The organism is Saccharopolyspora flava (assembly GCF_900116135.1).
Lineage (GTDB): Bacteria > Actinomycetota > Actinomycetes > Mycobacteriales > Pseudonocardiaceae > Saccharopolyspora > Saccharopolyspora flava.
This window is the reverse complement of record NZ_FOZX01000005.1, coordinates 1-56,482: the sequence shown is the minus strand read 5'-3', so window position 1 is coordinate 56,482 and position 56,482 is coordinate 1. Positions and strand designations below refer to the sequence as shown.

General features: G+C 71.5%; 54 protein-coding genes and 3 pseudogenes (1 of these 57 cut by a window edge). 26 read left to right on the top strand and 31 right to left on the bottom strand.

Going from position 1 to position 56,482, the window contains the following annotated elements; all coding sequences use genetic code 11:
- Positions 1-356: the 5' portion of an L-threonylcarbamoyladenylate synthase gene (locus BM424_RS16000; RefSeq protein WP_093419244.1), read on the bottom strand. The gene continues 265 nt to the left of window position 1, outside the view; only the first 356 of its 621 coding nucleotides appear in the window; its start codon is at positions 354-356; the stop codon falls past the left edge of the window.
- A gap of 156 nt (positions 357-512) precedes the next feature.
- Between BM424_RS16000 and BM424_RS15995 the strand changes: the two are divergent.
- A pseudogene (locus BM424_RS15995) lies at positions 513-2,588 on the top strand (TRAP transporter permease).
- Positions 2,578-3,558, top strand: coding sequence for a TAXI family TRAP transporter solute-binding subunit (locus BM424_RS15990; protein ID WP_093418439.1), 981 nt, complete (start codon positions 2,578-2,580; stop codon positions 3,556-3,558). The pseudogene BM424_RS15995 and the gene BM424_RS15990 overlap by 11 nt, the downstream one beginning before the upstream one ends.
- 186 nt (positions 3,559-3,744) lie before the next feature.
- Here BM424_RS15990 and BM424_RS15985 read toward each other — a convergent pair whose 3' ends face one another.
- Both BM424_RS15985 and BM424_RS15980 read right to left on the bottom strand, forming a co-directional pair.
- Positions 3,745-4,383: an HNH endonuclease family protein gene (locus BM424_RS15985; protein WP_093419240.1), complete on the bottom strand. Its 639-nt coding sequence runs from the start codon at positions 4,381-4,383 to the stop codon at positions 3,745-3,747.
- A gap of 131 nt (positions 4,384-4,514) precedes the next feature.
- Positions 4,515-5,717, bottom strand: a complete 1,203-nt coding sequence (locus tag BM424_RS15980; RefSeq protein WP_093418437.1) for an MFS transporter — start codon at positions 5,715-5,717, stop codon at positions 4,515-4,517.
- Between the two features lie 242 nt (positions 5,718-5,959).
- On the opposite strand from BM424_RS15980, the gene BM424_RS15975 reads away from it, so the two are divergent.
- The 5 genes from BM424_RS15975 (at position 5,960) to BM424_RS15955 (ending at position 10,385) form a co-directional block, all read left to right on the top strand.
- Positions 5,960-7,516 carry a long-chain-fatty-acid--CoA ligase gene (locus tag BM424_RS15975; RefSeq protein ID WP_245775882.1) on the top strand — a complete coding sequence of 519 codons (1,557 nt, stop codon included), beginning with the start codon at positions 5,960-5,962 and terminating at the stop codon, positions 7,514-7,516.
- Between the two features lie 24 nt (positions 7,517-7,540).
- The gene (locus tag BM424_RS15970) at positions 7,541-8,317 is read left to right on the top strand and encodes an SDR family NAD(P)-dependent oxidoreductase (RefSeq protein WP_093418431.1); all 777 of its coding nucleotides are present in this window, start codon (positions 7,541-7,543) and stop codon (positions 8,315-8,317) included.
- Positions 8,318-8,441: 124 nt separating this feature from the next.
- Positions 8,442-9,416: an NAD(P)H-dependent flavin oxidoreductase gene (locus tag BM424_RS15965; protein WP_093419238.1), complete on the top strand. Its 975-nt coding sequence runs from the start codon at positions 8,442-8,444 to the stop codon at positions 9,414-9,416.
- 14 nt (positions 9,417-9,430) lie between these two features.
- Entirely contained in the window at positions 9,431-9,964 is a 534-nt protein-coding gene (locus BM424_RS15960; RefSeq protein WP_093418428.1) for a PadR family transcriptional regulator, read from the top strand.
- 4 nt (positions 9,965-9,968) lie between these two features.
- A complete protein-coding gene (locus tag BM424_RS15955; protein ID WP_093418425.1) occupies positions 9,969-10,385 on the top strand; it encodes a nuclear transport factor 2 family protein in 417 nt (138 codons plus the stop codon).
- A gap of 1 nt (position 10,386) precedes the next feature.
- Here BM424_RS15955 and BM424_RS15950 read toward each other — a convergent pair whose 3' ends face one another.
- From BM424_RS15950 to BM424_RS15895, 12 genes and pseudogenes are all read right to left on the bottom strand, one after another.
- Positions 10,387-11,175 carry an endonuclease I family protein gene (locus tag BM424_RS15950; RefSeq protein ID WP_093418422.1) on the bottom strand — a complete coding sequence of 263 codons (789 nt, stop codon included), beginning with the start codon at positions 11,173-11,175 and terminating at the stop codon, positions 10,387-10,389.
- A gap of 134 nt (positions 11,176-11,309) precedes the next feature.
- Positions 11,310-12,434 carry an MFS transporter gene (locus BM424_RS15945; RefSeq protein WP_093419237.1) on the bottom strand — a complete coding sequence of 375 codons (1,125 nt, stop codon included), beginning with the start codon at positions 12,432-12,434 and terminating at the stop codon, positions 11,310-11,312.
- A gap of 298 nt (positions 12,435-12,732) precedes the next feature.
- Entirely contained in the window at positions 12,733-13,515 is a 783-nt protein-coding gene (locus BM424_RS15940) for a DeoR/GlpR family DNA-binding transcription regulator (protein ID WP_093418419.1), read from the bottom strand.
- Between the two features lie 23 nt (positions 13,516-13,538).
- Positions 13,539-14,531: a 4-hydroxythreonine-4-phosphate dehydrogenase PdxA gene (gene pdxA, locus BM424_RS15935; protein WP_245775881.1), complete on the bottom strand. Its 993-nt coding sequence runs from the start codon at positions 14,529-14,531 to the stop codon at positions 13,539-13,541.
- Positions 14,528-15,724 (bottom strand): four-carbon acid sugar kinase family protein, encoded by a 1,197-nt coding sequence (locus tag BM424_RS15930; protein ID WP_175548124.1) that lies wholly within the window; start codon positions 15,722-15,724, stop codon positions 14,528-14,530. The genes pdxA and BM424_RS15930 overlap by 4 nt, the downstream gene beginning before the upstream one ends.
- Before the next feature lie 155 nt (positions 15,725-15,879).
- Positions 15,880-18,930: pseudogene (locus BM424_RS15925) on the bottom strand (ATP-binding protein); the annotation flags it as partial.
- A gap of 94 nt (positions 18,931-19,024) precedes the next feature.
- Positions 19,025-19,678, bottom strand: a complete 654-nt coding sequence (locus BM424_RS15920; RefSeq protein WP_093418411.1) for a response regulator — start codon at positions 19,676-19,678, stop codon at positions 19,025-19,027.
- A gap of 1 nt (position 19,679) precedes the next feature.
- A complete protein-coding gene (locus BM424_RS15915; protein ID WP_093418408.1) occupies positions 19,680-20,099 on the bottom strand; it encodes a CBS domain-containing protein in 420 nt (139 codons plus the stop codon).
- 95 nt (positions 20,100-20,194) lie between these two features.
- Positions 20,195-20,431: a hypothetical protein gene (locus BM424_RS15910; RefSeq protein WP_245775880.1), complete on the bottom strand. Its 237-nt coding sequence runs from the start codon at positions 20,429-20,431 to the stop codon at positions 20,195-20,197.
- Positions 20,432-20,500: 69 nt separating this feature from the next.
- Positions 20,501-22,738: a heavy metal translocating P-type ATPase gene (locus tag BM424_RS15905; RefSeq protein WP_093418403.1), complete on the bottom strand. Its 2,238-nt coding sequence runs from the start codon at positions 22,736-22,738 to the stop codon at positions 20,501-20,503.
- A gap of 28 nt (positions 22,739-22,766) precedes the next feature.
- Positions 22,767-22,967 carry a heavy-metal-associated domain-containing protein gene (locus BM424_RS15900; RefSeq protein ID WP_093418401.1) on the bottom strand — a complete coding sequence of 67 codons (201 nt, stop codon included), beginning with the start codon at positions 22,965-22,967 and terminating at the stop codon, positions 22,767-22,769.
- 168 nt (positions 22,968-23,135) lie between these two features.
- The gene (locus BM424_RS15895) at positions 23,136-23,573 is read right to left on the bottom strand and encodes a Rieske (2Fe-2S) protein (RefSeq protein WP_093419228.1); all 438 of its coding nucleotides are present in this window, start codon (positions 23,571-23,573) and stop codon (positions 23,136-23,138) included.
- A 119-nt stretch (positions 23,574-23,692) separates the two neighbouring features.
- Here BM424_RS15895 and BM424_RS15890 point away from each other — a divergent pair, with 119 nt between their 5' ends.
- The 3 genes from BM424_RS15890 to BM424_RS15880 are packed head-to-tail and all read left to right on the top strand — an operon-like array spanning position 23,693 to position 25,205.
- Positions 23,693-24,070: a hypothetical protein gene (locus BM424_RS15890; RefSeq protein WP_093418398.1), complete on the top strand. Its 378-nt coding sequence runs from the start codon at positions 23,693-23,695 to the stop codon at positions 24,068-24,070.
- Positions 24,067-24,579, top strand: coding sequence for a sigma-70 family RNA polymerase sigma factor (locus tag BM424_RS15885; protein ID WP_093418395.1), 513 nt, complete (start codon positions 24,067-24,069; stop codon positions 24,577-24,579). Before BM424_RS15890 ends, BM424_RS15885 begins: the two co-directional genes overlap by 4 nt.
- The gene (locus BM424_RS15880; protein WP_093418393.1) at positions 24,576-25,205 is read left to right on the top strand and encodes an anti-sigma factor family protein; all 630 of its coding nucleotides are present in this window, start codon (positions 24,576-24,578) and stop codon (positions 25,203-25,205) included. The genes BM424_RS15885 and BM424_RS15880 overlap by 4 nt, the downstream gene beginning before the upstream one ends.
- On the opposite strand, the gene BM424_RS15875 is transcribed toward BM424_RS15880, so the two are convergent.
- Together BM424_RS15875 and BM424_RS15870 are read right to left on the bottom strand one after the other, a co-directional pair.
- Positions 25,195-25,947, bottom strand: coding sequence for a lipoate--protein ligase family protein (locus BM424_RS15875; protein ID WP_093418390.1), 753 nt, complete (start codon positions 25,945-25,947; stop codon positions 25,195-25,197). The genes BM424_RS15880 and BM424_RS15875 overlap by 11 nt on opposite strands.
- A gap of 89 nt (positions 25,948-26,036) precedes the next feature.
- The gene (locus BM424_RS15870; protein WP_093418388.1) at positions 26,037-26,558 is read right to left on the bottom strand and encodes a VOC family protein; all 522 of its coding nucleotides are present in this window, start codon (positions 26,556-26,558) and stop codon (positions 26,037-26,039) included.
- A gap of 123 nt (positions 26,559-26,681) precedes the next feature.
- Here BM424_RS15870 and BM424_RS15865 point away from each other — a divergent pair, with 123 nt between their 5' ends.
- Entirely contained in the window at positions 26,682-28,244 is a 1,563-nt protein-coding gene (locus tag BM424_RS15865; protein WP_093419225.1) for a non-homologous end-joining DNA ligase LigD, read from the top strand.
- A 21-nt stretch (positions 28,245-28,265) separates the two neighbouring features.
- Here the strand turns inward: BM424_RS15865 and BM424_RS15860 are convergent, their stop codons facing one another.
- Entirely contained in the window at positions 28,266-28,673 is a 408-nt protein-coding gene (locus tag BM424_RS15860; RefSeq protein ID WP_093419224.1) for a cold-shock protein, read from the bottom strand.
- Positions 28,674-28,781: 108 nt separating this feature from the next.
- Positions 28,782-28,994, bottom strand: coding sequence for a hypothetical protein (locus tag BM424_RS15855; protein WP_139274081.1), 213 nt, complete (start codon positions 28,992-28,994; stop codon positions 28,782-28,784).
- Between the two features lie 191 nt (positions 28,995-29,185).
- Between BM424_RS15855 and BM424_RS15850 the strand changes: the two genes are divergently transcribed.
- The gene (locus BM424_RS15850; protein WP_093418383.1) at positions 29,186-29,941 is read left to right on the top strand and encodes an enoyl-CoA hydratase/isomerase family protein; all 756 of its coding nucleotides are present in this window, start codon (positions 29,186-29,188) and stop codon (positions 29,939-29,941) included.
- Here the strand turns inward: BM424_RS15850 and BM424_RS15845 are convergent.
- Positions 29,932-30,408, bottom strand: coding sequence for a MarR family winged helix-turn-helix transcriptional regulator (locus BM424_RS15845; RefSeq protein WP_093418380.1), 477 nt, complete (start codon positions 30,406-30,408; stop codon positions 29,932-29,934). The genes BM424_RS15850 and BM424_RS15845 overlap by 10 nt on opposite strands.
- 59 nt (positions 30,409-30,467) lie before the next feature.
- Here BM424_RS15845 and BM424_RS15840 point away from each other — a divergent pair, with 59 nt between their 5' ends.
- The 4 genes from BM424_RS15840 (at position 30,468) to BM424_RS15825 (ending at position 33,829) form a co-directional block, all read left to right on the top strand.
- Positions 30,468-30,875, top strand: coding sequence for a DUF5313 family protein (locus tag BM424_RS15840; protein WP_093418377.1), 408 nt, complete (start codon positions 30,468-30,470; stop codon positions 30,873-30,875).
- Positions 30,876-30,937: 62 nt separating this feature from the next.
- The gene (locus tag BM424_RS15835; RefSeq protein WP_093418375.1) at positions 30,938-31,531 is read left to right on the top strand and encodes a helix-turn-helix domain-containing protein; all 594 of its coding nucleotides are present in this window, start codon (positions 30,938-30,940) and stop codon (positions 31,529-31,531) included.
- A gap of 83 nt (positions 31,532-31,614) precedes the next feature.
- Entirely contained in the window at positions 31,615-33,057 is a 1,443-nt protein-coding gene (locus tag BM424_RS15830) for a CehA/McbA family metallohydrolase (RefSeq protein ID WP_093419223.1), read from the top strand.
- A gap of 31 nt (positions 33,058-33,088) precedes the next feature.
- The gene (locus BM424_RS15825) at positions 33,089-33,829 is read left to right on the top strand and encodes an SDR family NAD(P)-dependent oxidoreductase (protein WP_217649729.1); all 741 of its coding nucleotides are present in this window, start codon (positions 33,089-33,091) and stop codon (positions 33,827-33,829) included.
- 18 nt (positions 33,830-33,847) lie between these two features.
- On the opposite strand, the gene BM424_RS15820 is transcribed toward BM424_RS15825, so the two are convergent.
- On the bottom strand, positions 33,848-34,801 hold the full coding sequence (locus BM424_RS15820; protein ID WP_093419222.1) for a pyridoxal-phosphate dependent enzyme: 954 nt from the start codon (positions 34,799-34,801) through the stop codon (positions 33,848-33,850).
- Positions 34,802-35,064: 263 nt separating this feature from the next.
- Here BM424_RS15820 and BM424_RS15815 point away from each other — a divergent pair, with 263 nt between their 5' ends.
- The 4 genes and pseudogenes from BM424_RS15815 (at position 35,065) to fxsT (ending at position 41,887) form a co-directional block, all read left to right on the top strand.
- Positions 35,065-36,537, top strand: a complete 1,473-nt coding sequence (locus BM424_RS15815; protein WP_139274080.1) for a VMAP-C domain-containing protein — start codon at positions 35,065-35,067, stop codon at positions 36,535-36,537.
- Positions 36,534-37,580, top strand: a complete 1,047-nt coding sequence (locus BM424_RS15810) for an AAA family ATPase (RefSeq protein WP_093418367.1) — start codon at positions 36,534-36,536, stop codon at positions 37,578-37,580. The genes BM424_RS15815 and BM424_RS15810 overlap by 4 nt, the downstream gene beginning before the upstream one ends.
- Positions 37,581-37,725: 145 nt before the next feature.
- Positions 37,726-39,180 (top strand): annotated as a pseudogene (locus BM424_RS28870) (SAV_2336 N-terminal domain-related protein); the annotation flags it as partial.
- A gap of 172 nt (positions 39,181-39,352) precedes the next feature.
- On the top strand, positions 39,353-41,887 hold the full coding sequence (fxsT, locus tag BM424_RS15805) for an FxSxx-COOH system tetratricopeptide repeat protein (protein WP_175548122.1): 2,535 nt from the start codon (positions 39,353-39,355) through the stop codon (positions 41,885-41,887).
- Between the two features lie 77 nt (positions 41,888-41,964).
- On the opposite strand, the gene BM424_RS15800 is transcribed toward fxsT, so the two are convergent.
- The 6 genes from BM424_RS15800 to BM424_RS15775 all read right to left on the bottom strand — a co-directional run bounded on the left by BM424_RS15800 (position 41,965) and on the right by BM424_RS15775 (position 47,158).
- A complete protein-coding gene (locus BM424_RS15800) occupies positions 41,965-43,227 on the bottom strand; it encodes an HEXXH motif domain-containing protein (protein ID WP_139274079.1) in 1,263 nt (420 codons plus the stop codon).
- 84 nt (positions 43,228-43,311) lie between these two features.
- The gene (locus tag BM424_RS28865; RefSeq protein WP_175548121.1) at positions 43,312-43,476 is read right to left on the bottom strand and encodes a hypothetical protein; all 165 of its coding nucleotides are present in this window, start codon (positions 43,474-43,476) and stop codon (positions 43,312-43,314) included.
- Positions 43,477-43,635: 159 nt separating this feature from the next.
- Positions 43,636-44,442 carry an effector-associated domain 2-containing protein gene (locus tag BM424_RS15790; protein ID WP_093418357.1) on the bottom strand — a complete coding sequence of 269 codons (807 nt, stop codon included), beginning with the start codon at positions 44,440-44,442 and terminating at the stop codon, positions 43,636-43,638.
- Positions 44,443-44,500: 58 nt separating this feature from the next.
- A complete protein-coding gene (locus BM424_RS15785) occupies positions 44,501-44,923 on the bottom strand; it encodes a Zn-ribbon domain-containing OB-fold protein (RefSeq protein WP_093418354.1) in 423 nt (140 codons plus the stop codon).
- A gap of 10 nt (positions 44,924-44,933) precedes the next feature.
- Positions 44,934-46,112 carry a thiolase family protein gene (locus BM424_RS15780; RefSeq protein ID WP_093418351.1) on the bottom strand — a complete coding sequence of 393 codons (1,179 nt, stop codon included), beginning with the start codon at positions 46,110-46,112 and terminating at the stop codon, positions 44,934-44,936.
- Positions 46,113-46,207: 95 nt separating this feature from the next.
- Complete coding sequence (locus BM424_RS15775) at positions 46,208-47,158, bottom strand: phosphotriesterase family protein (RefSeq protein ID WP_093418349.1); 951 nt, start codon at positions 47,156-47,158, stop codon at positions 46,208-46,210.
- Positions 47,159-47,248: 90 nt separating this feature from the next.
- On the opposite strand from BM424_RS15775, the gene BM424_RS15770 reads away from it, so the two are divergent.
- The 3 genes from BM424_RS15770 (at position 47,249) to BM424_RS15760 (ending at position 49,564) form a co-directional block, all read left to right on the top strand.
- Positions 47,249-47,953: a gamma-glutamylcyclotransferase family protein gene (locus tag BM424_RS15770; protein WP_245775879.1), complete on the top strand. Its 705-nt coding sequence runs from the start codon at positions 47,249-47,251 to the stop codon at positions 47,951-47,953.
- A gap of 23 nt (positions 47,954-47,976) precedes the next feature.
- Positions 47,977-48,936 (top strand): adenosine deaminase, encoded by a 960-nt coding sequence (locus BM424_RS15765; RefSeq protein ID WP_093418346.1) that lies wholly within the window; start codon positions 47,977-47,979, stop codon positions 48,934-48,936.
- An 82-nt stretch (positions 48,937-49,018) separates the two neighbouring features.
- Positions 49,019-49,564 carry a type 1 glutamine amidotransferase domain-containing protein gene (locus tag BM424_RS15760; protein WP_093418344.1) on the top strand — a complete coding sequence of 182 codons (546 nt, stop codon included), beginning with the start codon at positions 49,019-49,021 and terminating at the stop codon, positions 49,562-49,564.
- Position 49,565: 1 nt separating this feature from the next.
- Here the strand turns inward: BM424_RS15760 and BM424_RS15755 are convergent, their stop codons facing one another.
- The gene (locus BM424_RS15755) at positions 49,566-50,183 is read right to left on the bottom strand and encodes a class I SAM-dependent methyltransferase (RefSeq protein WP_217649728.1); all 618 of its coding nucleotides are present in this window, start codon (positions 50,181-50,183) and stop codon (positions 49,566-49,568) included.
- A 59-nt stretch (positions 50,184-50,242) separates the two neighbouring features.
- On the bottom strand, positions 50,243-51,244 hold the full coding sequence (locus BM424_RS15750; RefSeq protein ID WP_093418341.1) for a DivIVA domain-containing protein: 1,002 nt from the start codon (positions 51,242-51,244) through the stop codon (positions 50,243-50,245).
- A 275-nt stretch (positions 51,245-51,519) separates the two neighbouring features.
- On the opposite strand from BM424_RS15750, the gene BM424_RS15745 reads away from it, so the two are divergent.
- Positions 51,520-52,716, top strand: coding sequence for a phosphodiester glycosidase family protein (locus tag BM424_RS15745; protein WP_093418338.1), 1,197 nt, complete (start codon positions 51,520-51,522; stop codon positions 52,714-52,716).
- Between the two features lie 65 nt (positions 52,717-52,781).
- Here BM424_RS15745 and hisD read toward each other — a convergent pair whose 3' ends face one another.
- Positions 52,782-54,101, bottom strand: a complete 1,320-nt coding sequence (gene hisD / locus BM424_RS15740; protein ID WP_093418336.1) for a histidinol dehydrogenase — start codon at positions 54,099-54,101, stop codon at positions 52,782-52,784.
- A gap of 107 nt (positions 54,102-54,208) precedes the next feature.
- On the opposite strand from hisD, the gene BM424_RS15735 reads away from it, so the two are divergent.
- Together BM424_RS15735 and BM424_RS15730 are read left to right on the top strand one after the other, a co-directional pair.
- A complete protein-coding gene (locus tag BM424_RS15735; RefSeq protein WP_093418333.1) occupies positions 54,209-55,210 on the top strand; it encodes a LacI family DNA-binding transcriptional regulator in 1,002 nt (333 codons plus the stop codon).
- Positions 55,211-55,268: 58 nt separating this feature from the next.
- Positions 55,269-56,249, top strand: a complete 981-nt coding sequence (locus tag BM424_RS15730) for an Acg family FMN-binding oxidoreductase (protein WP_093418331.1) — start codon at positions 55,269-55,271, stop codon at positions 56,247-56,249.
- A gap of 138 nt (positions 56,250-56,387) precedes the next feature.
- Here the strand turns inward: BM424_RS15730 and BM424_RS15725 are convergent.
- Positions 56,388-56,482: adenosylhomocysteinase (locus BM424_RS15725; protein ID WP_139274078.1), on the bottom strand; the 95-nt coding region annotated here is incomplete at its 5' end.

Sequence of the window (56,482 nt, the reverse complement as noted above, 5' to 3'; positions counted from 1 at the left end):
ACCGTCTTCTTCTTGGGGTGCAGCAGCCGGCGCGGAACCTCCTTGGTGGCGGGCAGGATGAACGTGTAGCTGCCCGGCGTGGAGGCCTTGATCGCGCGGAACACGGCGTTGTTGATGATGACGAACTGGCCGAGCTGCGCGAAGTTCTGGCACACCAGCGTGAAGTGGTGCCGGTCGTCGAGGTGCCGGATCGAGCGGATCCGGTCCATGCCCTCCTTGTTGCCCAGCTGGGCGCCCAGCGCGAAGCAGGAGTCGGTGGGGTAGGCGATCAGACCGTCCTCCCGGAGGATGTCCACCACCTGCCCGATCGAGCGCGGCTGCGGGTTGTCCGGATGCACGTCGAAGTACTTCGCCATGCGGCCCAGCATAGAAGTCCTGTCACGTCTGCGTGATGTGCGCGAACCGGGCGAGTCGGGCTCTGGACTTCCCGCGTTCGCCCGAGCATCCTGTGCCGTCCGGGAGTGATCCCGACAACAACCCCATCTCGGAACCACGGGCCGAAAGGGCGACGGATGAGCCGGGCGACGCGGTCTGAGCACGAACGAACTCCCGACGGGACCGGCGGCGCGGACGAGATCGCCGCGACCCACGACGAGGAGAAACCGGCGCGCAGGCTGTCCCGGGGTCCCGAGCTGCTGGTGTACCTGGTGGCCCTGGCGGTGGCGCTGCTGGTGCTGCGGCAGGTGTTCTTCCCGCTGACCAAGGGCAACCAGTTCTACCTGGTCGTCTTCCTGGGATGCACGCTGCCGCTGGTGTTCCTGTCCTACAGGCCTGGCGCCAGGCGCGGGACCGGTGAGCGCGACGATCCCGCCTGGTACGACTGGGTGCTGTCGGCGGTGGCGCTGCTGGTGGCCTTCTACCCGGTGCTGCCGTTCGCCTCGGGCGGTTTCGACGCCTTCCTGGACCGGCAGGGCGGGCTGTCCACGGTGGACGTGGTGGCGGGCTCGCTGCTGTTGCTGCTGGTGCTGGAGGCGACGCGGCGCACGACGGGCTAAATCCTGCCGGTGATCTGCGCGGCGTTCGTGGCCTTCGCCTACTACGGCGGGTTCCTGCCGCAGAACTGGGGGATCGCCCACGCCGGGGTCGACTTCGCGCAGATCATCAACGCGCTCTACAACGACGCCAGCGGTTTCTACGGCACTCCCCTGGACGTCGCGGCGAGCTACATCGTGCTGTTCACGCTCTACGGTGCGGTGCTGTCGGCCTCGGGTGCGGGGCAGTTCTTCGTGGACTTCTCCTTCGCGGCGTTCAAGCGGTCCCGCACCGCTCCCGGGCGCACCGCGGTGCTGTCGGGTTTCCTGCTGGGCACGGTGTCCGGGTCGGGGACGGCGACGGCGGTGAGCCTGGGGTCGATCACCTGGCCGATCCTGCGCCGGGCGGGGTATCCGCAGGAGAACGCGGGTGGTCTGCTGGCGGCGTCGGGCATCGGGGCGATCCTGTCGCCGCCGACGCTGGGTGCGGCGGCGTTCATCATCGCCGAGTACCTGCAGACCTCGTACCTGACGGTGCTGATCTGGGCGTGCGTCCCGACGCTGCTGTACTACCTGGGCATCGTGTTCTCGGTGGAGGCCGACGCGCGGCGCTTCGGCGCCCGGGCCGTCGACGTCGAGCGCGGCAGCGCGTGGAAGCTGCTGCTGCGCGGGGGTTATCACTTCCTGTCGCTGGCGATCATCGTGGTGTTCCTGGCGATGAACATCCCGCCGTTCGCCGCCGTCGTCTACGCCACCGGGGTGGCGGCGCTGTTCGCGCTGGTGTCGAACCTGGTGCGCGGCACCGGCGGTCCCGGGCGGGCGGTGCTGGAGTGGGCGCGCGGTCTCGTCGACGCGCTGTCGATCGGGGTGCGCGGGGCGCTGCCGGTGGTGGCGGTGTGCGCGGCGGCGGGCATCATCACCTCGACGATCACCAAGACCGGGCTGGGTCAGGAGCTGGCCGACGCGCTGGTGCAGGCGGCCATCGCCGTCTCGCAGGACCCGACGGTGATCCTGGTGCTCACGGTGGTGTTCTCGGCGCTGGCGGTGGGCGTGCTGGGTCTGGCGGTGCCGGTGACTGCCTCGTTCATCATCGCGTGGGTGGTGATCGGCCCGGCGCTGGGCGAGCTCGGCGTGGCCGATGCCGAGCGGGCCATGTTCATCTTCTACTACGCGGTCCTGTCCGAGGTCACGCCGCCGACGGCGCTGGCGGCGGTGGCCGCCGCGGCGATCACCGGCGGCCGGGTGATCCCGACGATGATGCAGGCCTGGAAGTACACGCTTCCCGCGTTCCTGGTGCCGATCGCGTTCGTGCTCACCGACAACGGCGCGGCGCTGCTGCTGCAGTCGGACGTGGTGACGGCGCTGTGGGTGCTGGCCGCGTCGGTGGTGGCGGTGGGCGCGTTGAGCGTGGTCACCGGTGGCTGGCTGTTCGGCCCGGTGCCGGCCGCGGTGCGGCTGCTGTTCGCGCCGGGTGCGCTGTGCCTGCTCTACCTCGAACCCCCGGTGGTGGCGGTGGGTCTCGGTTTCTGCGCGCTGGGCGTGGTGGCTCAGCTGCTGTTCCGCCGCAGGAACCCGTTGGAGGAATCGCAGTTCAAGGAGGAGCTCGATGCGGATTAGGACACTGCTGGCGGCCGCGGCCGCCGCGACGCTGGTGCTCACCGGCTGCGGCGGCAAGCAGGTGCAGGAACCCGCCGCCGGCCAGGCGAACTCGTGCGAGGCCGGTGACGGGCGGTTGACGATCGCCACCGGCAACACCGGCGGCGTGTACTACGTGCTGGGCGGTGGTCTGGCGCAGGTGATCAGCCAGAACAGCGAGCTGCGGGCGACGGCGGCCGAGACGGGCGCGTCGGTGCAGAACATCCAGCAGCTGGTGGCCGGTGACTACGACATCGCCTTCACCCTGGCCGACACCGCGGCCGACGCGGTCGCGGGAAAGGACGCCTTCGACGGGAAACCGCAGTCGATCCGGGCGCTGAGCCGGATCTACCCGAACTCGACGCACGTGGTGGTCAAGGCCGATTCCGGGATCAACAGCGTGGCGGACATGCGCGGCAAGCGGATCTCGACGGGTTCGCCGAAGTCGGGCACCGAGGTCATCGCGAACCGGCTGCTGGAGACCGCGGGCCTGGACCCATCCGCCGACGTGCAGGCGCAGCGGCTGTCGCTGAGCAAGTCGGTGGACGGGATGAAATCGGGCACCCTGGACGGGCTGTTCTGGTCGGGCGGGCTGCCGACGCCGGAGATCACCGATCTGACCACGACGCTGGGCGGGGCGGTGAAGTTCATCGACGTCACCCCGCAGCTGCCGAAGCTGAACGAGATCAGCGACGTCTACGAGCAGGGCACGATCCCGGCCGCGACCTACGGCCTGCCGGGCGACGTCCCAACGGTGCAGGTGCCGAACCTGCTGGTGGTCCGCGACGACTTCCCGGCCAACAACGCCTGCGCGGTCACCCGGCTGCTCTTCGACAAGAAGACCGAGCTCGAGGCCGTCCACCCCTCAGCAAAGCTCATCAACCGCGACAACGCCACCAAAACCAACCCGGTCCCCCTACACCCCGGCGCCCAACAAGCCCTCGGCGGCTGATCATGGGGTGGGGAAGTTTTCATGAAAACCTCCCCACCCCACCAGAGATGACGACGTCAGGAGAACCTTCTGACCTCGGACAAGTGCGGGGAGATCGCAGTTTTCATGAAAACCTTCCGTTGTGCGGGGGAGGGAAGTTTTCATGAAAACTTCCCCTCCCCCGGGACCACTCCGCGGAGCCACCGGTTATTTGCAGGTGGTGAGCATTTCTGTGAGGGCCTTCTTCTCGGCGTCTGTGACGGTGAGCTCGTAGCTGCGCTTGACCTCGATCCAGTCGGTGGCGTAGACGCACCACTGGCCCTGGGCGGTGGGCTTCCAGGTCGACGGGTCCTGGTCGCCCTTGCTGCGGTTGGAGCTGGAGTCCACGGCGACCAGCTGCGGCAGGCTCATGTCGTTGGCGAACTGCTGGCGCTTGGCGTCGTCCCACTTGTTCGCGCCGCTGCGCCAGGCGTTGGCCAGCGGAACCATGTGGTCGATGTCGACGTCCTTGGCGTCGCTGACCTTCTCCCCGGTGTAGAGGCTGGTCCACGAGCCGGAGGTGACCTCGCAGGCGTTGTTGGACTTGACGCCCTGGCCGTCGCGGGCCAGCACGGCCTCGCGCGTGTTGCAGTTCTTCCCGGCGTCCGGTTGCGCGATCCAGTGCTTGAACTTCTCCCGCGAGTACCCGGTCATCGAACCTTCCGGAGCGACTGTGAGCTCCGCGAGCTGGTCACCGGCCGGACCGGAGGCCGTGCTGGGATTCGACGCGCTCACCTTCGAATCGAGCAGCCCCGATTCGAAAACCAGCCACATCGCACCCAGCGCGATCGCCGCGACGATCGTCATCCACACTGGCGTCTTCTTAGCCGACACCCGACTCCCCCTTCTCGGCAAGGTGTTCGACCAATTCGATCATCCGGGGTGCCCAGCGATCACTCCACCACGCGGGCTATGTGCCGAAGCTAACGATCACCCGTTCAGCCCATTGCGGGCCGACGCGGAACGTAGCGGGGCGTGTAGCGCAGCAGCAGTCCGGCCCCGAGGAGCCCGAGCACACCCATCCCGGCGCCGGCGAGCCCGACCCCGGCCAGGGCGGTGAGCCCGGAGGTGATCAGCGGTCCGGCGGCCTGGCCGAAGTCGCCGGTGAAGCGCCAGGCGCCGAGGAACGGCGCGGGCCCGGACTGCGGGGCGAGGTCGGCGCCGAGGGTCATCAGGATGCCGCTGCTGGTGCCGTTGGCCAGCCCCAGCAGGATCGCCACCGCGGCGAAGGTGGGCACGTCGGTGACCACGAACAGCAGCGCGTGGCCGAGCGCGAGCCCGGTCATGGAGGGCACCGCCGCCCACAGCCGTCCCCACCGGTCCATGATCTGCCCGGAGGTGTAGGACAGCGCGAAGTCGATGCCCCCGGCGATGCCGATGATCAGCGCGGTGGTCGAGGGCGGGAGCCCGGCGGCGACCGCGACCAGCGGGAGGACGACGTTGCGCGAGGCGCGCAGGCCGCCGAGCAGCGCCGCGCAGGAACCCATCCGCAGCAGGACGCCGCGGTGCCGGGTCATGGTGGGCAGCAGTCCGTCGCGGCTCTCCCGCCGCTCGGCCTCGTCGGCGCCGCTGAGGTCGCCGGTGCACAGCAGCAGCACGAGGGTGGCCGCGGCGAAGGCGACGTGCACCAGGAACACCGAGCGCTTCTCGGGGCTGAGCACCAGCACGACCGAGCTGACGAACGGGCCGATGAAGTAGCCGGCCCGGAACAGCCCGCCGAGCACGCTCAGCGCCCGGGCGCGGTAGCGCAGCGGCACGCTGGTGGTGATGAACGCGTGCCGGGCCAGCGCGAACACGGCGGTGGACAGGCCGACGACGAAGACGCAGGCGCCCAGCACCCAGGGGTTGGTGGAGAAGTAGCAGCCGAGCAGCCCGGCGATCGACACCAGCGAGGCGACGATCATCGCGGTGCGCTCGCCGAGCCGCTGCACCAGCGCGCCGCTGGGCAGGTCGCCCACCAGCTCGCCGACCATGATCATGGCGGCGATCAGCCCGAGCGCGCCGAGCCCGGCGCCCTGGTCGGCGGCGATCAGCGGGATCATCGGCAGGATGGCGCCCTCGCCGGTGGCGAACAGCAGCGTGGGCCCGAAGGCGGCCAGGGCAACGGTTCTCAGCTCGAACGGCTTGTCGGTGACGGTCACTGTCCGCTGACTCCCCCGGCGCGACATCGGTTCGGACCACGTGCACCGCTCAGCCTCGCACGGCGGTGATCGAGCCCGGAACCGGCCGGAGCGGCGAAACCCCTGCGCACGGGGTGAAGTTGGTTACCCGCCCGCCGACAAACCGAACAAACTTCGCCTTGACCGCCTCCGTCCCGCACCGCAGGATGAGTGAGCCCGCTCCCCCTCGACGGCCCATCCACACCCTCAACGGCGAGGTGACGATGTCCGCACTGCCCGGCAAGGGAATGACGATCAGCGACCAGATCGCGCGCCATGCCCGCAAGATTCCCGATGAGATCGCGCTGCGGCACGGCGAGGCCTCCCGCAGCTACGCCGAGTTCAACGAGCGCGTGACGCGCCTGGCCAACGCCCTGCGCGACCGGGGTGTGGGCCCGGGCGACCGCTACGCGGTGGCCACGCTCAACCACCTGGAGACCATCGAGTCCTACGTGGCCGGTTCGCGGATCGGCGCGATCTGCGTGCCGATCAACTTCCGGCTTGTCGCCGACGAGATCGCCTACCACCTCAACGACAGCGGGGCGAGCGCGGTGATCACCGACTCGGCGCTGGCCGGGACGGTGGCCCAGGCCCGCGAGCAGGCGCCCGGCGCGAAGTCCGCGCTGGTCATCGGCGGTGGCGATGCGGGACCGGACTCGGTGGAGTTCGAGGCGGCGCTGGCGGCGGCCTCGGCCGAGCACGACGAGCTGGACGTGGAGCAGGAGTCGGCCGCGTTCATCATGTACACCTCGGGCACGACCGGCCGCCCCAAGGGCGCGGTGCTGACGCACCACAACCTGCTGATGCACACCTTCAGCCTGCTGGTGCACAACGGCGTCTCCGAGGACGACCGCGTGTACCTGGTGGGGGTGCCGCTGTTCCACATCGCCGGGGTGTCGGGCATGTTGGGCCCGCTGCTGCGCGGCGGCCGGATCGTGCTGTCGTCGTCGGGGCAGTTCGACCCGCGGGAGACGGTGGAGATGCTGGAGCGGGAGCGGATCTCGGGCTGCTTCTTCGTCCCGGCCCAGTGGCAGGCGATCTGCTCGCTGCCCGACATCGGCGAGCGGGATCTCTCGGCGCTGCGGCGGATCAGCTGGGGCGCGGCGCCGGCGTCGACGACACTGCTGCGCCAGATCATGGAGACGTTCCCGCAGGCGGAGCTGAGCACGGTGTTCGGGCAGACCGAGTGCTCGCCGGTGACCACGGCGCTGCGGGCCGAGGACGCGCTGCGCAAGATCGGCTCGGTGGGCACGCCGATGATCAACGTCGAGGTGCGCATCGTCGACGACGAGATGAACGACGTGCCGCGCGGGGAGGTGGGCGAGATCGTCTACCGGGGTCCGACGGTGATGCGGGAGTACTGGAACAAGCCGGAGGAGACCGCGGAGGCCTTCCGCGGCGGCTGGTTCCACTCCGGCGACCTGGTGCGCCAGGACGAGGACGGCTACATCTACGTGGTCGACCGCAAGAAGGACATGATCATCTCCGGTGGCGAGAACATCTACTGCGCCGAGGTCGAGGAGGCCCTGTCCGGGCACCCGAAGGTCGGCGAGGTCGCGCTGATCGGGGTCCCGGACCAGCGGTGGGGCGAGACGCCGCTGGCAGTGATCGCCCCGCGCGACCCGGCGGACCCGCCGACCGAGGACGACATCGAGACCTGGTGCCGCGCGCGGCTGGCCGGCTACAAGCGGCCCCGGCAGGTGCGGCTGGTCGAGCAGCTCCCCCGCAACCCCAGCGGCAAGGTCCTCAAGACGACCCTGCGCGCCGAGTACCGCAAGTAGGCACGACCGGGAGGCAGCACCCACGTGAGCAACGAGTCCAACCCATTCGACCTGACCGGGCACGTCGCCCTGGTCACCGGCGGCAACTCGGGCATCGGCCTGGCGATGGCCGGCGCGCTGGCCGCCGCCGGTGCCGGGGTGTGCGTGTGGGGCACCAACGCCGAGCGCAACGAGAAGGCGGCCCGCGAGCTGGAGGCGCACGGCGGCAAGGTCCTGGCCGTGCGCTGCGACGTCGGCGACGAGGAGCAGGTCGAGGCCGCGATGGCCCGCACGGTCGAGGAGTTCGGGCGGGTGGACTCCTGCTTCGCCAACGCCGGGATCGGCGGGGTGGGCAGTCGTTTCCTGGAGACCGATCTCAGCGAGTTCCGCCGGGTCACGCGGGTGGACCTGGACGGGGCGTTCCTGACGCTGCGCGCGGCGGCGAAGCAGATGGTGGCCCAGGGCGAGGGCGGCAGCCTGGTGGGCACCTCCAGCCTGGCGGCCCGGCAGGGCCAGCCGCGTGGGCAGGCCTACGCGGCGAGCAAGGGCGCGCTGATCTCGATGATCAAGTCGATCGCGATCGAGCTGGCCCGGCACGGGATCCGCGCCAACGCGGTGCTGCCGGGCTGGGTGAGCACGCCGCTGGCGGATCCGGTGCTGGAGTCGGAGGGCTTCCAGCGCAAGGTGCTGCCGCGGATGCCGGTCGGGCGGTGGGGCCGGCCGGACGACTTCGGGGCGCTGGCGGTCTACCTGGCCAGCCCGGCCAGCGCCTTCCACACGGCCGACGCGCTCACCGTCGACGGCGGTTACGTGAACTTCTGATCCTCGCCCCCGGTCTCGCGGCCGGGGGCGTTGCCAGCCCTACCTATGCAACTCGTTGCATTGCAACTTGGTGCATAGTACGGTCCGGCTGGAGCGGTTCTAGTCGAGAAGGGCAGTGAGCAACGTGCTGCGAACCAGGTTCACCGAGGAGTTCGGCGTCGAGCACCCGATCGTGCAAGGCGGGATGCAGTGGGTCGGCCGCGCCGAGCTGGTCGCCGCGGTGGCCAACGCCGGCGCGCTGGGCATGATCACCGCCCTGACCCAGCCCACGCCCGAGGACCTCGTCAAGGAGATCGCGCGCTGCCGCGAGCTCACCGACAAGCCCTTCGGCGTGAACCTGACGATCCTGCCCGCGATCACTCCCCCGCCCTACGCCGAGTACCGGCAGGCGATCATCGAGTCGGGCATCACCGTCGTCGAGACGGCCGGGTCCAACCCGGCCGAGCAGGTCGCGGCGTTCAAGCCCGCCGGGGTCAAGGTGCTGCACAAGTGCACCAGCGTCCGGCACGCGCTCAAGGCGCAGCAGCTGGGCGTGGACGGGGTCAGCATCGACGGCTTCGAGTGCGCCGGGCACCCCGGCGAGGACGACATCCCGGGCCTGGTGCTCATCCCCCGGGCCGCCGACGAGCTCGACATCCCGATCATCGCCTCCGGCGGGTTCGCCGACGCGCGCGGTCTCGTCGCGGCGCTGAGCCTCGGCGCGGACGGGGTCAACATGGGCACCCGGTTCATGTGCACCCGGGAGTCGCCGATCCACGACGAGGTCAAGAAGCGCATCACCGAGGCGAGCGAGCGCGACACCGAGCTGATCTTCCGGCCGCTGCGCAACACCGCGCGGGTGGCCAGCAACTCCGTCAGCCGCGAGGTCGTCGCCAAGCTCGACGACGGCGCGCAGTTCGAGGACATCCGCGAGCTGGTGGCCGGGGCGCGCGGACGCCAGGTCTACGAGCAGGGCGACACCGAGCTGGGCGTGTGGAGCGTCGGTATGGTCCAGGGGTTGATCAACGACGTGCCGAGCGTGGCCGAGCTGGTCGACCGGATCGTCACCGAGTCCGGCGAGCTCGTCCGCGACCGGCTCGGGAAGCTCATCGCGGGCTGAGAGGACGAGCGCCGGTGTCTCTGGAGTACGCGATCCTGGTGTCGCTGCGGGAACGCGCGGGCTCGGGCTACGAGCTCGCGCGCCGGTTCGACAAGTCGATCGGGTACTTCTGGGCGGCCAGCCACCAGCAGATCTACCGCAGCCTCAAGCGCATGGTCGAGCTCGGCTGGGTCGACTGCGACCAGGTCGCCCAGCTCAAGCGGCCCGACAAGAAGGTCTACCGGGTCAGCGAGGCCGGGTCCGAGGAGCTGCGGCGCTGGATCGCCGAGCCGGCCTCGACCCGCAACGACCTGACGGTCAAGCTGCGCGGCGCGTCGTTCGGCGACCCCGCGCAGGTGCGCGAGGAGTTCGCCCGGCAGCGCGATCTGCACGTGCAGCGGCTGTCGCTGTACCGCGAGATCGAGCGCCGCGACTTCCCCGACCCGGCGAAGCTCACCGGGCAGGCGCTGCACCAGCACCTGGTGCTCAGCGGCGGGATCCGCACCGAGCAGGCCTTGCTGGAGTGGTGCGAGGACGCGATCCGAGCACTCGACGACGATCAGGGATGAGGACATGAACGCCGCTGACCGCTTCCGCGCCGCCATCGAGGCGGGCGACTTCGACGCCGCCGTGAACGAGTTCACCGACGACATCCGGTTCTACAGCCCGGTGAAGTTCACGCCGTTCGAGGGCATCGGCACCGTGCGCGCGCTGTTCCGGGTGCTGCAGCGGACTTTCGAGGACTTCCGCTACGTCGGCGACTTCCCCGGCCGCGGCCGGACTCTTTCCGGCGACGAGACCGAGGCGCACGTGCTGCACTTCCGCACGGTGGTCAGCGGCAAGCAGGTGGAGGGCATCGACCTCATCCACCTCAACGCAGAAGACCGGATCACCACCTTCACGGTGATGATCCGGCCCATGTCGTCGCTGCAGGCCGTCAGCGACGCGATCTACGCGGGTCTCGTCGCCGACGGGGTCGTCCCGGGCTGACCTACCAGATCTCCTCGACCCACTCGGGGTGGTCGATGAACGGGTTCCGGTTGTGCTGGATGTCGGTGAAGATGACGTCGTTGCGGTGCTTCTCGAAGTCGTCCGGCGGGTCCTGCTCGTTCCACTGCTTGAGGACCGAGAGCTTGCCGATGTTGGGGTTGCTGCCGTTGTCGACCTGGTCGTTGACCTCCAGGTCGGCGAACCCGTCCTCGCCCTCGTAGCGCACCGACATGTAGAAGATCATCCGGGCGACGTCGCCCTTGACGGCGTCGCGCGGCTCCCACGAGTCGTCGTCGGTGAAGTTGCCCGGGGCCTCCTCCGACTCGGTGCCGCCCATGTCGAAGTCCTTGTTGCCGCGGTCGGCGTTGACCGACACGTCGGTGGGGCGCAGGTGGTGCACGTCGGTGCCCGGACCGGGGACGGTGTCGAAGTCGCCGTGCGACTTGGCCCAGACGTGCTCGCGGTTCCACTGGTCGGCGTCGCCGCCGTTGGTGTCGGCGGCCTGCGAGCGGCCGGTGTAGAGCAGGATGACGTTGTCCGGGTTGGCCGGGTCCTGGTCGGTGACCTTGAGGGCGTCCCAGACGCCGTCGTAGTCGAGCGTGGTGACGCCGTTGCTGATGATGCCGTGCAGCGCGGCCTCCAGCTCGGGGCCGGTCTTGCCGATCGCGTCCTGGTAGTAGTCGTCGGCGCTGGGCTGGGCCGGCGACGCGACCGCGACGGCGGCGGTCGGCGCGGCCACCAGCACCGCGCCGCATAACAGCGTGACGGGCTTCCAGCGGGTGATCTTCATGGTTCCCTCTCCCCGTGGTCGAGACGGGGGAAGCGTGCCACAGAAGTTCTCACCATTGGGTGAAACAAATCTGGTGACGAGACGGCGGGAAATGATCACCGCGACGCCGGAAAACCCCGGCGAGCTGGGATGATTCAGGCCGCGGCGCGGCGGGTGCGCGGCCACCAAATGGAAACAACGGGAATCAAAAGTGCCAGCAGCAGGCCCGCCAGCCCGAATCCCAGACCCGCGTCCTGCCGGTACAGGCCGGTGAACACCGCCGGCGAGGCCGACATCCCGAGGAACCGCCAGGCGGTCACCACCGAGATCGCCCCGCCGCCCCCGGTGCCGCCGAGCACCGTCGAGTGCACCGCCACCAGGATCAGCTGGCCGCACACCCCGGCCAGCGCCCAGGCCAGGACCACCACCGGCAGCAGGTCGACCAGCCCGATGGTGGCCACGGCGATCGCGGCGCCGAGCACCCCGGTGATCAGCGCGGCGCGGACGCCGAAGCGGTCCACGGCCCCGCCGGTCAGCCGGGCGGCGAGCACCCCGGCGATGCCGTAGGCGGTCAGCGCCAGGCCCCGGGCGCCGGGGCTGAGCGCGAAGGCGTCGTCGAGGCGGAACGAGACCAGGAACGGCAGCCCGGCCGAGCACATCCAGGCGACCCCGGCGATCCCGCCGCTGAGCAGCACGATCGGCGTCCAGGCGTCGCGCAGCGCACCCGGGTTGCGCTCACCGGTGGACTCGGAGTCGGGCGGCAGCGGGCTGACCGCGAGCACGGCGGCGACGACGGCGACGCCGATGAAGGCCAGCTGCCAGGCGCTCTCGGCGGCGATCCCGCCGACCAGCGGTGCGGTCGTCTGGCCGATCGCCTGCATCGCCCCGTAGGTGCCCATCGCCCGGCCGAGGCGTTCCTTCGGAGTCCCGGCGGCGATCTTGGCCAGCAGCAGCGGCGTGGTGAACGCGTTGGCCACGCCCTGCAGCACGCGGGTGACCTGGAACAGCCAGAACCAGGGCGCCACGGCTCCCAGCACGGCCACCACGGCGTAGCCGATGTAGGCGGTCCGGATGGTGCGGCTGCTGCCCCACCGCTCGCCGAGGCTGCCGGACACCAGCATCACGAGCGCGAACGGCAGCAGGTAGGCGGTGGTGGAACTGGCGGCGATGCCCGGCGACACGGCGTAGTCCGCGCCGAGCTCGGGCAGCATGGCCGCCACGATCCCGCCCCCGAAGGGCCCCAGGAGACCCCCGACGTACAGCGCGACTCGAGAGCTCACCACCTCACCTCCGCACCTGGCGCCCCGCAGCCCGATCGCACCACCCGATCGGGCTATTCGTTAGCTGCGCGAACGTTATCACCGGATCCGCGCCCCGGAGTCCACAGTGGGGCGTCCGTCACCGCCGCACCACCGCTCCGGTGGGGACGTTCCGCGCCAGGGGGCAGTTTTAGCCACAACTGTCCGGACAAAAGGGACACCGAGGGTCGACAGTTATGACTAAAACTGTCCCCTGCCAAGCACCTTCGACACCGTCACGGCCCCGATCAAACGGTGGTGCACCCGGCGCGGAGCGGGGTCAGACGGTGATGATGGTGACTTCGGGGAGGCAGCGGAACGGGGCGAGATCGGTCTCGCCCGCGTTGGTGTCGGTCACCAGGGTCCAGCGGGAGGGCAGCGGCGCCCAGGCGTTGAACGGCATGGCGCCGAGCTTGCTGCTGTCGGCGAGGATGTAGACCTCGCGGGACTGGGCGATCATCTGCTCCTTCAGGCGGGTCTGGAGCAGGCTCGCCTCGCAGATCCCGTGCCGGGAGTCCAGCCCGTCGGCGCCCAGGAACGCCTTGTCCGCGGTCAGCCGGGACAGCGTCAGCTCGGCCAGCGGGCCGACGAAGCCCTGACTGATGTGCCGCAGCTCCCCCGCCAGCGACACCACCTGCACCGGGTCGGCGTCGACCAGCTCGGTCAGCGCCATGACGCTGTTGGTGACCACCGTGAGCCCCGAGCGGTCGCGCAGGTGGTGGGCGAGCTTGCCGGTGGTGGTGCCCGCGTCCAGGATCACCGTGTCGCCGATGGAGACCTGCCCGGCCGCCCACTCGGCGATGCGGTCCTTCTCCGCCGAGGCCAGCGCCGAGCGCTGCCCCAGCGAGGGCTCGGCGCTGGTGGCGGGCATCGCCCCGCCGTAGGTGCGCGCGAGCTTGCCCTGGTCGGTGAGCAGCTGCAGGTCGCGCCGGATCGTCGAGGGCGTGACGGCCAGCGACGCCGCCAGCTCCTCGACCTGGACCGCGCCCTGCTCGGTCACCAACCGCTCTATCAACGCCCGGCGCTGCCCTGCCGAGAGGCGTCCTTCGACTTCCGCGCTCACGCCGCGATCCTCCCAGAACCGGATCAAGGTCTTCCGGCCAGTGCCGCGGCCTGGCGCAGCGCCTCGACCATGCTGCCCGCCTCCGCCCGGCCGGTGCCGGCGATGTCGAAGGCCGTGCCGTGGTCGACCGAGGTCCGGATGACCGGCAGGCCCACGGTGATGTTGACCCCGGCCTCCAGGCCGAGGATCTTCACCGGCCCGTGGCCCTGATCGTGGTACATCGCCACGACCAGGTCGAAATCGCCTCGCCCGGCGCGGAAGAACACCGTGTCGGCGGGCAGCGGGCCCTGCGCGTCGATGCCGTCGGCGCGGCAGGCCGCCAGCGCCGGGTCGATCTTGTCCTCCTCCTCGCCGCGCCCGAACAGGCCGTTCTCCCCGGCGTGCGGGTTGATCCCGCACACGGCGATGCGCGGCTCGGCGATCCCGGCGTCGACCATCGTCCGGTGCCCGCGCCGCACGGTGCGCTCGACCAGGCCGGGCTCGATCCGCTCGATGGCGTCGACGAGCCCGATGTGCGTGGTCACGTGGATGACCCGCACCCGGCCGGTGGACAGCATCATCGACACCTCCGGCACCCCGCACAGCTCGGCGAGCAGTTCGGTGTGCCCGGGATAGCGGTGCCCGGCGGCGTGCAGCGCCGCCTTGTTCAGCGGCGCGGTGCAGATGGCCTGCACCTCGCCCGCCAGCGCCAGCTCCGCGGCCCGCGCCACGAACCGGTAGGCGCCCTCGCCCGCGACCTCGGACTGCTCGCCGAAGGGCAGGTCAGCGGGGATGCCGCCGACGTCGAGCACCTCGATCACGCCCGGCTCGCCGGTGGCCTCGGCGGGCTCGGCGACGGGCTTGACCCGCACGTCGACCCGGCAGAGCTCGGCGGCGCGGACCAGCCGGGCCGCGTCGCCGATCACCACCGGCCGGGCCAGGCCGCGCAGCTCGGGCCCGGCGAGCGCGCGCACGATCACCTCGGGCCCGACACCGGCGGCGTCGCCCATGGTGACGGCGATGGCGGGCAGGGTCACGCGACGGCCCTTCCGCAGCGCACCGCAGACACCGCGCGGTGCAGGGTGTCCGGCGCGCCGAACGCACCGGCCTTGGTGATGACGTAGCCGGGCTGCTTCTCGATGGTGCGGCCCAGCACCACGCCGGGTTCGAGCTCGTTGAGCAGCCGTAAGCCGCTCACGCCGCGCCGGGTCAGCACCGCTCGCGCGGTCTCGCCGCCGGTGAGCACCAGCAGCCCCGCCTTCTGCGCGGCCGGGGCGCACACCTCGGCCAGGCTCGCGGTGAGCTGCCGGGCGTGCCCGGCCTCGACCGGTCCTTCGACGGTGACCAGCACGTCGCCGCCGCACAGCGCGTCGTTGATCTGGTCGGCCAGGCGCACGAGCGCGGCCGGGTCGGCCTCGACGAGGGTGCGCGCCGAGAGCCGGCGGGTGTGCCCGAAGCGCTCGGCGAGGTGGTCGGCCTGCTGGCGGGAGGCCCAGTTGGCGCTGCCGACCACGGCCAGCACCGGACCGTCCACCGGCGGCGGGGGTTCGATGTCGTAGCCGGGGCGCAGCAGTTCGGCCAGCGCGTCGGCCAGACCGGCGGCACCGACCCAGTGCGGCGCGTTCTCGGCCGCGGCACCGGCGGTGACCACGGCGCGCAGGTCGCTCTCGGACACCGCGTCGCAGATGACCACGTCGGCCTCGGTGAGGAGCTCGGCGACGCGTTCCCGGAGCTGGGCGGGCTTGCCGCGCACCGAAGCCAGCGCCACGTGGCGGACTTTCAGCCCGTCGAGCGCGGAAGCGATGTCCACCGGCGCTTCTCCGGGCTCGGTCTTCCACACACCGGTGTGGTGCAAGGGGATTCCGTTGATGTGGACCACGCCGCCGAGCACGGTGCGGCCGGTCGCGGGCGAGGCGGGGCACAGCAGCACGCCCGCTCCCCCGGCGTGCTCGACGATCGCGCCGACCTCGGAGGCGACGTTGCCGCGCAGCGTGGAGTCGATCTTCTTGAAGACCACCCGCCCCTGCGCGTGCCCGTCGAGGGCTTCGTGCACGCGCTTGGCGGCGAGATCGGGTTCGATGTGCCTGCTGTCAGTGTCGGCCACGAACACCTCGGCGTCGCCGGTGTCGTCCAACGCCAGCAGAGTGCGCATTTCGCGCAATGCGAAGGGGACTCCGGAATCACCCGCACCGCTGAGGTCATCGGCTACGACCAGGACTCGCGATCCCATGATCACCTGCTCTTCTGCTCGCCGGAACACCCAACGAGCACCCCCCGTCGGGCTTGGTCTAACCATAGAGATCACTGCGCGAACCGCGCAATAGTCCTCTCCAGTGAGTGCACAGTGCGCAACGTTCTGCGCGAGTGCTCCGCGCGACGGCGAGATCAGTCCGCTTCGGCGCTCATTCCCGCTGGTAGGTGCTCGGAGAGCAGGTCGAGCAGGCGGTCGGCGTCGACCGGCTTGGTGAGGTACTCGGTGGCGCCGGCGGCGATACTCTGCTCGCGATCGCCCTTCATCGCCTTGGCCGTGACCGCGATGATCGTGAGGTCCCGGTAGCGCGGCATCTCGCGGATCATGCGGATGGTCTCGTTGCCGTCGAGCTGCGGCATCATCACGTCCATCAGCACGATCACGACGTCGGAGTGCTTGCGCAGTTCGGACAGCGCGGCCAGCGCGCTGCCGGCCTGCACCACCTGCAGCCCGTGCTGCTCCAGCAGCACCTTCATCGCCTGCACGCTGCGCTCGTCGTCGTCGACGACCAGCACCTTCTCCGAGTGGAACTGCAGCGACCCGCGCTGCGCGGGCTGGGCGGAGCGATGCAGGTGCGGCTGGGTGTCCCGGTTGGCCAGCTCGGCGGAGCGCAGCGGCGGATCGATGCCCTCGGCCGAGACGTCGAGGCTGGTCTCGGCTTCGGTGGGAGTCCGCGGCAGCGGCGGGGTCTCGGCCGACGCGTCCACCGCGGCCGGTTCCGCATCAACCGGTGCCGCGTCGACGGCTTCCGCCTTCTGCGGTTCCGTCCGCTGCGGGCTCGTCGGCGGTTCGGCGGCCGGTTCGGTCGGCAGGTAGAGGCTGAAGGTGCTGCCCTGCCCGGGTTCGCTGCGCACCTGCAGCTCGCCGCCGAGCAGCTCGGTGAGCTCGCGGCTGATCGACAGGCCCAGCCCGGTGCCGCCGTACTTGCGCACGGTGGTGCCGTCGACCTGCTGGAAGGCCTCGAAGATCAGCGACAGCTTGTCGGACGGGATGCCGATGCCGGTGTCGCGCACCGAGAACACCACGCGCTGCCGGGCGCGGCGCAGCGTCCCGCTGGTGACCTCGGTGGGCTGAGCGGGCCGGATGCGCAGTTCGACGGTGCCGCGATCGGTGAACTTCACCGCGTTGGACAGCAGGTTCCGCACGATCTGCTCGAGCCTGCTGCGGTCGGTGCGCACGCTGGACGGCAACGACGGGGCGACGACGATCTTGAACTCCAGCCCCTTCTCGGCGGCCACCGGCCGGTACATCGAGTCCAGGCTGCGCGCCACCTCGCTGAGCTCGACGTCCTCGGGCAGCAGGTGCATCTGACCGGCTTCCACCTTGGACAGGTCGAGCACGTCGTTGATCAACTGCAGCAGGTCCGAGCCCGCCTGGTGCACGGTCCGGGCCAGGTCCACCTGCTGCGGGGTGAGGTTGCCGTCCATGTTGTCGGCCAGCAGCTTGGCCAGGATGAGCACGCTGTTGAGCGGGGTGCGCAGCTCGTGGGACATGTTGGCCAGGAACTCCGACTTGTAGGCCGAGGCGTCGGAGAGCTGGCGGGCCCGGTCCTCGAGCTCCTGGCGGGCCTGCTCGATCTCGATGTTCTTCATCTCGATGTCGTTGTTGCGGCTGGCCAGCAGCGCCGCCTTCTCCTCCAGCTCGGTGTTGGAGCGCTGCAGCTCCTCCTGCTGGTGCTGGAGCTGCTCGGAGCGTTCCTGCAGCTCGGTGGTCAGGTGCTGGGACTCGGCCAGCAGCGCCTCGGTGCGGGTGTTGACCACGATGGTGTTGACCTCGACGCCGATGGACTCCATGAGCCGGTCCAGCAGGTCCAGGTGCACGGCGGTGAACCGGTGCACCCCGGCGAGTTCGATCACGCCGAGCACCGTGCCCTCGAACAGCACCGGCACGATCGCGACCTGGCCCGGCGCGGTCTCGCCGAGCCCGGAGCCGATCCGGATGTAGTCCGGCGGCGCGTCCTCGACCAGGATCGGCCTGCGGTCCACGGCCGCCTGCCCGACCAGCGACTCGCCGAAGGCGAAGCGCCGCGGCTCGTCCTCGTCGGGCGGGGCCCCGTACCCGGCGGTGTGCTCGAGGTAGCGGCGCCCGTCCTCGCCGGTGCGCGTCAGGTAGAACGCCCCGCGGCCGGCCGAGACCAGCGGCGCCAGCTCCGACATGATCAGCTGCGCGAGGGAGTCGAGGTCGTGCTGGCCCTGCATCAGCGACGACATCCGCGCCAGGTTGGTCTTGAGCCAGTCCTGCTCCCGGTTGGCGCGGGTGGTCTCCTTGAGGTTGCTGATCATCGCGTTGATGTTGTCCTTGAGCTCGGCGATCTCACCGGAGGCGTCGACCGTGATCTGCCTGGTCAGATCGCCCTCGGTGACCGCGGTGGCGACCTGGGCGATGGCCCGCACCTGGGTGGTGAGGTTGCCGGCGAGCCGGTTGACGCTCTCGGTCAGCCGCCGCCAGGTGCCCGAGACGTCGGCGACCTCGGCCTGGCCGCCGAGCGTGCCCTCGGTGCCGACCTCGCGGGCCACCCGCGTCACCTCGGCCGCGAACGCCGAGAGCTGATCGACCATCGTGTTGATCGTCGTCTTGAGCTCCAGGATCTCGCCGCGCGCGTTGACGTCGATCTTCTTCGACAGGTCGCCCCGGGCGACCGCGGTGGTCACCTGCGCGATGCTGCGGACCTGGTTGGTGAGGTTGTCGGCCATGGTGTTGACGTTGTCGGTGAGGTCCTTCCAGATCCCCGCCACCCCGTACACCCGCGCCTGCCCGCCGAGCTTGCCCTCGATGCCGACCTCGCGGGCCACCCGCGTCACCTCGGCCGCGAACGCCGAGAGCTGATCGACCATCGTGTTGATCGTGTTCTTCAGCTGCAGGATCTCGCCCTGGGCGTCCACGTCGATCTTCCGCGTCAGGTCGCCGGCGGCCACGGCGGTGGCGACCTGGGCGATGTCGCGGACCTGGCTGGTGAGGTTGTCGGCCATGAAGTTCACCGAGTCGGCCGCCAGCGCCCAGCCGCCCTCGACCGGGCCGTCCAGCGTCACCGGTGCGACCGGCAGCTGGCCGCGCGCCACCGACTCCCCCACCCGCTGCAGCTCACCGGCCAGCCGCTGGTTGCGCTCGGCGACCTCGTTGTAGATCGCGGCGGCCTCGGCCGCGGCACCGCCGCCGGTGACGACCAGGCGGCGGCGGAAGTTGCCGTCGCGCAGTTCCCGCAGCGCGGGCAGCAGCCGGTCCAGGACCTGCTCGGCGTCCGACCGCTCCGGCAGTGGTGGCATCGGGTTCCCTTCGCGGTCAGCGCTTGCGGGAATCGCGGTCCAGCCGCAGTTCGGTGGCCAGCACGGCCGCCTCGCTGCGGTGGCGCATCGCGAGCTTCGCCAGCATCTGCGAGACGTAGTTCTTGATGGTCTTCTCGGCCAGCACCATCCGGTCGGCGATCTCGCGGTTGGTCATGCCCTCGCCGATGAGCTCCAGCACCTGCCGTTCGCGGGCGGTGAGCTCGCGCAGCGGGTCGGCCTTCTCCTGCTCCTTGCGCAACCAGGCCAGCATCGCCTCGGTGCGCTGCGGGCTCAGCAGCGATTCCCCGGCGCCGACCTTGCGCAGGGCGGCGACGAGCTCCTCGCTGACCACGCCCTTGAGCACGAAACCGCTGGCCCCGGCCATGATCGCGTCCATCAGGGCCTCGTGGTCGTCGAAGGAGGTCAGCATCAGGCAGCGCAGCTCCGGCAGCTGCGAGCGCAGTTCCCGGCACAGCTCGACGCCGTTGCCGTCGGGCAACCGGACGTCGAGCACCGCCACCTCGGGGCGGATCTTCGGGACCCAGGCCAGCGCCTCGGCCACGCTGCCGGCCTCGCCCACCAGCTCCAGGTCGGCCTCGGCGCCCACCAGCGCGGCGATGCCGCGCCTGATCACGTCGTGGTCGTCGACCACGAACACCCGTGTGCTCATCTCACTTCCCGGCGCAGATGGTCTCCACGAAGTGCGCGAGCCGGTCGTCGTCGAGGTGCTGGGCCAGATCGGCCTCGCTGATCATGCCCACGAGGCGGTGGTCGGAGATGACCGGCATCCGCCGGATCCGGTGCCGCTCCATCGAGGAGAGCACCTCGCCGACGTCGGATCGCGCGTCGATCCAGTGTGGCGCGCCCTGAGCCATCTCGCTCGCCTTGACCTCGGCGGGATCGCGGCCGTCGGCGCAACAGCGCACCACGATGTCGCGGTCGGTGATGATGCCGTGCAGCCGGTCGTCCTGCCCGCAGATCGGCAGCGAGCCGACGTCGAGATCGCGCATCATCCGCGCGGCGGTGAGCAGCGTGTCGTTCTCGCCGATGCAGTCGGCACCGGCGTGCATGATGTCGCGTGCGGTCGTCATGGGTCAGCCCTCCTCGGGAGTGGGGTGACTCCGCACTACCCGAGGCCGGAAAGCGCGAAACCCGGCCGGGGAGGCGCTGAAAGCGGTCGTCCGCGTCAGTACTCGCGCATCAGGCGGTCGAAGGCGCTGTTGGCCTCCGACCACTCGTGGGTGAGGACCTCGGTGGGCACCTCGGGGCGCGGTTCGGCGTCGACGGTGACCGCGAATCCGCGGTCGGACACCCGGCGGCGCATCTGCACGAGGTGTCCGCCGCTGGACCGGCCGACCCGCTCGCCCTGGTCGTTGGACTCGGTCTGCCCCGGTTGCAGGGTCGCAGTGCTGAACTCAGCCATGCCCCCATTGCACCGCAACCCGTCAACCCCGGCACCCGCACGGCCGACCGGATCGACCACGGGCAGCTCTTAGCGGGAGCTGCTGCGGAAGCGGCGCAGGCGGAGGCTGTTGCCGACGACGAACAGGGAGCTGAAGGCCATGGCCGCTCCCGCGATCATCGGGTTGAGCAGCCCGGCGGCGGCCAGCGGCAGGGCCGCGACGTTGTAGGCCAGTGCCCAGAACATGTTGCCGCGAATGGTGGTCAGCGTGCGCCGGGACAGCCGGATGGCGTCGACCGCGGCGCGCAGGTCGCCGCGCACCAGGGTGAGGTCGCCTGCCTCGATGGCGATGTCGGTGCCGGTGCCCATCGACAGGCCGAGGTCGGCCTGGGCGAGCGCGGCGGCGTCGTTGACGCCGTCGCCGACCATCGCCACCGCCTTGCCCTCGCCCTGCAGCCGCTTGACGACGTCGACCTTGTCGGCGGGCATCACCTCGGCGATGACCTCGTCGATGCCGACCTGCGCGGCCACCGCGTCGGCCGCGGCCGCGTTGTCGCCGGTGAGCAGCACGGGGGTCAGCCCGAGGTCGCGCAGCTGCGAGATCGCCTGCTGCGAGGTCGGTTTGACGGTGTCGGCCGCGACCAGCACCGCGCGGGCGGCGCCGTCCCAGGCCAGCACGATCGCCGTCCTGCCCTTGGCCTCGGCTTCCGCCTTCGCCTCGGCGAGCTCCCCGTCGAGGTGCAGGCCCCACCGGCTCAGCAGGGCGGAGCGACCGGCCAGCACGGACCGGCCGTCGACGACGCCCTGGACGCCGAGTCCTTCGAGGTTGGTGAAGTCCGCGACCGGGGGCAGTTCACCGGTCTCCTGCTCGGCGGCGGTGCTGATGGCGCGGGCGATGGGGTGCTCGGAGGCGTGCTCGACGGCTCCGGCCACCCGCAGCGCCTCGGCGCGGTCGGTGCCCTCGGCGGTGCGGACGTCGACCAGCTGCATCCGCCCGGTGGTGACGGTGCCGGTCTTGTCCAGCACGACCGTGTCGATGCCGCGGGTGGACTCCAGCACCTGCGGGCCCTTGATGAGCACGCCCAGCTGGGCGCCGCGCCCGGTGCCGACCAGCAGGGCGGTCGGCGTGGCCAGACCCATCGCGCACGGGCAGGCGATGATGAGCACGGCCACCGCCGCGGTGAACGCGGCCGTGGTGGGCTGACCGGCGAGCAGCCAGCCGAGCAGGGTCAGCAGCGCCAGGCCGATGACGATCGGCACGAACACCGCCGAGACCCGGTCGGCGAGCCGCTGGATCTGCGCCTTGCCGGTCTGGGCCTCCTCCACCATCTGCGCCATCTGCGCCAGCTGGGTTCCGGAGCCGACCTGCGTGGCGCGCACGACCAGCCGTCCCCCGGCGTTGACGGTCGCGCCGACCACCGAGTCGCCGGGGCCGACCTCGACGGGCACGGACTCGCCGGTGAGCATCGAGGCGTCGACGGCCGAGCCGCCTTCCTCCACGACGCCGTCGGTGGCGATCTTCTCGCCCGGGCGCACCACGAACCGGTCGCCGACCGCCAGCTGCGCGGTCGGGACGCGGACCTCCTGGCCGTCGCGCAGCACCGCGACGTCCTTGGCACCCAGTTCCAGCAGGGCGCGCAGCGCGGCCCCGGCGCGGCGCTTGGCGCGGGCCTCGAAGTACCGGCCGGCCAGCACGAAGGTGGTGACGGCGGCCGCGACCTCCAGGTAGATGGAGCCGGTGGCGTCGCCGCGCTCGATGGTGAAGGTGAACGGGTGGGTCATGCCGGGCGTCCCGGCGTGCCCGAACAGCAGCGCGTACAGCGACCAGATGAAGGCCGCGAGCGTGCCCATCGACACCAGGGTGTCCATGGTCGCGGCGCCGTGGCGCAGGTTCACCCACGCCGCGCGGTGCAGCGGCCAGCCGCCCCACACCACGACCGGCGCGGCCAGCACCAGCGAGATCCACTGCCAGTAGGTGAACTGCAGGACCGGCACCATCGCCAGCAATGCGACCGGCACCGACAGCGCCAGCGAGCCGAGCAGCCGCTGCCGCAGCGCGTCGGCCGGTTCGGCCTCGCCGGTGTCCTCGGGCTCGGCGGCCGGGAGCGCGGCGGAGTACCCGGCGGCCTCGACGACCTCGATCAGGCGTTGCGGATCGAGCTCGTCGGGCGCGGTGACCTGGGCCTTCTCCGTCGCGTAGTTGACGCTGGCGGTGACGCCCTCGACCTTGTTGAGCTTGCGCTCGATGCGGTTGGCGCACGACGCGCAGGTCATGCCGGTGATCGCCAGCTCGACGGTGCGGCCCGCGGAGTGCTCGACGGTGGTCATGCCAGGTCCTCTCCCGCGCTCGGCCCGATCAGGAGACCAGCTCGTAGCCGGCCTCTTCGACGGCCGCGCGCACGGCGGTCTCCTCGGCGCTGCCGACGACGGTCACGGCACCGGTGGGCAGGTCGACCTTCACCTCGGTCACGCCGTCGAGGGCACCGACCTCCTCGGTCACCGAAGCCACGCAGTGCTGGCAGGTCATTCCGGTCACGTGGTAGGTCGTCTCGCTCATCGGGGCCATCCCTCTCGCTCTCGGGTTGTCGTCGGCATCGCGCCGACACACCCGAAACTATACCCCCAGGGGGTACGGCGGCAAGCAGGGCACGCCCGCGATCGTAATACCCCCGAGGGGTAGTACCACCAGCGGTGGAGCCGGGTGTTGCCCGGCTCCACCGTGGACTCAGGCGGTGACGACCTGGTCGCCCTGCACGCGGACCGGGATCGAGGCCAGCGGCCGGTCGGCGGGCCCCTTGCGGACCGCGCCGGTCGCGGCGTCGAACACCGATCCGTGGCACGGGCAGGTCAGCTCGGCCCCGGCGGGCTTGACCGGGCAGCCCTTGTGCGTGCACGCGGCGTCGAAGGCCGCGGCGGTGGACTCGTCCGGCCTGGCCACTATGGCCTGCCGCCCGTCGGGGGTCTGCACCGGGATGGCACCGCCGACCGGCACCGCGGCCAGCGGCGTCAGGACCTGGCCCGACGGGGCGGGCTGCGGCGGGGCGGGCGGCTGGGAGTCGGATTGCTGCGGGGCCTGGGCGCCGCAGGCGGACAGGGCGGCGACGCCGGCGGCGGCACCTCCGGCGGCGAGCACGGAACGGCGGGAGCGGATGTCATCGGTCATGCGCTCGAACACGGTGGATCCGCCGGATCGGTTCAATCTCCTTCGAAATTGAACCGGATCCGCCCACTCCGCGTGTTCCTCCGCGTACGACGAGTCCGACGTGAGGCTGGAGCGTGACGATGATCGGCTGGATACTGCGAGCGCTGGTGGCGCTGGGCCTGCTCGGCTCGGCGTGGGTGCACTGGGTGGTGTGGCAGGACTGGGCCGCCGACATGGCCGTGGTGGGCCCGTCGTTCCTGGTCAACGTCATCGCCGGGGTGCTCATCGCGATCGCCGTGCTCGTCTGGCGCTCACCGCTGCCCGCGCTCGCCGCCATCGCCTTCGGCCTGGCCACCCTCGCCGCCTACGCGCTGTCGCTGACCGTCGGGTTCTTCGGGGTGCAGGAGCAGTTCGCCACCGCTGAGGAGGTCTGGGGCGTGATCACCGAGGTCGGCTGCGTGGTGTTCGGCGCCGCGCTGCTGGCGGTCTCCCGCGACCGCTCCCGGGCGGCGGCGTGACCGACGGGCCCGAGGCGCAGCTGATGCGCGTGCTGCACGACCAGCACGCGCCCGCGCTGCGGTCGTTCGCCCTGGAGCTGACCAACGGCGACCGGGCCCGCGCCGAGGACGTGGTGCAGGAGACGATGCTGCGGGCCTGGCGGCATCCCAAGGTGCTGGACCAGTCCGAGCGCTCGGCCCGCTCGTGGCTGCTGACGGTGGCGCGGCGGATCGCCATCGACGAGTGGCGGTCCGGGACCTCCCGGGTGGAGGTGATGACCGACGTCCCGCCGGAGCCGGTCGGCGAGGACGGCACCGAGCGCGCCCTGCAGGGCTGGCTGGTGGCCGACGCGCTCGCCGAGCTGTCGACCCGGCACCGCGAGGTCCTGGCGCTGTGCTTCTACCAGGGCCTGTCGGTCGCCGACGCCGCGGCGCGGCTCGGCGTGCCCGAGGGGACGGTCAAGTCCCGCACGCACTACGCGTTGCGCGCGCTGCGCCTGGCGCTGGAGGAAAGGGGGGTGGTGGGATGACCGACCGCGCCGATCCGTTCGCCCACTTCGACGCCGCCTACGTGCTCGGCGCGCTGTCGCCGGAGGACCGCGCCGCCTTCGAGCGGCACCTCGCGGGCTGCGAGGCCTGCACCGCCGCCGTCGGGCGGCTCGCCGAGCTGCCCGGGCTGCTCGGCCAGGTCGATCCGGCGCAGGTCGACGACGGGACCGACCGGCTGCCGGGGCTGCTCGACGAGGTGCGTCGCGGCAGGCGGCGCCGGACCGCCGGCGCGGTCGCCGCGGGCGCGGTGGCGGTGGCGGCCTGCGCGGCGATGGTGCTCTCGACCGGGCTCACCGAGTCGGGCCCGGGCACCGAGATGACCGCGCTGGGCAGCTACCCGGTGGCCGCCAGCGTCAACCTCAGCGATCTGCCCTCGGGAACCCGGGTGGACGTGGACTGCGAGTACGACGGCGGGCGCGGCGGCGACTACGTGCTGGTGGTGGTGCGCCGCGACGGCACCGACGACGTGCTGGCGCGGTGGTTCGCCATGCCCGACAACAACGCGGTGCTCAAGGTGACCACGCCGCTGCGGCGCAGCGAGATCCGCTCGCTGGAGCTGCGCACGCCCAACGGCCCGGCGCTGCTGACGCTGCCGGTCACGCGATGACGCGGTGGTCGGCGGCCAGCGCCTTGGCGCGGGTGAGCAACTCCTCGGGCATCGCCGCCGGGGTCAGGCCGAAGCGGGCGTCGTAGGCGGCCACGACGGAGTCCTCGAACCCGGCAAGGGAGGTGCCCGGGGACTCGTCGGCGATCGAGCCGACCGAGTCGTCGTCGAAGGGCAGGTCCAGGGCCCGGTAGATCTCGGCGAGCAGCGGGCGCAGCGCGTCGGCGTCGTCGAGGATCGCCACCGCGCTGAACAGCCACGCACCGCGCACCATCCGCTGAGCGGTGCCGACGAGCTTCACGCGGCCGCGCGCGTTGACGCTGTGCGCGCCCGGGCAGTACTCCCCCGGCACGGCCCCGACCTGCGCGGCCACGCCGTGCGCGGCCAGGACCTCGGACCACAGCTCGGCGTAGCCGACGAACCGCTCCTCCAGGCCCGCCAGGCGGCCCGGGTCGGGCGCGACGTGGTCGACGACCAGGGAGTTCTCGGTGTAGGCGACGGCCCGGCCGCCGGGTGCGCGCAGCACCGGGGTGAACCCGGCGTCGCGGGCCGCGGCGACGGCGTCGGGGAACCCGGGCAGCAGGCTGTCGCGACGGCCGAAGGCCACCACCGGCGCGTCCGGCCGGTACACCCGCAGCACCGGTCCGGTCTCCCCGGCGCTGGTCCGCCGCAGCATCGCGTGCGCGGTCGCCACCTCCACCGCCTGGTCCTCGCCCACGCCCAAAGCCCCGCGCAACAACTCCACCCCCGCAGTCTAGGAGCCGCGCCGGACCCACCCCGCCCGGCCGTTCGGGGCCCGGTCTCACCGGAGACCGGGCCCCGAACAGCGCGATGTCAGTCCTCCAGGAGCGGGGTGCCGTTGAAGACGGCGAGCTCCTCCCGGTAGAACTCCAGGCCGATGCCGTTGGGGTCGCGGATGTAGAGGCTGTCGTCGATCCCGCGGTCGGGACCGATGTACTCCACCCCGGCCTCGTCGAGCCGCTTGCGGGCGGCGGCGAAGTTGTCGGCGTCGGTGGCCAGGGCGATGTGCTGCACCGCCCCGATGGTCTCCTCGAACGGCGGGTGGTCGTGGCCGGGGAAGTCGAAGAACCCCAGCAGGTTGCGGTTGCCGACGTCGAAGAAGAAGTGGCTGGAACCGGCGTAGTCCCGGTTCTCCACCAGCTCGACCAGCGGGAATCCCAGCAGCTCCTGGTAGAAGCGGATGGTCTCCTCGACGTCGGAGCAGATCAGCGCCACGTGGTGAAAGCCCCCGACGGTCGGCGCCGGACGCTGCGCGCTCGGCTTCAGGTAGCGGTCGCGGAGCTCGTTGCGACGAGCCCGGACGGCCTCCAGCTCGGCTCCTTGCGGCTGCGGCATGTTCCGACTCCTTTCGTTTTCAACCAATTCTAGGCGACTGCGACGACTCGATGATCAGTCGGATTCGGGCGTTCCGCTCAGCACAACGATGTGACCGGCCTGCGGACGTGGCACGCTGAACCGATGGACGAGGGTCGGTTGACGACCTACCGGCGCAGGCGCGACTTCGCGCGCACCGCCGAACCGCGCGGCGGCGAGACCTCCGGCACCGGCGACCGGTTCGTCGTGCAGCGCCACCGCGCCCGCCGCAGGCACTACGACCTGCGCCTGGAGCACGACGGCGCGCTGCTGAGCTGGGCGGTGCCCAAGGGCCCGACGCTGGACCCGGCGGTGCGGCGGATCGCCGTGCGGGTGGAGGACCACCCGCTGGAGTACGCCGATTTCGAGGGCACCATCCCGGCCGGTGAGTACGGCGGCGGCGACGTGATCGTGTGGGATCGCGGCACCTGGACCCCCGGCGAGGACGACCCGGCCGCCGCGCTGGAGGCGGGCACGCTGCACTTCGAGCTGCACGGCGAGAAGCTGCGCGGGCACTTCGTGCTGGTGCGGCGCGGCGAGACGCAGTGGCTGCTGCTGCACAAGCGCGACGAGCACGCCGTGGACGACTGGGATCCCGAGCACCACCCGGTCTCGGTGAAGAGCGGCCGCACCAACGAGCAGGTCGCGGCCGCGCCAGAGGCGATGTGGCGCGGCGACCTGCCCGCCGACCGCGCCGAGATCCGGCTCCGCCCGTCCTGGCGGCCACCGACCGACGACGAGCTCGCGGAGCTGGCGGCCCTGGGTCAGAAGGGGACCTGGACGTTGCAGGGCGAGCGGATCAAGCTGACCAACCTCGACAAGGTGCTGTTCCCCGGCCGCGACGGCGAGGACCCGATCACCAAGCGCGAGCTGATCGGCTACCACGCGCGGATCGCGCCGGTGATGCTGCCGTACCTGGCCGACCGGGCGCTCAACAGCCACCGCTTCCCGCGCGGCGTGGACGCACCGGGCTTCTGGCACAAAAAGGCGCCCTCCCACGCGCCGGACTGGCTGCGGACCTGGACCTACCCGGGCGCCGACGCCGACGACGTGCAGCGCTACATCGTGCCGGACAGCCCGGCCGCGCTGGCCTGGCTGGCCAACTACGCGGCGCTGGAGCTGCACCCGTGGACCTCGCCGATCGACGACGTGGAGCACCCCAGCTGGGCGCTGTTCGACATCGACCCCGGCGAGCGCACGAGCTTCGACGACGTGCTGACGCTGGCGCGGCTGCACCGCGCGGCGATGGAGCACCTGGGAGTGCTGGGCAAGCCGAAGGTGACCGGGCAGCGCGGGATCCAGATCTGGGTGCCGATCGCACCGCGCTACAGCTACGCCGAGACCCGCGAGTGGGTGGAGAAGGTGTCGCGGGCCGTCGGCAACACCGTGCCGGAGCTGGTCAGCTGGGCGTGGAGCAGGTCAGAGCGGCGCGGCCTGGCGCGGCTGGACTACACCCAGAACGTCCTGAGCAAGACTCTCGTCGCGCCCTACAGCGCCCGCCCGCGGCCGGGCGCGCCGGTGTCGGTCCCGCTGGAGTGGGACGAGCTCGACGACCCGGACCTGACGCCGGACCGCTGGACGCTGCGCACCGTCGGCGACCGGGTCGCCGAGCGCGGCGATCCCTTCGCGGAACTGCTCGACCAGCGCCAGACGCTCCCGCCGGTGTGAGCCGACGGTCGCGGAGGGGTCCTACGCGTCGACCCAGCCGTGCCGGACGGCGATCTGGGTGAGCTTCTGCCGGACCTGCAGGATCTGCTCGGCGGTCATCGTCGGCGCGGAGGTCAGCAGCGCCTCGGTGATCGTCTCGTGGAACTCCTTGGGCGAGAGCACGTCGAAGAGCTCCTCGCCCGGCGGCGGCTCGTTCTCCCCGCGTTCGACGGGAGCGGCCGGCGCTTCCCGCACGATGCTCACGTTCGAGGCCTTCGGGCCGCGGTCGCTGTCCTCCAGGTCGAACTCGACGACCACCCCGGGCACGACCAGGTGCTTGTCGAAGGTCAGATCGTTGACGTGGATGAACACGTCCTCGCCACCGACGTCGGGCGCCACGAAACCGTAGCCGCGCACCTCGTCGAACCTGATGACCTTGCCGGTGACCATCTGCCGCACCCCGCCTTCACCCCGCACCGCAGCGCGAGCACTCTACCTCCGGTCACGAGAGGGCCACCAACGGTGTCCAGCAAGAGCGAAGAAGGCCGCACCCACCCGTCACCGCCGCGGCATCGGGATGTCCGTGTTGGGCTTGCTGCGCTCCTTGGGGCCGTGCTCGATGAAGTCCGCGGCGAACCTGATCCCCGCCTGGTAGGCCTCCACCCGGGCGCGGCCGATCTCGGCTTCGATCGTCTCCGGGTACAGCTCCTCCGCCAGCGAGCGGATCTCCGCCAGCCGGCTGCGGGTCTCCTCGTCCATCCTGGTTGCCACCCTTCCGCATGAACACCTCTGAAAATCCTCAAGGGTGTTCGCGTTTCTCGCACGACCGGGCAAGGCTAGACCTGAATCACGATCAGGTGAGGGCGGTGGTGATCGTTAGCCCGGCCACCACTGCGAGTCACCACCCCCGATCTGCGGTTACGATCCGCCGGGCAGCAGGTGCGACGGGGCGTGGAGGCGGCATGGGCGAGGGCCGGCTGGGGCTGGAAGTCGATCAGAACGTGGCGCGGATCACGATCGACAACCCGGGCAAGCGCAACGCGATGAACGCGGCGATGTGGCGCACGCTGCCGGAGCTGCTCGCCGAGATCACCGCCGACCCGGCGGTGCGCGTCGTGGTGCTCACCGGCACCGGGGACGCCTTCTGCGCCGGGGCCGACATCTCCGAGCTGCACGAGATCGAAGGCCCGGAGGGCAGCGCGACCGAACCCGCCGAGCGCGCCCTGCTGGACTGCCCGCTGCCGACGATCGCGCTGATCAACGGCCTGTGCATCGGCGGCGGATGCCAGCTGGCGGCGGCCTGCGACCTGCGGATCGCCGCCGAACCGGCGGTCTTCGGCATCACTCCGGCCAAGCTCGGCGTGGTCTACCCGTCGTCGAGCATCGAGCGGCTGACCGAGCTGGTCGGACCGGCGGCGGCCAAGCTGCTGCTGTTCTCGGCGGACTTCTTCGACTCCGGGCGCGCGCTGGGGATGCGGCTGGTCGACGAGGTGGTGGCCGATCCGGCCGCGCGGGTCGCCGAGCTGGCGGCGACGATCGCGGGCCGGTCGCAGCTGAGCGTGCGCGCGGCCAAGCAGCTGGTCGACCTCGCGGCCCGTGGTGAGTCGCTGACCGAGCGGGCCGCGCACTGGCAGGACGTGGCCACCGAGACCGGCGAGACCGCCGAGGGCGTCACGGCGTTCCTGGAGCGCAGGCCCGCGGTGTTCCCCTACGCCTGACCGCCGTTGCGGGCGTCCAGGGCGCGGCGGCTGGCGGCGATGATCGTCGACAGCAAGCCGTGCAGCTCCTCCAGCGCGGAGAGCTCCACGCCCAGCGTCTCGACGATCCGGTACGGGATCTTCTCCGCCTCCGCGCGCAGCCGAGCGCCCTCGTCGGTGAGCGCGACCTCCAGCCTGCGCTCGTCGCTGCGGCTGCGGGTCCGCACCACGTAGCCGACCGCTTCCAGCCGCTTGAGCAGCGGCGACAGGGTGGCGGCGTCGGCGTGCAGCGCCGCGCAGAGGTCGGTGACCGAGCGCGGGGAGCGCTCCCACAGCGCCAGCATCACCAGGTACTGCGGGTGCGTGAGGTTCATCGGCGCGAGCAGCGGCCGGTAGAGCGAGATGACGTTGCGGGAGGCGACCGACAGCGCGAAGCACACCTGGCGGTCGAGGGCGAGCGGGTCCTCGCCCAGGTCGGGAGTCTGCACGCGGTCAGCTTACCCACACTTCGGGACGCGCTAACAGTTAGTGTGCTAAGTATTGGTGTGTGAGCCGACAGCCTGACTCCCGCCCGACACGACCGGACCCGCTGCGGTGGATCTGGTACGCCTTCGGAGGCCGCCTGCCCTCGCGGTACCGCGAGTGGGTGCTGCACGACGTCACCTGCCGCACCTGGGTGCTGCGGCACACCGCGCGCAGCCTGGTCCAGATCTCCCCCGGCCTGCTGTTCCTGCTGCTGCCGGGGCCGCTGTGGATCCGCGCGATGGCCGTGCTCGGCGGCGTGATCCTGGCGCTGTGGTACTCGCTGTCGTACATGGAGCACACCTGCGAGTACCGGCTGCACAAGCACGGCTACCCGATCGGCACCGGCCGGGCCACCCGCGAGGCCGCGCACGCCGAGGCCCGTGCGGCCCGGGCCTCCCGCTACGACGAGATCTACCGCAACCAGGGTTGATCGCTGCTGCCGCCGGGTGAGAACGGTGGCAATCGCTCTTGCCGCAGTGGCAATCTGGTTGGGTGGACGGTGAATTCGGGAACGCGCTGGAAGCCGTCGGACCGCGGTTGCGGGCGCTGCGCAAGCAGCGCGAGACGACGCTGTCCGAGCTGTCGGAGACCACCGGCATCTCGGTGAGCACGCTGTCGAGACTGGAGTCCGGTTCCCGCAAACCCACCCTGGAACTGCTGCTGCCGCTGGCCAAGGCGCACGGCGTCACGCTCGACGAGCTCGTCGACGCCCCGCCGACCGGCGATCCCCGCGTGCACCTGCGGCCGGTCTCGCGCGGCGGCATGACGATGCTGCCGCTGACCCGCCGCGCGGGCGGCATCCAGGCCTACAAGCTGATCATCCCGCCCTCGGCCCGGCGCGGCGAGCCCGATCCGCAGTCCCACGAGGGGTACGAGTGGCTCTACGTCCTCAACGGACGGTTGCGGATGGTCCTCGGCGAGCACGACCTGGTGCTCTCCCCCGGCGAGGCCGCCGAGTTCGACACCCGCGTCCCGCACTGGTTCGGCCCGGCCGACGACCAGACCGTGGAGTTCCTGAGCCTGTTCGGCAAGCAGGGCGAACGAGCCCACCTCCGCGCCAAGCCGAAGGACCGCCCGACGCCGTGATTTCCCGCTGCCGACGAGCAGCGTTCACACCCCGGCCACGCGGGCCTGGCTGGATTCGGCGAGAGCGAGGAGGTCGTGACGTGGTGAGCAGACGGGGTTTCCTGGCGGCGTCGGGAGCGGTCGCGGCGGTGAACCTGCTTCCGGGAGTGGCGTTCTCCGCCCAGGCCGGGGGTGAGCGGACCAGCACGGCGACCGGGACGTTGCCGCCGGGCGTCGAGGACTGGTTCTATCTCCCGGTCGAGGTGCCCGAGGGCGTCGCGGAGCTGGAGGTCGTCTACTCCTACGACGAACCGGAGGTCCCGGACGGAGCCCGCGGGAACGCCTGCGACATCGGCGTCTTCGGCCCGCACGGGCACGAGCTGGGCGACGCCCGGGGGTTTCGCGGCTGGTCCGGCGGTTTCCGCGACCGCTTCACGCTCAGCGCCTCGGCCGCGACACCCGGCTACCTGCCGGGACCGATCGAGCCGGGGACCTGGCACGTCGTGCTCGGTCCCTACACGGTGGCCCCGCAGGGCATGCGGTACCGGGTCGAGGTGACGCTGCGCTTCGGCGAGCCCGGCGCGCCCGCGAAGCCGAACCCGGCGCCGGAGACCGCGCCCGCCCGCGACCGGGGCCGCGCCTGGTACCGCGGCGACAACCACCTGCACACGGTGCACTCCGACGGCCGCCGCACCCCGGCCGAGCTCGTCGAGGCCGCCCGCGCGGCCGGGCTGGACTTCATCACCTCCACCGAGCACAACACGCCGTCGGCGTCGTGGCAGTGGGGCGAGCACGCCACCGACGACCTGCTGATCCTCAACGGCGAGGAGGTCACCACCCGCTCCGGGCACTGGCCGGCGATCGGGCTGCCGCCCGGCGAGTGGATCGACTGGCGATACCGCTCGACGGATCCGCGCGGGTTCCGGCGCTTCGTCGACCAGGTCCACGACGCGGGCGGGCTGGTGGTGGCCGCCCACCCGTTCGCCAACTGCTTCGGCTGCACCTACGAGTTCGACTACGCGCTGGCCGACCTCATCGAGGTCTGGAACAAGGATTGGACCGCCGAGGAGGAGGCCGCGCTGCACCAGTGGGACGGGCTGCTGCGCACCGGCCACTGGATCCCGCTGATCGGCAACTCCGACGCGCACAACCCCACCGACGCCGTCGGCAGCCCGCACACCGTCGTGCTCGCCGACTCCCTGCGGCGCGAGGACCTGCTCGCGGGGTTGCGCACGGGCCGCTCGTGGCTGGCCGAATCCGCCTCGGTGCAGCTGGAGTTCACCGCCACCGCGGGCGGCCGCAGCGCCGGGATCGGCGAGACGCTGCCCGTCGACACCGGTACCCCGGTGACCTTCGAGGTGTCGGTGTCCGGTGTCCCGGGCACCGAGGTCCGCGTCCTCGACCAGCTCGGGCTGGAGCACAGCGCGACCGGCTCGACGAGCTGGACCACCTACCGCCGCTACACCCGCTGGGCGCGGGTGGAGGTGCGGCGCGGCGACACCGCGGTCGCCTTGACCAACCCGATCTTCCTCGGCGAGTTAGGTTAGGGCCGACCCGCCACGTTCGAGGAGGATTTCGATGAGCAAGCCAACGCCGGTAGCCGTGGTCACCGGGGCCAGCAGCGGGATCGGCGCCGCCAGCGCCAAGGCTCTGGCCGAGGCCGGCTTCGACGTCGTGCTCGGCGCGCGCCGCCTGGACCGGTTGAAGGAGGTCGCCGAGAGCTGCGGCGGCCGGGCCCTGGAGCTCGACGTCACCGACCAGGCCTCGGTGGACGCGTTCACCGGCGCGATCGAGCGCTGCGACCTGCTGGTGAACAACGCGGGCGGCGCCGTGGGCTCGGAGACGATCCTGGAGGCCAAGGACGAGGACTGGCGGTGGATGTACGAGACGAACGTGATGGGCACCCTGCGGGTGACCCGCGCGCTGCTGCCGAAGCTGCTGGACTCCGGTGACGGGCAGGTCATCAACATCGGCTCGGTCGCCGGCCGCGAGCCCTACGCCACCGGCGGCGGCTACAACGCCGCCAAGCACGCGGTCGCCGCGCTGTCGCGGGTGCTGCGGCTGGAGATGTTCGGCCAGCCGATCCGGGTGTGCGAGATCGACCCGGGCCTGGTGCAGACCGACTTCAGCCTGGTGCGCTTCCGCGGCGACCAGGAGAAGGCCGACGCGGTCTACGAGGGCACGAACCCGCTGACCGCGGAGGACGTCGCCGAGACCGTCTCGTGGGTGGCGACCCGTCCCCCGCACGTCAACGTCGACCAGATCCTGCTGCTGGCCCGCGACCAGACCTCGGCCCGGGTGATCAACCGCTCGCAGTGACCCGCTTTCGGGGGCCGCTCAGCCCCCGAAGCGCTGGGCCCAGGCCATCACGTCGTCCGGCGTGGCGTTGCCGCCGCAGACGACGAGACCGAGCTTGACGTCGCCGTGCTCGGCGATGACCCGCCGCGCGGCAGGCAGCAGGCAGCCCGCGGCGGGTTCGGCCCACAGCTTCGCGTGCTGCGCGAGGTCGAGCACGCCGCGCACCGCCTCGGCGTCGGGCACGACCAGCACGTCGTCGACGAGCTCGCGCGCGGTGTCGTAGGTCAGCTGGGACACGGCCGGCGCGCTCAGCGTCGACACGATCGACGACAGCTCGACCGGCACCGGCCCGCCGGCCGCCAGCGCCCGCGACATCGCCTCGGCGCCCTCGGTCTCCACGCCCCAGATCCGCACGCCCGGCCGCTTCGCCCGCAGCGCGGTGGCCACGCCCGAGATCAGGCCGCCACCACCGATGCTGACCAGCACGTCGGTGAACTCGCCCGCGTCCTCGGCGAATTCGAGCCCGACGGTGCCCTGGGCGGCGATGACCACCGGGTCGTCGAAGGGGTGCACCAGCGTGCCGCCCTCGGCCCGCAGCTGATCGGTGAGCGCGAACGCGCCCGCCATGTCCGGGCACAGCCGCACGGTCGCCCCGGCGGCCTCGGCCACCTCCACGGCCCGCTTCGGCGCCGATTCCGGCATCACCACGGTCGCCTTGACGTCCAGCGCCCCGGCCATCACGGCCAGCGCGATGCCGTGGTTGCCGCCGCTGACGGCCACCACCCCGGCGGCCCGCTCGGCCTCGCTCAGCGACAGCAGCTTCGCCACCGCACCCCGCGCCTTGAACGACCCGGTCCGCTGCAGCAGCTCCAGCTTCGCCGTCACCGGCACCCCGAGCAGCTCCGACAACCCCGGACTGCTCACCACCGGCGTCCGCACCACGTGCCCCGCCACAGCCGCAGCAGCGGCCTCCACGTCCTCGATCCCGATCACCACGCGCCTCCCCGAAGAATCCGCTCGAGGAGCACGGTAGTCACTCAGGCACCACCACGCGCGATCGACCTCCGACGGCACCGGCCGTCCACTGTGGATACGTCTACCCGGTCGCCCGGGATTCCGACGAACGCCCCCTTGAACACCGAGGGTGAGCGGATTTCAACGCCGCGACAACCACTTTCCCACGGTCGGCAGCAGACCGAGCCCGGACGATCTCACTAACATGAGCACACCCAAGCCCTTCGGCACCCGAGGTGATCATGAGTGGCGGCAGGAACCTCGGCAGGAGCGGCGCGTTGAGCCTGGTGAGCGCGCTGCTGCCGGTGCCGTTCCTGCACGATGCTTCCGGGCGCGTCACGCTCACCCGGATCATCGGCGAGCTGCTGGGCGAACCGTTCGCCGTGGTGGAGAGCCCCCTCCCGTTCCAGCACGTGTGGAACATCGTCGAGGCTTGCCAGCGCCACCCCGACGCGTTCGACGCGCTGCTGTACGCCCTGGAAAAGGCCGAGGGCAACACCCGGCAGATGCAGGAGGTGCGCCACGCCGTCGACGCGCTGCGCACCGCGGAGCTGTGGCCCGAGCGCGAGCGCGAGCGGTTGCTCATGCTGCTGTCCGGCGTGGCGATCCCCGAGATCGCCGACGTCTACGTCCACGTGACCCGCCCGTCCGGGCACCGCTTGCCGCCCACCGCGACTCTCGTCGACTACCTCAACGCGGTGGGCCTGCTCAACTCCGAAGCTTCCGGTCTGCCCAGGCTGCTGTCGTTCATCGAGCACCTGGCGCCCAGGGTGCCCCCAGCCCTGCGCGCGGAGATGCACAGGTGGGCCGACGATCAGACCGAGCGGCTGGGGCTGACCGACGAGCTGGCCGAGATGCGGGCCCGCTGCGCGCGCAGTCCCGAGGTCGGGCCGGAGCCGCAGTCCACCGCCTACCTGATCGTGCAGATCATCCCGGACAGCCCGTCGGGCCGGCGGTGCCGGCTCACGCACTGGCGGCAGCTGGACGCCGCCGAGGGCTGGCAACCGCTGCGCGGCGGCGACGTCATCGGCGATCTCGACGAGCTCAAGCGCGCGGTCGCGGAGCTGATCGGTGAAGTCGAGGAGGAGTGGGCGCGCTTCGAGCCCGAGGTGCGCATCGAGTTCGTGCTGCCGGACGAGCTGCTCAACCTCGACGTGGACCGGTGGCCGTGGGAACCGCCCGACAAGATCCCCCAGCCGATCGGCACCCGATTCCCGGTCGCGGTGCGGTCGCAGGAGCGGATGAGCGAGACCAGGTACCGGCGGCACTGGCGGCAGCGCTGGCGGCGACTCAGCGGCTGCCTGGACGACGCGGGAGTGCTGCCGGAAGAGGCCGTGCACTGGTCCGGCGACCGTCCGCCGGAGGCGTTGGGCGGGGTGCTGATGAGCGATCTGGGACTGTTGTCGATGGTCCTGAGCGCACCACCGCTCTCGGGCAGCGCAGGACTCGATGAACTGACTGTGGGCGTGCGCGACGGGATTCCGCTGATGCTGTGGCACCGCGACGACTGCACCGATCCGGAGTTCCGAGCCCTGGTCAAACAGCTCCTGCATTGCCACGGCGCCGAGCTGCTGGAGCGCGTCCGCCTCGCCCGCGCCCGCGCCGACGCCGAGCCGGGCGTCGCGCGCCCCGCGTCCGATCTGACCTTGCTGTGGGACGACCCGAACCGGGTCGTCGTTCCGACACGTCCCGGCACCGAAGGGGTGAGGCCGTGACCGACGCGACTCCGGAGGTCGAGCCGAACGGGGACTGGCGGGTCTACCGCGGCACCGGCCGCGCCGCCGATCCCCCGCTGCGCGCGCTGCCGGAACCGCCGCCGTGGCGCCGTTTTCGCGGTACCGGTTCGGTGACCGTGCCCGGCGAGGACGTCGACGAGACCACCCGGCGCATCGGGTACGTCGACCAGCGGCCGCGCACCCCGCACCGGCACGAGGTCGAGATGGTCAACGCGGCGATCTACCTCCGGCGCCCGCTGCTGGTGACCGGTCGTCCGGGCACCGGCAAGTCGAGCCTGGCCTACCTCATCGCCCGCGAGCTGGGCCTGGGGCCGGTGCTGCGCTGGCCGGTGACGAGCCGGACCGAGCTCAAGACCGGGCTGCACCACTACGACGCGATCGCGCGGGTGCAGGAGGCCGGGACGCTGCGCGAGGGCGAGGAACGGCCCGGCATCGGCGATTTCGTGCACCTGGGTCCCCTGGGTACCGCGCTGCTGCCCTACGACCTGCCGCGCGTGCTGCTCATCGACGAGCTGGACAAGAGCGACATCGACCTGCCCAACGATCTGCTCAACGTCCTGGAGGACGGCGAGTACGAGATCCCGGAACTCGTGCGCATCGCCCGGCGCGAGCCCGATGTCACGGTCCTCACCCACGACGAGGGCGGCACCGCCGAGGTGAACCGGGGTGTGGTGCGCTGCCGGGCGTTCCCAATCGTGCTCATCACCAGCAACGGCGAGCGCGAGTTCCCGCCCGCGTTCCTGCGCCGCTGCCTGAAGCTGCACCTGGAGCCGCCGTCGCCGGAGCAGCTGGCCTCGATGGTCGCCGCGCAGTTCGGTGAGGTCGAGCTCGTCGACGTCGCTCGCCTGATCCGGGAGTTCCTGCGGCGCAGCGAGGCGGTCGGCGGACTCGCCGCGGACCAGCTGCTCAACTCGGTGCACCTGGCGGTGCAGATGGCCACCTCCGGCGCGGGATCGGTCGAGGAGGACTGGCAGGACGTCCTGGAATCGGTCTGGCACTCGTTGTCGACGGAGGAGCCATGAGCGAGCCACCGAGCGAGCTCACCTACCGCGAGATCCGCGACGTGCTCTGGCTGGCCCGCTGCGTGGCGCGCGGTGACTTCTCCTCCGCCGGAACCGATCCCGAGCGGCCGGCACCGGAACCGCCGGAGGCGACCGAGGAGCACCCGCCACCGGAAACCGACGACACCGAGGCGCCCACCGGGACGCGCGAGCGGGAAGACCTGGGCCCGCAACCGAGACGGCTGCTGCACCCCGGACGGGTGGGGGCGCCGGGGCGACCAGCACCGCTCCCCTGGTCTCCTCGGCCGTCCCCGCGCTGCGGCACGGCCGCGAGTTGGCACGGTCCCTGCGCCCGTTCGCCCGCTCGGCTCCGTCTCCGTGGCGGCACGAGCTCGATGAGGAGGAGACCGCAGCGCACGCAGCCGATTCCGGGTTGTGGTTACCGGTGTGGCGCCGTGCCGAAGACCGCCGCTTCGACGTCGCGCTGGTGGTCGACATCGCCGAGTCGATGGACCTGTGGCAGCCCGTCGTCCGCGAGTTCCGGCACCTGCTGGAACGGCTCGGCGCCTTTCGCGACGTCCGGGTGTTCCAGCTGGACAGCTCGGCGCCCCGTCAGGACGACCTCGTGCTCACCGCGGAGGGCTCCGACGTCGCGCGCGGGTGGCGCGAGCTCGTCGATCCCGCGGGGGAACGGCTGATCCTCGTGGCCACCGACACGATCGGCTCGGGGTGGCGCAGCGGCGCGGTGTCCGGCCTGCTCGCCCGGTGGGGCGCGGTGGCCCCGACCGCGGTCCTGCACGTGATGCCGCGCAGGCTCTGGCACTGGGGAGGGCTCGCACCGAAGCCGGTGCGGCTGTCGGCACCCGCAGCGGGCGTCGCCAACCGTCGCCTCCGCGCCCGATTCGGTGCCGCGCCACCCGGGGAGCCCGGGCCCGAGGCGGTTCCGATCCCGGTGCTGGAGCAGTCACCGGAATGGCTGGCCGAGTGGTCGAGGCTGGTGGCCCGGCCCGGGACCGACTGGACCGAGACCACCGCGATCCTCGCCGACACCGCTGCGGAACCGGAGACCAGCGAGGTTCCCGACGAGTTCCTCGAGGACGACGCCGAGAAGCAGGTGCTGCGCTTCCGCACGATCGCCTCGCCGCAGGCCTTCGAACTGGCCGGGCTGTTGGCCGCCGTGCCGCTGAACACACCGATCATGCGCGAAGTCCAGCGCGTCATGCTGCCCGACTCCGACCTGTCGGTGCTGGCCGAGGTGCTGCTCAGCGGCCTGCTCCAGCGCACCTCGAACGATCCGTCGGAGCGCGATCCCGCCGTGCCCACACACGAGTTCGGTGACGGAGTGCGCGCCGAGCTCCTGGCGACCGGCTACCGGTCGGACTCGGTGCGAGTAGCCCGCTTGGTGGGCGACTGGGGCGAGCACGATCCGGGTTTGCGAAGCTTCAAAGAGGCAGTGGATTATCCCGAGGATTCTGAAATCCCTGAACTCACGGCGAAAAATGCCTCGATTCTGCGCATTCAGCAGACAGACACTGCTGCGAGCCTTAAGCGGACACCACCTACCACGAGCGAACCGAATCGGCAGCATTTTCGCGGAAGGTCGCACCTTCGGGTCATCTGATTCCGATCACCGGAGTGCCGGATTGGACAAGGACGACACTGATTTGGTGGATTCCCCACCAGACCGGGAAAGCCTACCGGACAGCACCCCGACGAAGGAAGAGAAATTGACGGTTTTCGAGTCTCTGCCCGAATCGGCAGAGGCGGCACCACCCGCCCCCGAAGGAGGTGCCGTGACCGCTCCCGGTTACGCCCAGCCCGCGAACGGTGGCCCATCAAGCGATCAACCGACCGTGTGGGGCGGTGAGATCCCGCTCCGCAACCCGGGTTTCGTCGGCCGTGCGCAACTGCTGGAGCAGTTGCGCACCCAGCTCGCCGAGCCGGGCACGACCGCCGTCCTGCCCGAAGCGCTGCACGGCCTGGGCGGTGTCGGCAAGACCCAGACCGTGGTCGAGTACATCTACCGGCACGCGGGCGACTACGACCTGATCTGGTGGATCACCGCCGAACGGCTCACCCAGATCCGGGCGAGCTTCGTGGAACTGGCCCGGCACATGGGCCTGCCCCAGGCGAGCACCGCCGAGGCCACGGTGTCCGCGGTGGTCGACGCGCTGCGGCGGCGGACCCCCTTCTCGCGCTGGTTGCTGGTCTTCGACAACGCCGACCGCCCCGAGGACCTGCGCTCGTTCATCCCGGCGGTGGGCGGGCACGTCATCGTGACGTCGCGGAACCCCGAGTGGTCCGGCATCGCCCGCACCGTCGAGGTCGACCTGTTCACCCGCCAGGAATCCGAAGAGCTCCTGCGCAAGCGCGATGACGCCATCGACGACGCCGAAGCCGACCTGCTCGCCGAAGCCCTGGGCGACCTCCCCCTGGCCATCGAGCAGGCCTCCGCCTGGAGAGCCCAGACCGGCATGCCGGTGAGCGAATACGTCGACCTGCTCAACGCAGGGCGAAACGAGCTGCTGGAATCGGTCGAATCCAACAGCACCGATCTCCCCGTCGCCGCGGTCTGGAACGTCACCTTGTCGCGGTTGCGCAATGAGCACCCGGCGGCACTTCAACTCCTGCAGATCTGCGCGTTCTTCGGCCCGGAACCGATCAGCCGGGATTACTTCTCGCACGCCCGCGGAATTCCGGTGCCGGATGAACTTCGCGAAGCGCTGATGGATCCGATCAAGCTCAACCGCGCGATTCGCGAATTCAGCCGGTACAGCCTCGCGAAAATCGATCACCGGAGAAACACGCTTCAACTCCACCGACTGGTGCAAACCGTCCTGCGAAACCAGGTTCCGGCCGAAGAGCACGAGGACATGCGCCACGTCGTACACCTGCTGCTGGCCTCCGGAGCCCCGTCGGACCCGACCGAGTCCGAGAACTGGCCGCGCTACGAGAACATGCTCCCCCACTTCGTCCAGTCGGAAGCCGCGCGCTGCGACGACGAATGGGTGCGGCGCGTGTCGGTGCACCTGGTGCAGTACCTGCTCAACATCGGCGACTACGAAGGCGCCCGGGATCTCTCCGGCGAGGCGTGGCGGGAGCTCACCTCGAAACTCGGGGAAACCCACCTGGACACCCTGCAGATGGCCCGCCAGCACGGCATCGCCTTGCGCCGGTTCGGCCAGCTCCGGGAGGGCAGCGAGCTCAACCAGCGGACCTACGACCTCCTGGCCGAGCAGGTCGACGCCGACAGCGAGCACCTGATCACCATGGCAGATGTCCTCGCCACCGATCACCGCGTCAACGGCGAACTCGCGCAGGAGCTGGAGATCCGGCAGGACATCTACTCCCGCGCCCGCAGACTGCTCGGCGAGGAGGACCCCGAGACGCTGCGCTACGCGTTCAACTACTGCGGCGCGCTGCGACTGGCCGGTTCCTTCTCCCAAGCCCGCCAACTCGACGACCAGACTTGGCGAATGCGCGTCGATCTCCTGGGCGCCGAGAACGTCTCCACGATGTCCTCGCTGAACGCTCTCGCGATCGACGTGCGCGAGAGCGGGCACTACGCCGAAGCCGAGCAGCAGCAGGCCGATGCGCTGGCCAAGGAACGACGACTCTTCGGCGACGACCACATCGTCACGCGCGGTGGGGCCCGGAGCCTGGCCGTCGCGAAGCTGCGCACGGGCCACTACGAGGAGGCGCGCGATCTGGCCGTGGATTGCCACGAGCGCGCCGTCCGGCGACTCGGCACCGTGCACGAGGACTCCGCGACGACGCTGATGAACGTCTCCACGAGCCACCGCAAGCTCGGCGCTCTGGCGAGAGCGCTGGAGCTCGGCGAGCGCAGCGCCGACACGCTCGCCAGGGCCAACGGACCCGAGCACCCGTTCACCCTGGTCACGCTGACCAACGTGGCGGTGACGCAGCGCCTCCTGGGCCGCGCCGACCAGGCGCGCAAGCTCAACCAGCGGCTGCTGAGCTCGTTCCGCTCGGTGTTCAGCGAGGACCATCCGTTCGCGCTGGTCACCGCGACCAATCTCGCCAGTGACCTCGCCGCCGAGGACAACCCGGAAGGCGCGCTCGAACTCAACGAGGACACGCACGAGCGCTTGACCCGCACCCTGGGCGCCGACCATCCCGCGACGCTGATCACGGCCTTCAACCTGTCCCTGGACCTCGCGTCGCTCGGCAGGAACGACGAGTCCGCGATCCTGCGGAGCAAGACGGTGAAGTCGCTCAGCGACCTCCTGGGGCCCGAGCATCCCGATGTCCAGGCCGCGACGGAAGGTGCCCGGCTCGACGCCGAGACGGACACCATGCAGCTCTGACCGCAGTGCGAGGAGGCGGACCGCCGGGCAGCGCGTCTCGGCGGTGCACCTCAGGCCGGTTCAGGCCGTGACGACGGTCAGCCGTTCCTGCTGCGCCAGGTGCGATGGTGCCGGTCCACCAGGTCAACGGCTCTCGCGACCGCGTCCGACGACACCACGACGGCGTCGCACGCGGTCAGGCGCCGATCGACGCCCGCAACGAGCCGGCGACCGAACGCGGTGAGCCCGGAGGCCGATTCGATCGAGCTCAACCCGCGACGCAGCTGCTCCCGCAAGTGGGCGAACCGCGTTTCCGCCTCCACCCGCGCTGCTTCCGGCACCTTGAGCAGGTAGGCCGCCCAGAATTCGACGACGGCGGCGAACGCGTAGACCCCGTGCAGCAGCCCGGGCAGCGGCCGCGGATCAGGACGCCACGGTGCGTAGAACAGGGACCCGTCGTCGACGGCGAGGTCGACCAGGTTCATCAGCGCGTTGAGCTTGTTGTGCTGCAACTCGTGGAGCAGCACCTCGGCGAGGAGGTCCGCCGATCTCGGCGGGGAGAGCGCGACGGCACCGAAGGCCCCGCGCGACGAGGCACCGACGGTGCCCGCATCCGGTTCCATCGGGACCACCGTGGTCAAGCACGCGGCCAGCTCCACGCCCCTCTCCGGCTGGACCGCGTTGAGCTCCTCCCACGCCGACTCGATGACTTTCGCCCACTCCACCTGCTCTTCCGCTCCGAGCGGGCGTGCCGGGTTGGGCCCCTCGAACTCCCGGTACGGGTCGTGATCGCTCAACCGCACCGACAGCGGACCCGCCACGCACCACTGCGCCGGTGTGAAGAGCGGCGACGCGGGTGTGATCGAGACGTCGAGGCGGCGTCCCAGGACCCTGAGCTCCGCCCCGCCCGGAACGCCGCGCAGCTCCGCCACCGCCACGGGGAAGCTCAACGACACGCGAATCCATCCCAGGGCGGGCAGGACGATTCGGCCGTCGAGGACCGGAACCGCGAGGGTGAACGGGATTCCCGCGCGCATCGCCACCGAGCCCGCCACCAGGTGCAGGTAACCCAGATCGACAGGTGCGTCCCAATTCGAACCGTGGAGGACGTGTCGCAGCCACACACCGACCTCGGGAGCCATCAGGATCTCCCTGACCGCCGCGGACGAGCGCTCCTCAGCGCGCTCGATCAAGCCCCAGGCGCTTTCGACGTCCACAAAGGACTCAGATGACGGCCGGACCGCGTCCAGCACGGCCCGCAGCTGCAGCAGTCGCCGGCTCAGCTCGCCCTCGGCGAGGCGCGCGATCGTGCTCTCGCTCGCGGTCCCGTCGCAGACCTGGGCGAACATCTCGGAACTCACCCTGTGGCGCGGAAACTCCTGCGGATTCACGACAATCCCATCCTCGTCGGCGGCTTTCAGCCGTCGCCCCGCGCGGAACGCCACCTATTGGTTCTGCCCCTGGATGTCCTCCGCCGGTGCGGCGGCGCAGGCTGCGAGTTCGCGCTGGACCGCTTCGGTGAGGTCCGGTGAGCAGGTGGTGCGGAGTTCTGCCAGCGACATCGTTGTCAGGTCCAGCAGGTCCGACGTCAGATCCCCGTCCGAGGTCATGCTCAGCCCTCCCCCGTCGTAGGACAACCGCGTGGTTGCGCATGCCTCCACATCAATGACGCCCGAGCCGTAACACAGCCGACATGGGCCGATCGGGCGCCGGAATCGGCGCGCGCGAGCCGTGGCGACCGCCGCGCGAGGCAACCCGGATTGGGCCCCTCACCCGCTCATACCAGCGCGCTGGACGAGCTCCCGGACGCGGCGAACCGGCATCGAATCCCCCTCCAATTCCTCGAGGGCGCGCACGAGGTCGCCCAGACCGCCCTCGTAGTCGCGGCAGGTCCTGGCGATGTTGATCACGTGCGCGCGGGTGCGGGCGTGGTGCGGGATGGCGTTGCGGATCTCCGGTCGCAGCAGCCCGAGCAGCACGCGCCGGCTGTCGTCCTCGGCGACCGCGGGAACCTTCAGCAACGCGTCCACGAGCTCGAACGTCTTCACGGGCGCCGACTCGGCGGACAGCACGGGCGCCGGTTCCCCCGCCACCCCGCCCAGGGGCGGGCTGGGGTGTTCCGGGTCTCCTCCGAGGGTGCGGAGGAGTTGTTCGGCGCCGGCGGGGGTGAAGTCGTGGACGAAGTAGTGGGAGGCGCTGTAGGGCTGCAGGAACAGCGGGATGCCGTCCAGGTCGCCTCCCGGCAGCACCACCGGGAGCACCTTGCGGAACCAGGTCTTGCGGTCGCGGTGCAGGAGTTCGCGCAGCAGCGCCGCTTCGGCCTGGATGCCGCGGTGCCGGCCCGAGGGCTCCGAGCCGTCTCCCATGCGTGCGAACATCGGTGAGGCGATCACCAGCACGAAGTCGGCTTTGCGCATCTCGTCGATGGCCCAGGCCAGCCAGTCCCGGCGGTCCTGGTTGTCCCACCGATCGAGTTCGGCGTCGACGCCCTGCACCCTCAGGAACGTCGCGAACTCGCGGACGCGGGTCATGTGCGCTTCGGAGTCGTGGGCGTAGGAGACGAAGACCCGAGGCATCGCTGACCCCTCCTCCGGATGCGCGGATCTTCCAGTTTCACGCGCCCCGGACGAGTTGTCATGCGCCCAACGTTGGATCCTGCAACAAATTCTCCGGCACGAAGTACGGGACCACTTCGTGGTCGGGGTTTGGGCCGGAGGGTTCGAAGGCGACTCGGACGCGCAGGTCGGTGAGGTCGGCGTCGGGGTCGACGTCGGCGAGGCCGGTCCACCACCACGGGCCTTCGTCGAGTTCGACGATGCCGGCGACGACGCGGAACGTGCCGCCGTCGGGGAGCTTGTGGTGCACCACGGTCCAGGACACGACGCGGCCCGTGCCGGCCGCGGCGACCTGCTCGACGTCGTCGTCCGGGGCGATCGGGGTGTGCGGGCTGAGGTGCTCGCCGGTGTCGCGGCGGCGCGGCAGCAGCAGCTCGCCGCGGCGGGTTCCGTCGAAGAACGCCGCGCTGGCTTGGTCTCTGGTGACCGGGACGAGGGCCATCGGGTCTCCTTCAGGCGGACAGCACCAGGGTGCTGTGGTGGGAGAAGATGCCGCCGTTGCCCGACACCAGCAGCAGTTCGTGGTTCGGGACCTGGCGTCGGCCCGCTTGGCCGCGGGCCTGGATGATCGCTTCCGACAGCGGCGTGAAACCCCACATGTAGTACGCGGACAGCTGGCCGCCGCCGGTGTTCAGCGGCAGCGATCCGCCGGGGCCGAGCACGCCCGGGGTGCTGACGAACTCGCCGCCCTCGCCCTTGGCGCAGAAGCCGTAGTCCTCCAGCGTCAGCAGCACCGTGAACGTGTAGCAGTCGTAGAGCTCGGCGACGTCGATGTCGGCGAGGCTCACCCCGGCCATCCGCAGCGCCGCCGGTCCCGCCTGGGCCGCACCGCTGACCAGGCCGAGGTCGTCGTCGCGGCGCAGCGACCCGCCCGGATGGGCCTGCGCCCAGCCCAGCACCGACACCGGGGGCTGGGCCAGCGACGCGGCGCGGTCGCCGCGGGTGACGATCACCGCGATGCCGCCGTTGGAGACCACGCAGCAGTCCAGCAGGTGGAAGGGCTCGGCGACCATCCGCGATTCCTGGTGATCGGCGATGTCGATCGGGTCGCGGAAACGCGCGAGGGGGTTCAGAGACGCCCAGGAGCGCTGGGCCACGGCGATCTCGCCGAGCTGCTTGCTGGTGGTGCCGTAGGCCTGCATGTGGCGCCGGGCGGCCAGCGCGTAGAAGGAGTTCGGGCCGCTGAAGCCGCTGGTGGCCACCAGCCCGGCCCAGCCGCTCGGCGAGTAGCGCTCGGCCCCGTAGGCGGCTCCCGATGAGGCGCCCTCGCGCAGCGGGGCGTCGGCGAACACGCAGGCCACGGTGTCGGCCATGCCCGCCTCGATCGCCATCGCCGCGTGCTGCACCATCGCGCCGGCCGTGGAGCCGAACGACTGCATCTGGCTGAGCAGCCGCAGGTCCTCCAGCCCCAGGTCGTCCTGCAGGCTCAGGTCCACTCCCCCGCCCAGGCCCGCCGACACCAGCAGGCCGTCGACGTCGCCGAGCGCGAGCCCGGCGTCGTCCACCGCGCGCCGGACCGCCTCGGCGGCGAACTGCTGCGCGGTGCGGCCGTAGACCTTGCCCATCTCGGTCATGCCGAGACCGGCGATGGCGGCCCTGCGGTGCGCGGGCAGGTCACTGCGACTGCTCATCTGCCCCCCTTCCGGACGATCTCGGTCCGAAAGTAGGTGAGCGCACCCGCTTTGTAAACGGCCGCACCGGATCTGCTCCGGTGCGGCCGCCGCGATCAGCTGAAGTAGCGGCGCGGGTTGTCCACCAGCATCGTCGTCAGCTGCTGCTCGCTCACCCCTGCCTCGCGCAGCGCGGGCAGCACCACATCGTGGATGTGGGTGAAGTGCCAGTTCGGCATGGCCTCCTCGACGACGCCCTGCGGGAACCAGTCGATGTGGCAGGAGGCGTCGTGGGCCAGCACCATCCGGTCGGCCAGGCCCTCCCCGACGAGCTTGGCGATGGTGGCCACCCGGTCGTCGGTGGGCAGCAGGGCGTCGAGGCCGAAGCGGTCCATGCCGATGTAGCAGCCGTTGTCGATGAGCTCGCGCAGGTAGTCGGTGTCGGTGGTGTCGCCGCTGTGCCCGATGACGACCCGCCCGAGGTCGACCCCGTTGCGCCGCAGGACCTCCTGGGCGACCAGGCCGGTGCGGTGCCCGGGGCTGGTGTGCACGGTGATCGGCGCGCCGGTTCGGTTGTGGGCCTCGGCGACGGCGTTGAGCACCCGCTCCACGCCCGGGGTGAGCTCCTCCTCGATGGCGCACTTGAGGAACGCGGCCTTGATGCCGGTGCCCGCGATGCCCTCGGTGATGTCCTTGACGAACATCCGCACCATGAGGTCGTCGCCGCCGAGCAGCGTGCCGGGCCCGTGCATGCGGAAGAAGAACGGCACCGAGTCGTAGGTGTAGAGGCCGGTGGCGGCGATGATGTTGAGGTCGACCTCGGCGTTGATGCGCGCGACGCGCTCGACGTCGCGGCCGAGCCCGATGACGGTGGGGTCGACGATGGTGTTCACGCCGCGCCCGGCGAGTTCGCGCAGCCTGCGGATCGCGTCGGCGACCCGCGCCTCCTCGTCCCAGAACTCGGGGTAGTTGCGGCGGATCTCCTCGTTGAGCACGAAGACGTGCTCGTGCATCAGCACGGTGCCCAGCTGGTCCACCGGCACCTGTCCGCGAACGGTCTCGACCATGATGCGTCCTCCTCGACGAATCTCGCTGGCGGGCACCCTAAACGTTCGTGCGCCTTGCGCGAACCGCCGCGGCCCGGGCATGTTGGTCCGGTGAACGCGTTGGGACCGGCGGATTTCCGCGATGCCGACTTCCCGGCCGACCCGTATCCGGGAGCCCGCCCGGACCACTCGTTCCTGCACGTCGACGGGCGGGGCTGGCGGCTGTCGGCGGACGCCGCGCAGCCCTCGGGCTGGCGGGTCGGGTCGGTCTGCCTGGATTCGGTGCTCGACGAGCCACTGGCGTCGCGGTGGCCGGTGCTGGCCTACGGCTCCAACGCCTGCCCGAGCAAGATCACGTGGTTGCGCGAGGAGCTGGGGCTCGACGGCCCCGTCGTGGTGCTCCGCGCCCGCTGCACCGGTCTGTCGGCGGTGTGGGCGTCCGGGGTGCGGGCGCGCGACGGGCAGCGCCCGGCGGTGCTGGTCGGGGCGCCCGGGGTGGTCGAGCACCACGCGGTGTGGCTGGCCACCGCTGAGCAGCGCCGCGTGCTCGACGTCTGCGAGGGCCGCGGCGAGCGCTACCGCCTGGTGCGGTTGCGGGGACCCGAGCGCGTCGAGCTGGAGACCGGACCGGTCGCCGAGGTGCTGGCCTACGCCGCGCTCGGCGCGATCCGCCGCCCGCTGCTGGTCGACGGCCGCTGCGTGCCCTGCACCGAGCTCGGCCAGGACCGGGCGGCCGAGCTGATCGGCACCCCGGCCGCCGCCGACGGCCTGACCTGCGTGGAGGTCACCGGCGAGCCGGGACCCCCGCCCCGGTAGGTTGGGGCCGGGGAGGAATACACATGCTGCCGACTGCGGAACTGCACATTCACATCGAGGGAACGCTCGAGCCGGAGATGCTGGTCGAGCTGGCCGCGCGCAACGGCGTCGGGCTGCCCACCAGCGATCTCGACGAGCTGCGGGCGAAGTACGACTTCACGGATCTGCAGTCGTTCCTGGACCTCTACTACGCGAACCTGCCGGTGCTGCGCACCGACCAGGACTTCTACGACCTGACCAGCGCCTACCTGGCGCGCGCCGAGCGGGCCGGGGTGCGGCGGGCGGAGATCTTCTTCGACCCGCAGGTGCACCTGAACAACGACGTGCCGCTGGGCGCGGTGTTCGAGGGCATCGGCGGGGCGCTGCGGGACTCGCCGATCTCCACCGACCTGATCCTGTGCTTCCTGCGCGACCTGGGCCCGGACGCCGCGGCCGAGACGCTGCGCAAGGCCATGCCGTACCGGGAGCGCTTCATCGGTGTCGGGCTGGACTCGGCGGAGGTCGGCCACCCGCCGGCGCCGTTCGCCGAGGTCTACCAGCGGGCCGCAGCCGAGGGCCTGCACCGGGTCGCCCACGCCGGTGAGGAGGGCGGACCCGACTACGTGCGCGACGCCCTGGACGTGCTCGGCGTCGAGCGCATCGACCACGGCATCCGCGCGATGGAGGACCCGGAGCTGGTGGCGCGGCTGCGCGACGAGCAGATCCCGCTGACCGTGTGCCCGCTGTCCAACGTGGCGCTGCGCACCGTCGACAAGCTCTCCGACCACGTGCTGCCCGCGATGCTCGACGAGGGCCTGGCGGTGTGCGTCAACAGCGACGACCCGGCCTACTTCGGCGGCTACGTCGACGACAACTTCGCGGCGCTGCGCAGCGAGCTGGGGATCACCGAGGAGCAGCTGGCGACGCTGGCGCGCAACTCCTTCGACGCCTGCTTCGTCGACGACGAGCGGAAGTCCGCGTGGAAGGCCGAGATCGACGGCTGACACCGTCCCCAGTGGACGGGTTTGGCCCGCCTCCTCCGCGGGTACCTGAACGACCGGGTACCCGCGAAGGAGGTTTTCCACCATGGCTGACCAACTCACCGGCAGGAAGATCGCCGTCCTGGCCGCCGACGGCGTGGAGCAGGTCGAGCTGACCGGTCCCCGGGAGGCGCTCGAACAGGCGGGCGGGCAGGTCGAGCTCGTCTCGTTGCGCTCCGGCGAGATCCAGGCGATGAACGGCGACATCGACAAGGCCGACCGCTTCCCGGTGGACCGGGAGGTCTCGCAGGTCTCGGTGGGCGACTACGACGCCCTGGTGCTGCCCGGCGGCACCATCAACCCCGATCAGCTGCGCCGCGACGACACCGCGGTGTCGTTCGTCCGCGACTTCGTCACCGCGGGCAAACCGGTCGGCGCGATCTGCCACGGGCCGTGGACGCTGGTCGAGGCCGGTGTGGTCGACGGGCGGCAGCTCACGTCGTTCCCCAGCATCCGCACCGACATCCGCAACGCGGGCGGCCAGGTCACCGATCAGGAGGTCGTCGTCGACGGCAACCTCGTGACCAGCCGCAACCCGAACGATCTGCCCGCCTTCCAGGACGCGGTGATCAAGGCGATCGCGTCGAGCTGAGTCAGCCGCGCTTGCGGGCGGCGAGGCGTTCGATCAGGCCGAGCTTGAAGCGCTCGGACTCGATCACCTCGAAGCCCGCAGCGGGCAGGTGCCGGGACGGGCGGCGGCGGAAGTGCTCGCCGCCCGTCGGCACCGTCACCAGCTCGGCCGCGCGTTGCAGCACCCGGACCGGCCACGAGGTGCTCACCACGTGGTCGGCCAGCAGCAGCACCCCACCGGGCCGCAGCACCCGGTGCATCTCGGCGATCGCCCGCTCGTGGTCGGGGATCGCGCACAGCGAGAACGTGCAGACGACGGTGTCGAAGGTGCCGTCGGGGAACTGGAGCGCCCGGGCGTCGCCTTCGCGCAGGTCGGCCCCGGTGCCGAGCTCGTCCTCGCGGAGTCGCGCACGCCGCAGCATCTCCGGGCTCCACTCGACGCCGGTCAGCCGCGTGCCCGCCGGGTACAGCGGCAGGTTGAGGCCGGTGCCGATCGCGACCTCCAGCACGCTGCCCGCGGCGCGCGAGCAGATCCACCGCCTGCTGTCGCCGGCGAGATAGCGGTCGAAGCGCGCCATCACGCCGTCGTAGGACGGCGCAGACCGGTCCCAGTGCCGCCGCAGCTTCTCCGAGCGCTCCACGGCGCGGAACGCTACCGCACCTCAGCGACCCGCACGGGGCGTTTCCGCGAGCCCGGCCGTCAGCGGCGCGGGGGCCGGCGCCGTCCGGGGATCATCCGCTGCCGGGGCGGGCGGTTGCCGTCGCCGCTGTGGGCGGGGAACGCGCCGGTCTGGGCCGCGACCGGCGGCAGGTTCGTCCCCGTCCCGGTCGCGGGCGGCAGGTTGGTGCCGGTCCCGGGGCCGACCGGGCGCATCCCGGTGCCGGTCGCGGTGACCGGTCGCATCTGCGTGCCCGTGGCGGTCACCGGCGGCAGGTTCGTCCCGGTGGTCACCGCGCGCATGTTGGTGCGGGTGATGTTGCGGATGCTGGAGGACACCATCACCAGGAACGCCAGCACCCCGGCCTCGTCGTAGCCGGGCATGCCGGGCGCGGGCGGGTTGAACTGGGCGTTGAGCACGTCGTTGGGCGTGAGGTCGTCGGCACCGCGCAGGGTGGCCTGGACCCGGTCCATGAACGCGTCGACCTCGGCCTTGTCCAGCGCGGTGCTCTGCGAGGTCGCCGGCTGCAGGCCGCGGAAGCGCTCCGGGCGGCCGGGTTCCTCCGGCACCCGCTCGACGGCCGCGGCGGGCTCGATCTGGGCGGGAGAGCTCTGGACCGGGGTGTTCTGGGCCGGGGTGTTCTGGGCCGGCCGGGCCTGGGCGGGTTCGCGCACCGGGCGCTTGGGCAGCGGGATGCTGCCGGTCTCCTCGGGCTTCGGGCGGGTCTCGTCGGGCTTGCGCGCGGCCGCGTCCTCCGCCGGGCGCGACTTGCCGCGTTCCTCGGCGCGCACCTCGAGCTTCATCAAGGTCAGCGCGACCTTGTCCAGGAACTCGTCGACCTGGTGCTTCTTGTAGGCCCGCCCGCCGCGCTTGCGCGGGCTGAAGTGCATCGTCAGCACGTCGCGCGCGGTCACCAGTCGCTTACCGCGCAGCGTGGCCTCGACCCGACCCAGGAAGTGATCGACCTCGGCCTCGTCGTACCCGCGCTCCTTGCGCCAGGCCCTGCCGAAGACGACATTCCGCACGTCATCAGGGGTCAGCATGTACTCCGGCCTCCACAGGGCGTCCGCTTCAGTCCACTCGGACGCATACCCGGCTCGTCGCGCCGGGCCCCCGACCGCCCGCGATTGCGCGCTCCAGCTTGCCCAAACCCGGACTCCAGATCAAGGCCCGAGCCAGCCCATTCACGTTGGGCCAACGGCGGTAACCGGCTGTGCCCTTCGGCCGCGCTGCACGTCGAGTTCTTTCCAACCACACCGCCCGTTCACCACCGGCTGCTTCAGTGACCGCGATCACCGGAGTGCGGGGAGGTTTTCGGATGACCGGTCGTGGTGCCCGGCTGCTCGCGGTCGTGCTGACCTGCGGGGTGCTCGCGTCGCCGATCCCGGCGGCCGCGCAGGACGGCGAGGTCGTGATCGCACCGGGGGTGAGCTACCGGCCGTTCCAGCTCTCCACCGCGCACGGTCCCGTGCTCGGCCACGTGGTGACGGTGGATCTCGCCGAGCCGAGCGCGAAACTCGGCCTGCTGCACCCGGGTTCGGTGGCGGCCAAGGACGAGATCGCCGATCAGACCAACGCCGCGGGCGCGGTGGCGGGCGTGAACGGGGACTTCTTCAACATCAGCGAGGAGCACGCCGGGGTGGTGCCGACGAGCTCGTCGGTGGGCCCGGAGATCGCCCGCGGCCGCGCGCTCAAGGGCGCGGTTCCCGACGGTCAGCGCTTCGGCCCGGCCCTGCCGGCGGGAACGTCCAATGAGGACGTCTTCGCCGTGGGGATCGACGGCCGGGCGCGGCTTTCCCGGCTCTCGGTGGCCGGTGCGGCCGTCTGGCCGGGCGGGTCGGCCGACATCGAGGGGCTGAACCAGTACGCGCTGCCGGTCGACGGCATCGGCGCCTACACCGACGACTGGGGCGAGGTCTCCCGCGCCCGAGCGGTCTGCGGCACCGACACCGACCGCTCGGCCCCGTGCAGCACCGCCACCGAGGAAGTGGTGATCACCGACGGAATCGTCCAGTCCGAGGCCGATCCGCCCGGCGCGGGCCCGATCCCGGACGACACGGTCGTCCTCGTCGGCCGGGAAGCCGGCGACGCCGCGCTGGAGGCCCTCGACCCCGGTGACCCGGTCAGCGTGCGCACCGGTCTGCGGCCGGACGACGGGATGCCGCTGTCGTTCGCGGTCGGTGCCACGCCGATCCTGCGCGAGGGTTCCCCGCTGACCGGCCTGGACACCGCCGAGCTCGCCCCGCGCACCGCGGCCGGGATCAGCGACGACGGGCGCCTGGTGCACCTGGTCGTCGTCGACGGCCGCTCCCCCATCAGCACCGGCCTCAACCTCGCCGAAACCGCGGGGCTGCTGGCCGATCTCGGCGCCACCGACGGCGTCAACCTCGACGGCGGCGGCTCCACCACGATGGCCGTGAAGACCCCCGACACCCCGTCGGCCACGGTCCGCAACGTCCCCTCCGACGGGCAGCAGCGCCCCGTGGCCAACGGGATCGGCGTCTTCACCCGCTGACGGTCCACGGTGTCCGTGGAAACCGGATTCCCGGTTTCCACGGACACCGTGGACACCCCTCGCTGTCAGGAACGGGTGAGGGCGTTGGGGGCCCAGGGGAGGTCGGCCGTGCCGTACTTGGCGGCGCGGACGTCTCCGGAACGGGCGTGGCCCTCGAAGAGCTCGACGCGGGCGGCGCGACCGCAGACCTCGCCGAGGCGGGCGCTGGCGTCGGTGTCGGTCACCTCCTGGTAGGTCACCGTCTTGAGGTACTTGCCGACCCACAGACCACCGGTGTAGCGGGCGGCCCCCCGGGTGGGCAGCACGTGGTTGGTGCCGATCACCTTGTCGCCGTAGGACACGCAGGTCCCCTCCCCCAGGAACAGCGCGCCGTAGTTGCGCATCTTCTCCAGCGCCTCGCGGGGCTGCCGGGTGAGGATCTGCACGTGCTCGCTGGCGTAGGTGTCGGCCAGCCGGTAGGCCTCGTCGAGGTCGGGCACCACGTGCACCTCGCCGTGGTCGCGCCAGGCCGGTTCGGCGTTGTCGCGCGTGGGCATGTCCGGCAGCAGCTGCTCGACGTGCTCGATCACGCTGCGCCCCAACGCCTCCGAGGTGGTGATGAGCACCGCGGGCGAGTCGGGGCCGTGCTCGGCCTGGCTGAGCAGGTCGACGGCCACCACGAACGGGTCGGCGGTCTCGTCGGCGACGATGAGGACCTCGGTCGGCCCGGCGAACAGGTCGATGCCGATCTCGCCGTAGAGCTGCCGCTTGGCCTCGGCGACGAACGCGTTGCCGGGTCCGGCGAGCATGTCGACCGGCGCGATCGTCTCGGTGCCCAGCGCCATGCTCACCACCGCCTGCACCCCGCCGAGCAGGTAGATCTCGTCGGCACCGGCCAGGTGCATGGCGGCCACAGTGGCGTCGGGGACCTCGCCGCGGATCGGCGGCGTGCAGGCGATCACCCGCGGCACCCCGGCGGCCTTGGCGGTCAGGATCGTCATGTGCGCCGAGGCCAGCAGCGGGTAGCGCCCACCGGGCACGTAGGCGCCCGCCGCGGCGACCGGGATGTGCTTCTGCCCCAGGTGCACACCCGGCAGCGTCTCGACCTCGATCTCGCGCATCGACTCCAGCTGCTTCTCGGCGAAGCCGCGCACCTGCTGCTGGACGAACTCGATGTCGGTGATGACCTGGTCGGGAACCCGGGCCAGGATCTCGTCGATCTGCTCCTTCGAGAGCCGGAACGCCTCCGGTTCCCACTTGTCGAACCGCGCCGAGCACTCCCGGACCGCCTCGTCCCCGCGCTCCCGGATGTCGGCGATGATCGCGGCGACCTTGTCCTGCACGTCGGGCAGCGAGGTCGTGGTAGCCGCCGAGCTCTCCGCGGCCCGCTTCAGCGCGAACGTCATGAGTCCCTCCCAGGATGTTTACGTACACACGGACTCTAGGCCGCGCGGATGTTTACGTAAACCCCGTAGGATGGCCTTCCTCGATGCAGACATGAAGGAGGTGCCCGGTGGTCACCAGCCGGGACGTGGCACGGCTGGCCGGCGTGTCCCAGATGACCGTGTCCCGCGTCCTGCAGGACAACGGGAAGGTCGCCCCGCAGACCCGGGAGCGCGTGCTGGCCGCGATGCGCGAGGCCGGTTACCGGCCGCACGCCGCCGCGCGCACCATGCGCACCCGGCGCACCGCGACGGTCGGGGTGGTCGTCGCCGACATCACCAACCCCTTCTACCCGCAGCTGCTCGAAGCGGTCGCCGAGGCCCTCGACGCCGCTGGCAGGCGGATGGTGCTGTGGAACGGCGCGGACGGGTCCGGGGCGCTGGAATCGCTCGACGAGGGCACCGCGGACGGCCTGATCTTCACCAGCGCGACCGAGGCGACTCCGCAGCTCGCCGAGGCGGTGGACCGCGGTGACCCGATCGTGCTGCTGCACCGCGGTCTCGACGAGCTCGACTGCGACCAGGTCACCACCGACAACCTCGGCGGTGGCCGCGCGGTCGCCGACTACCTGGTGGCCACCGGCCACACCCGCATCGGCTTCCTGGCGGGACCGGAGCTGCCCAGCACCGCCCGGCACCGCGAGCGCGGGTTCCGCGAGCGCCTCGCCGAGCTCGGGCACCCGCTGGCCGAGGAGCTGTGCGCACCGGGCGGGTTCGCGCACGATCTCGCGCGCACCGCGATGCGCGAGCTGCTGGAGCTGCCCGACCCGCCCACGGCGGTGTTCTGCGCGAACGACCTCACCGCGCTGGGCGCGGTCGACGGCGCGGTCTCGCTCGGCCGTCGCGTCCCGGACGACGTGTGGGTGGTGGGCTACGACGACATCGCGATGACCTCGTGGGACTCCTACGACATCACCACCGTGCGGCAGCCGATCGCGGAGATGGCGCGCGGTGCGGTCCGGCTGCTGCTGGACCGCATCGGCGACCGCGATCTCCCCGTCCGCAAGGAGCGCTTCCCCAGCGAGCTGGTGGTGCGCGGTTCGACCGCGCGCACCGCGCACCCGGCGGGCTAGCCGGGCCTCTGCCAGACTCGGATGGCGTTGTGCGGCCGGACGTGTCGAGGGGCTGGCGATGACTTTTCCGACTGCGCTGGGCCTGCCGGCCGAGCGGACCGAGCACGTGATCCGCTGCGCCGGGCTCGCTCCTTCGCTGCACAACCGGCAGCCGTGGCGGTTCCGGCTCGCCGAGCACGTCATCGAGGTGCACGCCGATCCGCAGCGGCGGCTGCCGGCCACCGATCCGGAGGACCGCGAGCTGCGGCTGGCGTGCGGGGCGGCGCTGCTGAACCTGCGGCTCGCGCTGGAGCACGAGGGCGTGCGGCCGGTGGTGGATCCGCCGTCGTCGATGAGCGCGCCGACGCTGCTGGCGGAGGTCCGCGACGGCGGCCGGACCGAGCAGGCCCCGGCCGAGCAGGAGCTGCACGACGCGATCCCGCGACGCCGCACCAACCGCCGCCCGTTCCAGGAGACGCCGGTGCCGGGTGCCGACCGGCACGCGCTGGTCAGCGCCGCGCAGCGGGAGCAGGGCTGGTTGCAGGTGCTGGCCCGCACCGAGCTCGACGCCTTCGCCGAGCTCGCGCGGCGAGCGCACCGGATCCAGCTCGACGACGAGCGCTTCCGCGCGGAGCTGGAGCGCTGGACGGGGCGTGCGCGCGAGGTGAGCGAGGGGGTTCCGGCGTCCTCGGCGGGGCCGCGCCCGGAACCGCAGGACCTGTGGGTGATGCGGGACTTCTCGGGCGGCTCGGCACGAGAACGGGTGGCGGGCAAGGATTTCGAGCGCGAGCCGCTGCTGGCGGTGCTGTGCTCGCACCACGACAGCCGCGCCGACGACCTCCGCGCCGGCCAGGCGTTGCAGCGGGTGCTGCTGACGGCGTGCGCGCGCGGCCTGTCGGCTTCGCTGCTGTCGCAGGTCGTGGAGGTGGCCGACACCCGCGACGAGCTGCGCCGGACGCTGGGCGGGTCGCTGCACCCGCAGGCGGTACTGCGCTTCGGCTACGGCTCCCCCGTGCCGGACACGCCGCGCCGCGATCCGGCTGACCTGCTGATGGACTGAGAACGGCGCGGCACCCGGGGTTCTCAGCGGATGCCGCGCCGAGTTCCGCGCACCGCAGGCGTTTCCGCCTGCGCGGGACACGGCCAGCCGTGAGCCTCCCGGGAGTGGTGGGGGGCCGGGAGACTCACGGCTGGTTGCTCAGTAGCGGTAGTGCTCGGGCTTGTACGGGCCTTCGACGTCGACGCCGATGTAGGCGGCCTGCTCCTTGGTGAGCTTGGTCAGCTTCACACCCA

Bases quoted from the DNA above. Each gene is read 5' to 3' on its own strand.
- BM424_RS15990 (WP_093418439.1), top strand. From the start codon at position 2,578: ATGCGGATTAGGACACTGCTGGCGGCCGCGGCCGCCGCGACGCTGGTG.
- BM424_RS15985 (WP_093419240.1), bottom strand. From the start codon at position 4,383: ATGACGATCGTCGCGGCGATCGCGCTGGGTGCGATGTGGCTGGTTTTC.
- BM424_RS15975 (WP_245775882.1), top strand. From the start codon at position 5,960: ATGTCCGCACTGCCCGGCAAGGGAATGACGATCAGCGACCAGATCGCG.
- BM424_RS15955 (WP_093418425.1), top strand. From the start codon at position 9,969: ATGAACGCCGCTGACCGCTTCCGCGCCGCCATCGAGGCGGGCGACTTC.
- BM424_RS15950 (WP_093418422.1), bottom strand. From the start codon at position 11,175: ATGAAGATCACCCGCTGGAAGCCCGTCACGCTGTTATGCGGCGCGGTG.
- BM424_RS15930 (WP_175548124.1), bottom strand. From the start codon at position 15,724: ATGGGATCGCGAGTCCTGGTCGTAGCCGATGACCTCAGCGGTGCGGGT.
- BM424_RS15920 (WP_093418411.1), bottom strand. From the start codon at position 19,678: ATGAGCACACGGGTGTTCGTGGTCGACGACCACGACGTGATCAGGCGC.
- BM424_RS15915 (WP_093418408.1), bottom strand. From the start codon at position 20,099: ATGACGACCGCACGCGACATCATGCACGCCGGTGCCGACTGCATCGGC.
- BM424_RS15910 (WP_245775880.1), bottom strand. From the start codon at position 20,431: ATGGCTGAGTTCAGCACTGCGACCCTGCAACCGGGGCAGACCGAGTCC.
- BM424_RS15905 (WP_093418403.1), bottom strand. From the start codon at position 22,738: ATGACCACCGTCGAGCACTCCGCGGGCCGCACCGTCGAGCTGGCGATC.
- BM424_RS15900 (WP_093418401.1), bottom strand. From the start codon at position 22,967: ATGAGCGAGACGACCTACCACGTGACCGGAATGACCTGCCAGCACTGC.
- BM424_RS15895 (WP_093419228.1), bottom strand. From the start codon at position 23,573: ATGACCGATGACATCCGCTCCCGCCGTTCCGTGCTCGCCGCCGGAGGT.
- BM424_RS15890 (WP_093418398.1), top strand. From the start codon at position 23,693: ATGATCGGCTGGATACTGCGAGCGCTGGTGGCGCTGGGCCTGCTCGGC.
- BM424_RS15880 (WP_093418393.1), top strand. From the start codon at position 24,576: ATGACCGACCGCGCCGATCCGTTCGCCCACTTCGACGCCGCCTACGTG.
- BM424_RS15870 (WP_093418388.1), bottom strand. From the start codon at position 26,558: ATGCCGCAGCCGCAAGGAGCCGAGCTGGAGGCCGTCCGGGCTCGTCGC.
- BM424_RS15865 (WP_093419225.1), top strand. From the start codon at position 26,682: ATGGACGAGGGTCGGTTGACGACCTACCGGCGCAGGCGCGACTTCGCG.
- BM424_RS15860 (WP_093419224.1), bottom strand. From the start codon at position 28,673: ATGGTCACCGGCAAGGTCATCAGGTTCGACGAGGTGCGCGGCTACGGT.
- BM424_RS15850 (WP_093418383.1), top strand. From the start codon at position 29,186: ATGGGCGAGGGCCGGCTGGGGCTGGAAGTCGATCAGAACGTGGCGCGG.
- BM424_RS15825 (WP_217649729.1), top strand. From the start codon at position 33,089: ATGAGCAAGCCAACGCCGGTAGCCGTGGTCACCGGGGCCAGCAGCGGG.
- BM424_RS15815 (WP_139274080.1), top strand. From the start codon at position 35,065: ATGAGTGGCGGCAGGAACCTCGGCAGGAGCGGCGCGTTGAGCCTGGTG.
- BM424_RS28865 (WP_175548121.1), bottom strand. From the start codon at position 43,476: ATGACCTCGGACGGGGATCTGACGTCGGACCTGCTGGACCTGACAACG.
- BM424_RS15790 (WP_093418357.1), bottom strand. From the start codon at position 44,442: ATGCCTCGGGTCTTCGTCTCCTACGCCCACGACTCCGAAGCGCACATG.
- BM424_RS15785 (WP_093418354.1), bottom strand. From the start codon at position 44,923: ATGGCCCTCGTCCCGGTCACCAGAGACCAAGCCAGCGCGGCGTTCTTC.
- BM424_RS15780 (WP_093418351.1), bottom strand. From the start codon at position 46,112: ATGAGCAGTCGCAGTGACCTGCCCGCGCACCGCAGGGCCGCCATCGCC.
- BM424_RS15775 (WP_093418349.1), bottom strand. From the start codon at position 47,158: ATGGTCGAGACCGTTCGCGGACAGGTGCCGGTGGACCAGCTGGGCACC.
- BM424_RS15765 (WP_093418346.1), top strand. From the start codon at position 47,977: ATGCTGCCGACTGCGGAACTGCACATTCACATCGAGGGAACGCTCGAG.
- BM424_RS15760 (WP_093418344.1), top strand. From the start codon at position 49,019: ATGGCTGACCAACTCACCGGCAGGAAGATCGCCGTCCTGGCCGCCGAC.
- BM424_RS15750 (WP_093418341.1), bottom strand. From the start codon at position 51,244: ATGCTGACCCCTGATGACGTGCGGAATGTCGTCTTCGGCAGGGCCTGG.
- BM424_RS15745 (WP_093418338.1), top strand. From the start codon at position 51,520: ATGACCGGTCGTGGTGCCCGGCTGCTCGCGGTCGTGCTGACCTGCGGG.
- hisD (WP_093418336.1), bottom strand. From the start codon at position 54,101: ATGACGTTCGCGCTGAAGCGGGCCGCGGAGAGCTCGGCGGCTACCACG.
- BM424_RS15730 (WP_093418331.1), top strand. From the start codon at position 55,269: ATGACTTTTCCGACTGCGCTGGGCCTGCCGGCCGAGCGGACCGAGCAC.